This is a genomic window from Acetobacterium sp. (assembly GCF_030652775.1).
Lineage (GTDB): Bacteria > Bacillota > Clostridia > Eubacteriales > Eubacteriaceae > Acetobacterium.
Genome location: NZ_JAUSPS010000052.1, coordinates 57,672 through 115,342 on the forward strand (window position 1 = coordinate 57,672; position 57,671 = coordinate 115,342).

General features: G+C 44.5%; 51 protein-coding genes (2 of these 51 cut by a window edge). 38 read left to right on the forward strand and 13 right to left on the reverse strand.

Annotation, left to right across the window (positions count from 1 at the left end; genetic code table 11):
• On the reverse strand, window positions 1–1,143 hold the 5' portion of the coding sequence (locus Q7J41_RS09100; RefSeq protein WP_304887336.1) for an HD domain-containing phosphohydrolase. It extends 753 nt beyond the left edge of the window; 1,143 of the gene's 1,896 nt are visible here — the first part of the coding sequence; the start codon lies at window positions 1,141–1,143; its stop codon lies off the left edge, out of view.
• 161 nt (window positions 1,144–1,304) lie between these two features.
• Complete coding sequence (locus Q7J41_RS09105) at window positions 1,305–1,700, reverse strand: hypothetical protein (protein WP_304887338.1); 396 nt, start codon at window positions 1,698–1,700, stop codon at window positions 1,305–1,307.
• Window positions 1,701–1,918: 218 nt separating this feature from the next.
• On the opposite strand from Q7J41_RS09105, the gene Q7J41_RS09110 reads away from it, so the two are divergent.
• The 5 genes from Q7J41_RS09110 (at window position 1,919) to Q7J41_RS09130 (ending at window position 5,939) form a co-directional block, all read left to right on the forward strand.
• A complete protein-coding gene (locus Q7J41_RS09110; protein WP_304887340.1) occupies window positions 1,919–2,356 on the forward strand; it encodes a Fur family transcriptional regulator in 438 nt (145 codons plus the stop codon).
• Window positions 2,353–3,306 carry a metal ABC transporter substrate-binding protein gene (locus Q7J41_RS09115; RefSeq protein ID WP_304887341.1) on the forward strand — a complete coding sequence of 318 codons (954 nt, stop codon included), beginning with the start codon at window positions 2,353–2,355 and terminating at the stop codon, window positions 3,304–3,306. The genes Q7J41_RS09110 and Q7J41_RS09115 overlap by 4 nt, the downstream gene beginning before the upstream one ends.
• Window positions 3,303–4,010 carry a metal ABC transporter ATP-binding protein gene (locus Q7J41_RS09120; RefSeq protein WP_304887343.1) on the forward strand — a complete coding sequence of 236 codons (708 nt, stop codon included), beginning with the start codon at window positions 3,303–3,305 and terminating at the stop codon, window positions 4,008–4,010. Before Q7J41_RS09115 ends, Q7J41_RS09120 begins: the two co-directional genes overlap by 4 nt.
• On the forward strand, window positions 4,003–4,824 hold the full coding sequence (locus Q7J41_RS09125) for a metal ABC transporter permease (RefSeq protein ID WP_304887345.1): 822 nt from the start codon (window positions 4,003–4,005) through the stop codon (window positions 4,822–4,824). Before Q7J41_RS09120 ends, Q7J41_RS09125 begins: the two co-directional genes overlap by 8 nt.
• Before the next feature lie 68 nt (window positions 4,825–4,892).
• Entirely contained in the window at window positions 4,893–5,939 is a 1,047-nt protein-coding gene (locus Q7J41_RS09130; protein WP_304887347.1) for a DMT family transporter, read from the forward strand.
• A 109-nt stretch (window positions 5,940–6,048) separates the two neighbouring features.
• Here Q7J41_RS09130 and Q7J41_RS09135 read toward each other — a convergent pair whose 3' ends face one another.
• Window positions 6,049–6,270 (reverse strand): hypothetical protein, encoded by a 222-nt coding sequence (locus Q7J41_RS09135; protein ID WP_304887349.1) that lies wholly within the window; start codon window positions 6,268–6,270, stop codon window positions 6,049–6,051.
• Window positions 6,271–6,649: 379 nt separating this feature from the next.
• Here Q7J41_RS09135 and Q7J41_RS09140 point away from each other — a divergent pair, with 379 nt between their 5' ends.
• From Q7J41_RS09140 to Q7J41_RS09150, 3 genes are all read left to right on the forward strand, one after another.
• Window positions 6,650–7,447 carry a methyltetrahydrofolate cobalamin methyltransferase gene (locus tag Q7J41_RS09140; RefSeq protein WP_304887351.1) on the forward strand — a complete coding sequence of 266 codons (798 nt, stop codon included), beginning with the start codon at window positions 6,650–6,652 and terminating at the stop codon, window positions 7,445–7,447.
• A gap of 109 nt (window positions 7,448–7,556) precedes the next feature.
• Entirely contained in the window at window positions 7,557–8,186 is a 630-nt protein-coding gene (locus tag Q7J41_RS09145; RefSeq protein ID WP_304887353.1) for a corrinoid protein, read from the forward strand.
• Window positions 8,187–8,254: 68 nt separating this feature from the next.
• On the forward strand, window positions 8,255–9,232 hold the full coding sequence (locus Q7J41_RS09150; RefSeq protein ID WP_304887355.1) for a uroporphyrinogen decarboxylase family protein: 978 nt from the start codon (window positions 8,255–8,257) through the stop codon (window positions 9,230–9,232).
• 60 nt (window positions 9,233–9,292) lie between these two features.
• Here Q7J41_RS09150 and pdxT read toward each other — a convergent pair whose 3' ends face one another.
• Window positions 9,293–9,889, reverse strand: coding sequence for a pyridoxal 5'-phosphate synthase glutaminase subunit PdxT (gene pdxT / locus Q7J41_RS09155; RefSeq protein WP_304887357.1), 597 nt, complete (start codon window positions 9,887–9,889; stop codon window positions 9,293–9,295).
• Between the two features lie 11 nt (window positions 9,890–9,900).
• A complete protein-coding gene (gene pdxS, locus Q7J41_RS09160) occupies window positions 9,901–10,773 on the reverse strand; it encodes a pyridoxal 5'-phosphate synthase lyase subunit PdxS (protein WP_304887359.1) in 873 nt (290 codons plus the stop codon).
• A 237-nt stretch (window positions 10,774–11,010) separates the two neighbouring features.
• Between pdxS and Q7J41_RS09165 the strand changes: the two genes are divergently transcribed.
• The 17 genes from Q7J41_RS09165 (at window position 11,011) to Q7J41_RS09245 (ending at window position 30,426) form a co-directional block, all read left to right on the forward strand.
• Window positions 11,011–13,875 carry a cation-transporting P-type ATPase gene (locus tag Q7J41_RS09165; RefSeq protein ID WP_304887361.1) on the forward strand — a complete coding sequence of 955 codons (2,865 nt, stop codon included), beginning with the start codon at window positions 11,011–11,013 and terminating at the stop codon, window positions 13,873–13,875.
• A complete protein-coding gene (locus Q7J41_RS09170; RefSeq protein ID WP_304887363.1) occupies window positions 13,876–14,526 on the forward strand; it encodes a TrkA family potassium uptake protein in 651 nt (216 codons plus the stop codon).
• Window positions 14,527–14,543: 17 nt separating this feature from the next.
• On the forward strand, window positions 14,544–15,212 hold the full coding sequence (locus tag Q7J41_RS09175; protein WP_304887365.1) for a TrkA family potassium uptake protein: 669 nt from the start codon (window positions 14,544–14,546) through the stop codon (window positions 15,210–15,212).
• A gap of 187 nt (window positions 15,213–15,399) precedes the next feature.
• Window positions 15,400–16,521, forward strand: a complete 1,122-nt coding sequence (locus Q7J41_RS09180) for an HD-GYP domain-containing protein (protein ID WP_304887367.1) — start codon at window positions 15,400–15,402, stop codon at window positions 16,519–16,521.
• Window positions 16,522–16,557: 36 nt separating this feature from the next.
• The gene (locus tag Q7J41_RS09185) at window positions 16,558–20,223 is read left to right on the forward strand and encodes a response regulator (RefSeq protein ID WP_304887369.1); all 3,666 of its coding nucleotides are present in this window, start codon (window positions 16,558–16,560) and stop codon (window positions 20,221–20,223) included.
• Window positions 20,224–20,475: 252 nt separating this feature from the next.
• Window positions 20,476–20,907, forward strand: a complete 432-nt coding sequence (locus tag Q7J41_RS09190) for a hypothetical protein (protein ID WP_304887371.1) — start codon at window positions 20,476–20,478, stop codon at window positions 20,905–20,907.
• A gap of 39 nt (window positions 20,908–20,946) precedes the next feature.
• Window positions 20,947–21,486, forward strand: coding sequence for an RNA polymerase sigma factor (locus Q7J41_RS09195; protein WP_304887373.1), 540 nt, complete (start codon window positions 20,947–20,949; stop codon window positions 21,484–21,486).
• Complete coding sequence (locus tag Q7J41_RS09200) at window positions 21,483–21,755, forward strand: hypothetical protein (protein ID WP_304887375.1); 273 nt, start codon at window positions 21,483–21,485, stop codon at window positions 21,753–21,755. The genes Q7J41_RS09195 and Q7J41_RS09200 overlap by 4 nt, the downstream gene beginning before the upstream one ends.
• A 3-nt stretch (window positions 21,756–21,758) precedes the next feature.
• Window positions 21,759–22,328, forward strand: coding sequence for a YIP1 family protein (locus Q7J41_RS09205; protein ID WP_304887377.1), 570 nt, complete (start codon window positions 21,759–21,761; stop codon window positions 22,326–22,328).
• A gap of 595 nt (window positions 22,329–22,923) precedes the next feature.
• Entirely contained in the window at window positions 22,924–23,718 is a 795-nt protein-coding gene (gene speD / locus Q7J41_RS09210) for an adenosylmethionine decarboxylase (protein WP_304887379.1), read from the forward strand.
• Between the two features lie 55 nt (window positions 23,719–23,773).
• Window positions 23,774–25,204 (forward strand): aminotransferase class I/II-fold pyridoxal phosphate-dependent enzyme, encoded by a 1,431-nt coding sequence (locus Q7J41_RS09215; protein WP_304887555.1) that lies wholly within the window; start codon window positions 23,774–23,776, stop codon window positions 25,202–25,204.
• Between the two features lie 4 nt (window positions 25,205–25,208).
• Window positions 25,209–26,060 (forward strand): polyamine aminopropyltransferase, encoded by an 852-nt coding sequence (gene speE, locus Q7J41_RS09220; RefSeq protein WP_304887381.1) that lies wholly within the window; start codon window positions 25,209–25,211, stop codon window positions 26,058–26,060.
• The gene (speB, locus tag Q7J41_RS09225) at window positions 26,050–26,898 is read left to right on the forward strand and encodes an agmatinase (protein ID WP_304887383.1); all 849 of its coding nucleotides are present in this window, start codon (window positions 26,050–26,052) and stop codon (window positions 26,896–26,898) included. Before speE ends, speB begins: the two co-directional genes overlap by 11 nt.
• A 78-nt stretch (window positions 26,899–26,976) precedes the next feature.
• Window positions 26,977–28,176, forward strand: coding sequence for a saccharopine dehydrogenase family protein (locus tag Q7J41_RS09230; RefSeq protein ID WP_304887385.1), 1,200 nt, complete (start codon window positions 26,977–26,979; stop codon window positions 28,174–28,176).
• 11 nt (window positions 28,177–28,187) lie between these two features.
• A complete protein-coding gene (gene nspC, locus Q7J41_RS09235; RefSeq protein WP_304887557.1) occupies window positions 28,188–29,324 on the forward strand; it encodes a carboxynorspermidine decarboxylase in 1,137 nt (378 codons plus the stop codon).
• 112 nt (window positions 29,325–29,436) lie between these two features.
• Window positions 29,437–30,009 (forward strand): class I SAM-dependent methyltransferase, encoded by a 573-nt coding sequence (locus Q7J41_RS09240; RefSeq protein ID WP_304887387.1) that lies wholly within the window; start codon window positions 29,437–29,439, stop codon window positions 30,007–30,009.
• Between the two features lie 27 nt (window positions 30,010–30,036).
• Window positions 30,037–30,426: a PaaI family thioesterase gene (locus Q7J41_RS09245; protein ID WP_304887389.1), complete on the forward strand. Its 390-nt coding sequence runs from the start codon at window positions 30,037–30,039 to the stop codon at window positions 30,424–30,426.
• Between the two features lie 63 nt (window positions 30,427–30,489).
• On the opposite strand, the gene Q7J41_RS09250 is transcribed toward Q7J41_RS09245, so the two are convergent.
• The 4 genes from Q7J41_RS09250 to Q7J41_RS09265 all read right to left on the reverse strand — a co-directional run bounded on the left by Q7J41_RS09250 (window position 30,490) and on the right by Q7J41_RS09265 (window position 33,930).
• Window positions 30,490–30,993 (reverse strand): hypothetical protein, encoded by a 504-nt coding sequence (locus Q7J41_RS09250; RefSeq protein ID WP_304887391.1) that lies wholly within the window; start codon window positions 30,991–30,993, stop codon window positions 30,490–30,492.
• Window positions 30,978–32,504, reverse strand: a complete 1,527-nt coding sequence (locus Q7J41_RS09255) for a TrkH family potassium uptake protein (protein WP_304887393.1) — start codon at window positions 32,502–32,504, stop codon at window positions 30,978–30,980. The genes Q7J41_RS09250 and Q7J41_RS09255 overlap by 16 nt, the downstream gene beginning before the upstream one ends.
• A 125-nt stretch (window positions 32,505–32,629) precedes the next feature.
• Window positions 32,630–33,196, reverse strand: coding sequence for a TrkA family potassium uptake protein (locus Q7J41_RS09260; protein WP_304887558.1), 567 nt, complete (start codon window positions 33,194–33,196; stop codon window positions 32,630–32,632).
• An 80-nt stretch (window positions 33,197–33,276) separates the two neighbouring features.
• On the reverse strand, window positions 33,277–33,930 hold the full coding sequence (locus Q7J41_RS09265) for a TrkA family potassium uptake protein (protein ID WP_304887395.1): 654 nt from the start codon (window positions 33,928–33,930) through the stop codon (window positions 33,277–33,279).
• A 214-nt stretch (window positions 33,931–34,144) separates the two neighbouring features.
• Between Q7J41_RS09265 and Q7J41_RS09270 the strand changes: the two genes are divergently transcribed.
• A complete protein-coding gene (locus Q7J41_RS09270) occupies window positions 34,145–34,855 on the forward strand; it encodes a flavodoxin family protein (RefSeq protein ID WP_304887397.1) in 711 nt (236 codons plus the stop codon).
• 2 nt (window positions 34,856–34,857) lie between these two features.
• Here the strand turns inward: Q7J41_RS09270 and Q7J41_RS09275 are convergent, their stop codons facing one another.
• Window positions 34,858–36,222 (reverse strand): DUF6179 domain-containing protein, encoded by a 1,365-nt coding sequence (locus tag Q7J41_RS09275; RefSeq protein WP_304887398.1) that lies wholly within the window; start codon window positions 36,220–36,222, stop codon window positions 34,858–34,860.
• A complete protein-coding gene (locus tag Q7J41_RS09280) occupies window positions 36,215–36,712 on the reverse strand; it encodes a DUF6323 family protein (protein WP_304887399.1) in 498 nt (165 codons plus the stop codon). The genes Q7J41_RS09275 and Q7J41_RS09280 overlap by 8 nt, the downstream gene beginning before the upstream one ends.
• Window positions 36,713–37,072: 360 nt before the next feature.
• Here Q7J41_RS09280 and Q7J41_RS09285 point away from each other — a divergent pair, with 360 nt between their 5' ends.
• Together Q7J41_RS09285 and Q7J41_RS09290 are read left to right on the forward strand one after the other, a co-directional pair.
• Window positions 37,073–37,267, forward strand: a complete 195-nt coding sequence (locus Q7J41_RS09285) for a hypothetical protein (protein WP_370651001.1) — start codon at window positions 37,073–37,075, stop codon at window positions 37,265–37,267.
• A 344-nt stretch (window positions 37,268–37,611) separates the two neighbouring features.
• Window positions 37,612–39,495 (forward strand): diguanylate cyclase, encoded by a 1,884-nt coding sequence (locus Q7J41_RS09290; RefSeq protein WP_304887400.1) that lies wholly within the window; start codon window positions 37,612–37,614, stop codon window positions 39,493–39,495.
• Between the two features lie 39 nt (window positions 39,496–39,534).
• Here the strand turns inward: Q7J41_RS09290 and Q7J41_RS09295 are convergent, their stop codons facing one another.
• Window positions 39,535–41,031, reverse strand: a complete 1,497-nt coding sequence (locus tag Q7J41_RS09295) for an HD domain-containing phosphohydrolase (protein WP_304887402.1) — start codon at window positions 41,029–41,031, stop codon at window positions 39,535–39,537.
• Window positions 41,003–42,178, reverse strand: coding sequence for an iron-containing alcohol dehydrogenase (locus Q7J41_RS09300; protein ID WP_304887403.1), 1,176 nt, complete (start codon window positions 42,176–42,178; stop codon window positions 41,003–41,005). Before Q7J41_RS09300 ends, Q7J41_RS09295 begins: the two co-directional genes overlap by 29 nt.
• Window positions 42,179–42,404: 226 nt before the next feature.
• Between Q7J41_RS09300 and Q7J41_RS09305 the strand changes: the two genes are divergently transcribed.
• The 10 genes from Q7J41_RS09305 to Q7J41_RS09350 form a co-directional block, all read left to right on the forward strand.
• On the forward strand, window positions 42,405–44,162 hold the full coding sequence (locus Q7J41_RS09305; RefSeq protein WP_370651002.1) for a GGDEF domain-containing protein: 1,758 nt from the start codon (window positions 42,405–42,407) through the stop codon (window positions 44,160–44,162).
• A 296-nt stretch (window positions 44,163–44,458) separates the two neighbouring features.
• Window positions 44,459–45,436, forward strand: coding sequence for a DUF523 and DUF1722 domain-containing protein (locus Q7J41_RS09310; RefSeq protein ID WP_304887405.1), 978 nt, complete (start codon window positions 44,459–44,461; stop codon window positions 45,434–45,436).
• Between the two features lie 91 nt (window positions 45,437–45,527).
• Window positions 45,528–45,827, forward strand: a complete 300-nt coding sequence (locus Q7J41_RS09315; protein ID WP_304887407.1) for a cupin domain-containing protein — start codon at window positions 45,528–45,530, stop codon at window positions 45,825–45,827.
• 72 nt (window positions 45,828–45,899) lie between these two features.
• The gene (locus Q7J41_RS09320; RefSeq protein WP_370651005.1) at window positions 45,900–46,586 is read left to right on the forward strand and encodes a CDGSH iron-sulfur domain-containing protein; all 687 of its coding nucleotides are present in this window, start codon (window positions 45,900–45,902) and stop codon (window positions 46,584–46,586) included.
• 171 nt (window positions 46,587–46,757) lie between these two features.
• Window positions 46,758–49,181, forward strand: coding sequence for an HD domain-containing phosphohydrolase (locus Q7J41_RS09325; protein WP_304887410.1), 2,424 nt, complete (start codon window positions 46,758–46,760; stop codon window positions 49,179–49,181).
• Between the two features lie 340 nt (window positions 49,182–49,521).
• Window positions 49,522–50,781, forward strand: a complete 1,260-nt coding sequence (gene uvsE / locus Q7J41_RS09330; RefSeq protein ID WP_304887412.1) for a UV DNA damage repair endonuclease UvsE — start codon at window positions 49,522–49,524, stop codon at window positions 50,779–50,781.
• Window positions 50,782–50,822: 41 nt separating this feature from the next.
• Window positions 50,823–51,851 carry a sensor domain-containing diguanylate cyclase gene (locus Q7J41_RS09335; protein ID WP_304887414.1) on the forward strand — a complete coding sequence of 343 codons (1,029 nt, stop codon included), beginning with the start codon at window positions 50,823–50,825 and terminating at the stop codon, window positions 51,849–51,851.
• 37 nt (window positions 51,852–51,888) lie between these two features.
• Window positions 51,889–53,856: an HD domain-containing protein gene (locus tag Q7J41_RS09340; RefSeq protein ID WP_304887416.1), complete on the forward strand. Its 1,968-nt coding sequence runs from the start codon at window positions 51,889–51,891 to the stop codon at window positions 53,854–53,856.
• Between the two features lie 16 nt (window positions 53,857–53,872).
• Entirely contained in the window at window positions 53,873–54,706 is an 834-nt protein-coding gene (locus Q7J41_RS09345) for a protein-glutamate O-methyltransferase CheR (protein ID WP_304887418.1), read from the forward strand.
• Between the two features lie 118 nt (window positions 54,707–54,824).
• Window positions 54,825–57,671 carry the 5' portion of a response regulator gene (locus tag Q7J41_RS09350; RefSeq protein ID WP_304887420.1) on the forward strand. The gene runs 156 nt beyond the window's last position, so only the first 2,847 of its 3,003 coding nucleotides appear in the window; its start codon is at window positions 54,825–54,827; the stop codon falls past the right edge of the window.

Consider the following 57,671-nt stretch of genomic DNA (forward strand, 5'->3'; position numbering starts at 1 on the left):
CTGATCCGTATGCGAAAACATAATCACAAACTCATCCCCGCCAACCCGGGAGGCAATTTCATCATGCCGGCATTCGTTTTTCAAAATATCAGCAAACTCCTTTAAGATCTTGTCTCCCATTTGGTGGCCATAGGCATCATTAATCAGCTTGAGTCCGTTAACATCAGCCATAATTAGGGCAATCGGAAGATTTTGCGGGGTATCCAAACGGAGCAGCTCTTCTTCGTAAAAACGGCGGTTATAAAGTCCGGTTAATTGATCATGATAGCTTAAGTACAGAACCGCTTCTTCGGCCTGCTTTCTTTTGTCAATGTTACGGCTGACCCCAACCAGCTCAATATCGCCACTGACATGGTAGCGGTATTTTGTGGAAACCTCAACCCAGATAAGACTTCCGTTTTGACAAGGTTGCTGAATTTCGATGAGGTAGGTATTAGGAGCCTTGGGGTTGGCAATAAAGTTTTTGACATTTTTTTGCAAGTCCGCCCGAACCCGTTGAAGGGACTCAGAGGTCATTGAATCGGCCAGATTTTCGGTCATGGCTTCTTCGGGAGAAAGGCCTCTTAACTGAAAAATCGATGGACTCATGTAGGTAAACTTATTCTGGGTAAGGTTAAAAAGCCAAATCACATCCGAGGCGAATTCAGTCAGAAAACGGTATTTTTCTTCGCTTTTAATCAGGGCCGACTCAGCATTTTTTCGATTTGTGATGTCGTTAATGATACTGATGACGTGGGGGGTATTGTTCATTATAATAAGTTTTGCGGAAACTGAACAAATTCGGATGTCTTTATTCTTATTTCTGAAATTTAATTCAAATTCATCAACCGACTGATTAACGGCGAGCTCCTTCAGTAGCCTTTCCCGGTCGGCGGGGTTTTCATAAAGATTAAGTTCCAGTAGACTCTTATTCTGAACTTCTTCCTGGCTGAATCCGGTAAAATTTAAAAAACCGAGGTTGAAATTCACAATTTTGCCATCCGGAAGGGTTGTGATCAGGCTGGCATCGGGACTGAGATTAAAGATCTGTTCAAATTGTTCTTTGGCCGAGCGGATATCAGAACTCACCCGTTCATTAATCATCATAATAAAGGTAAAGGTCACAATAATATTGATAATAAAGGCTCCGGTAAATGAAAGCACCTGAAAAAGTGCAGGAGCCAGAGCGTTGGTGATAGGAGGGGAAAATAAGGCATAAAAAGCTCTCAGTACAGCAAAAATGCCGGCCGAAACGAATATGAAAAAAAGAATTGGGATTTGCCGCAGGACAAGAGCATTTCTTTTTTTACGAAGTGTATTGGCGACTAAAGGGCAATTAATCCAGAGGAAAGATAAACAAAAAAAATACGAAGCGAAATGGAGTCAAAAATCAACTGAAAATAGACCAGCATCAAAAGACAAAATCCAAAAATAAGCGGCGGAAACCATCTGTTTTCCGGCAGCTCTAAAAAGCGAACCAGTCCCATATATTGAAAAATCAGTGCCAGCAGTAGCAACGCATTCCCGAGCACAATAGTGATTAGGTCATTGGCATTGCTGCCCTGGAGCATGACAAAAAGAAACCCCAGGGCATAAAAGGAGCAGCTGACTCCAAAGTGATCAACTCCGGGATATTTAGATGACAGAAGGAGTATAAAAACAGCTTGAAAAATACTGGAAATAACTAAAATCAAGGCAATAGTAGCAAGATCAATGTTCATAAAGGCCTCTCATGGGGTAATGCTAAATAACATGCATAAAACAGGCGCCAATATTTTGATAAAGGACAAGTTATAATTATTATATCCCGATTTGTGAAAAAGAAACACGAATCAGAAAAAAGACCAATATGAAAATGATTTTCAAATTACTTTGACAGATCACTGACTTTGATGTAATATGAAAATGATTTTCAAATTCATTTTAAGCGGGGAGTAATATGGGAAAACCGTCTTACTATAAAACAAAGCAACAGGATACGATCCTGAAATATTTAATTTCTAAAAAAAATCAGCACATTACCGTCAATATGATTGCCGAATTTCTGGAACAGCAGGGCACGCCGGTGGGGGTGACCACCATTTATCGACATCTTGACAAGTTGGTGGAACAGGGTGAGCTTCAGAAATACATCATCGATGGCGTAACCAGTGCCTGCTTTCAGTACATTGGCGAGGAAGAGCATTGCCATGAGCATTTTCATCTAAAATGCGAGGATTGCGGAGCTTTGATTCATCTGGAATGCGGCTATATGAAAGATCTGTACACCCATGTATTGAACCACCACGCTTTTGACATTAATACCTTTAAAACAGTTTTTTATGGATTATGTAAAAGCTGTGCAGATAAAAAAAATCATACGGAGGCATTACGATGAAAAGAATGATTGTTGTTATTGTTTCACTGCTGATTCTGGCACTGGGCGTAACCGGCTGTGCTCAGAATACTGCCGCAAAAAACTCCGATAAATCAGGAAAGATCAGCATTGTCACCACCATTTTTCCGGTCTATGATTTTGCCAGAGCCATTGGCGGCGATCAGGCCGAGTTGACGATGTTGGTAAAACCGGCCGCCGAAGTTCATTCCTACGATCCCTCCCCGGCTGATATTATCAAAATTCAGGACGCTGATGTGTTTATTTATATCGGCGGGGAAAATGATGCCTGGGTCAGCACCATCCTGGATTCTATGGATACCAGAAACAAGAAAATTATCCGTCTAATGGATGCGGTAAAACCAGTAGCAGAGGAAACTGTGGAAGGAATGGAAGCTGAACCGGCCGAGGCAGAGATTGAGTATGACGAACATATCTGGACATCGCCTAAAAATGCCATCTTGATGATCAATGAAATTGCTGCCGCATTGGCCGAAATTGACGCCCAAAATGCTGATGCTTATACCAAAAACGCAGCCGACTATACAGCTCAGATCCAGGCCGTGGATGATGAAATAACCAAGATTGTAGCAGCATCACCCAATAAGCTCCTTGTCTTCGGGGATCGCTTTCCGTTTCGCTATTTTGTTGATGAATTTGGTCTGGAATATAAAGCTGCCTTTCCGGGATGCAGTACCGACACTGAGGCCAGTGCCGGAACCCTGGCGTATCTGATGAACACCATCAAGGAAAAAAACATCAAATATGTCTATTATATCGAGCTGAGTAATCAAAATATTGCCAGGGCTATCAGTGAACAAACCGGAGCTCAGCTGCTGCAACTTCATTCCGCCCACAATGTGACAAAGGACGATTTTGATGCCGGTGCAACCTATGTTTCAATTATGCAACAAAATGTCGAAAACCTGCGAAAGGGGCTGGCCAACCAATGAAATTAATTTCCTGTGTAGGGGTCACCATCGGATATGATGGGCAACGGGCAGTAAACAACGTCAGCTTTGATCTGGAGCAGGGCGACTATCTTTGTGTTGTGGGCGAAAACGGTTCGGGAAAAAGCACCCTGGTTAAGGGTCTTTTGGGACTTATCAAACCCCAGGAAGGAAGCATTACCTTTGACGGCATCGCTCCCAATGAAATTGGCTATCTGCCTCAGCAGACGGTGATTCAGCGCGATTTTCCGGCCAGTGTAACCGAGGTGGTGATCTCCGGCTGTCTCAATCGCCGCGGGCTGTTGCCCTTTTACTCCCGGTTGGAAAAGGCTCGGGCCGCTGATAAGATGAAGCAGCTCAATATTACCGATATCAAAAAAAAATCATATCGGGATTTATCGGGAGGCCAACAGCAACGGGTGCTTCTGGCCAGAGCCCTTTGTGCCACCGAAAAACTGCTGCTGCTGGATGAACCGGTTTCAGGTCTGGATCCGGTGATGACGGCCGATTTGTATCAACTGGTAGCAAAACTCAATCAAACCCAGGGGATCACGGTAATGATGGTTTCACATGATCTGGAAAGCGCCATCAAATATGGCAACAAAATTCTCCATATGAAAACCGCAACGGCCTTTTTTGGTTCAACCGAAGATTATCTGAAAACGGAGATGTGTCAGCGGATGATGGGAGTCCAAAAACATGATTGAACTGCTAACTGAACTAATGTCCTATGCCTTTGTGGTCAGAGCCCTCATTGTCGGGGTTCTGGTGTCATTGTGCGCCGCTCTTTTAGGTGTCAGCCTGGTATTGAAGCGCTATTCGATGATCGGCGACGGTTTGTCCCATGTGGGGTTTGGGGCTCTGGCACTGGCTATGGCGTTAAACCTGTCGCCGCTGGAAGTGGCTATTCCGGTGGTGGCTGTTGCCGCTTTTGTGTTGTTGCGCATCAGCGAAAACAGCCGAATCAAAGGGGATGCGGCCATTGCCCTGATTTCCAGCAGTTCGCTGGCTATTGGCGTGATTATCATTTCCTACACATCCGGGATGAATGCTGACACCAGCAATTATATGTTTGGGAGCATTCTGGCCATGAGTGAAAGCGATGTCTTTCTCAGTGTCGGGGTTTCGGTTGTAGTCATTCTGCTGTATGTGCTGTTTTACAACAAAATTTTTGCCGTCACTTTCGATGAAAGTTTTACCCGGGCAACCGGTACCAATGCCAGCCGCTACAATACCCTGATTGCCCTTTTAACGGCGATGACCATCGTGGTGGGGATGCGGATGATGGGAGCGCTGTTGATTTCCAGTCTGATTATTTTTCCCGCCCTGACGTCGATGCGATTGTTTAAAACCTTTAAACAGGTGGTTATCAGTTCGGCCATTTTATCGGTGATTTGTTTTGTGGCGGGAATTGTCGTATCCTTTATTTTCTCTTTTCCCACTGGAGCCAGTGTGGTGGTCATCAATCTGCTGACGTTTACCCTTTTTTCAACGATCAGCCTGTTCAAGAAAAAAATATAGAACCGCTTAATCATATGGTAAAATAAGGTCAACAACAGCAAAATTCGAAACAGGAGGTTCAGTAATTCATGAAGAAAAATACTGCGGTGGTGTATGCCATCTTGGCTGCGCTACTTTTTGGAATTAATGCACCCTTCTCAAAGCTTTTGCTTGATCAAATTGATCCCTTGTTTCTGGCGGCACTATTATATCTGGGCGCAGGAATGGGCATGACAGTGCTGACGATTTTGAGTAAAAAGCATCGAAAAGACGTCAAAGAAGCCAGACTCACCAAAAAAGAAATGCCTTATGTGGTTTTAATGATTTTACTGGATATCGCTGCACCGATTTTTCTATTAATGGGGATCAGCTTGACCAACTCCAGCACGGCCGCACTTTTAGGTAATTTTGAAATTGCTGCGACCTCTGTGATTGCCATGATTTTTTTTAAAGAAGCCATTGGCAAACGGATGTGGATAGCCATTGGCTTTATTTCTCTCGCCAGTATCTTACTAACCATTAGCGACACCTTGACAATAAATCTATCAATCGGTGCGGTTTTTGTGATGAGTTCCTGTGTTTGCTGGGGATTTGAGAATAACTGTACCCAGAATCTATCAATCAAAGATCCGGTGCAGGTGGTTATTCTTAAAGGTTTTGGATCAGGACTGGGTGCTTTGCTAATTGCCTTTATCTGGGGAGACCTGTCTGGCTCGCTGCTTTATATTATTCTGGCCATGACCTTAGGCTTTGTTGCCTATGGCCTGAGTATTTTTTTCTATGTCAAAGCCCAGCGGGGACTGGGTGCCGCTCGAACCAGCGCCTATTATGCAGCAGCGCCTTTTATGGGAGTTCTCATATCCTGGCTGGTATTGCAGGAACCCATCACCTTTTCATTTTTGATTGCGCTAGTAATTATGATTCTGGGAACCTGGCTGGCGCTATCTGAAAATCATGAACACGCCCATATTCATGATGAAGAGACCCACGAACATAGTCATAACCATGATGATGCACACCATCTCCATGAGGATCATCCTTCAGTTAAAGGAGAACATTGTCATGAACATACCCATAAAAATACGGCCCACAGCCATTGTCATCTGCCAGATGTTCATCATCGGCATATGCATTGAGACTTTGGGCGATTGTTGCGGTTTATAAAAACGAACTTAGTTCGCACTGATAATAATAGTGTGACTAAGTTCTTTTTTTGTAAACAGCCATCAATATAAAAGAATGGGATTATACAACCTGAAAATAAGGTTTGATTTCAAAAGGGATTAACTTTAAAATACGCTTGCTTTCTTCGATAATATCATCAATTCTATTTTCCTCAATATGCATCAGGACAAAATGAATGCTGGTCAGGTAATCCAGACATTCTTCTAAGAAATAGTCAAACCCACCATTTGCGTAGGCTAATTTCACCGATAATGAGAAAGCCATGGCAGACCGGGCAATCATTGATATTTCATTAGAACACCGTTTCAGTTTGAAGCCATATCGGCGATCATGAATTTTATATAGATGATCATCTCGATATCAAGGCAAAACAGACGATCTGAAGCAAAAAAAATTTTACCGGTAAAATTCCTGTTGACAATTCGTAAAAATAGGACTATACTGCAATTACTTTACCGGTAAAATGCTTAATCGGTTCAGGATACCTAGTCCTGGTAAGAATGCTGGCTTTTTATGAATCCAGTTGGCAAACGATAGCAGCGTTGCCAGTTAATCAATGTAAACGATAATTACATCGCATGCTTGAGAATCGGTAAAACAAAAAGGGGCATTTAAATGAAAAATTGTTTCAAATATAGACAAAATCGAAAAGGAGAAAAGAATGATTATTATTGGCGAAAAGATTAACGGTGCCATTCCCTCAACAGGGAAGGCCATTGCCGAAAAAGATGCAGAATTTATCCGGAACCTGGCGATCAAACAGGCCGAGGCCGGGGCGAATTTCATTGACGTCTGTGCCTCAGTGGACGATGACATCGAACTGGAAACGATGAAATGGTTGATTGATATTGTTCAGGATGCCACGGATGTTCCCATTGCAGTGGACAGTCCCAATGTTTATACCTGTATTGAATCGATGAAATATTGCAAAAAGCCGGGATTATTCAACTCCGTATCACTGGAAGGCGGTAAGGTTGATATAGCTTTCAAAGTATTGGCCGATACCAAATGGGAATGTGTTGCTTTATTAAATAGTGACAAAGGAATCCCCAAAACCGCCAAAGACCGTCTGGACGTTTTCACCGATCTGATGGCAAAATGTAAAGAATACAAGATCGACCCCTCCCGTATGCACATTGATCCCTTGATTGAAATGCTTTGTACCTCCGAAGATGGCGTTGCCATGGTATCGGAGGTAATCCGGGAAATCAAAAAGCAATATCCGAGTATCCATGTGACTGGTGCAGTCAGTAATATCTCATTTAACCTGCCAGCCCGCCGGATTGCCAATCAGGCCTTTGCTGTTTTAGCGATGAGTGCCGGCATGGACAGCTTCATTCTCGATCCGCTAAATAAGGACATGATGGGGATGTTGTTTGCCACTGAAGCGATGATGGGCGAAGACGAATACTGTATGGAATATATTGGCGCTTTCCGGGAAGGTATTTTTGTTAAATAAAAAGATTATGACAGACAAAAAAGTTAAAATAAAACCTGGTACTCACACAGGTTCCGGGTGGATAAAATAAAGCTAAGTATTTTAAATATAAATCAAAGGAGAAATTAAAATGTCAAAAATTGAAGATGTAAAAGTATTGGTAGAAACTGGGAAATCAAAAAAAGTAGCAGCAGCCGTTCAGGAAGCCCTGGATGCTGGCGACAAAGCCCAGGATATTCTGGATGCGATGATCGCTTCCATGGGAGTGGTTGGTGATAAATTCTCTGCCGGAGAAATCTTTGTGCCGGAAATGCTGATTGCGGCCAAAGCGATGTCAAAAGGGGTAGAAGTTTTAAAACCAGTGATGGCAGGGGATGGCTCCAGCTCACTGGGCACCTGTATCATGGGAACCGTCGCAGGAGACCTTCATGATATCGGTAAAAACCTGGTGGTTATGATGCTGGAAAGCGCCGGATTTGATATGGTTGACCTGGGCGTTGACGTATCGGCAGACAAATTTGTGGATGCTGTAAAAGAAAATAATAATGTTGTCTTAGTCGCTTGTTCCGGTCTATTGACAACGACGATGCCGGCTTTAAAAGAAGCGGTTCAAACCATTAAAGCGGCCTACCCAGGTATGAAAGTTATTGTCGGCGGTGCTCCGGTTACTCAGGAATACGCCAATGAAATCGGCGCCGATGGTTATGCCCCAGACGCCGGAAGTTCAGCATCAAAAGCTAAAGAAATTATTTGCGCTTAATTCTAATAAAACTTAGAAATCCACGGCAGTTTAGCAATTGCCGAAATAAAACATACGAAGGAGAAACAATGTTAACAATCAGAGAAAATTTACTGGAAACAATGAAGGGTGGCAATCCGGATCGTTTTGTCAAACAATATGAATTTATTGATCTGATCATGGAAGTACCACTGGGTGTGGAATTCAACTATGGCCAGACTTGGAAAGATCACTGGGGCATTACCTGGCAATGGCCGGAAGGACAACTGGGGATGTTCCCGGTTCATCATGATGGACTGGCAGTGATTCAAGATATTACCGAATGGAAAAAAACCGTTACGAAACCAGTCATCGAAACATCCGATGAAGCCTGGGCACCAGCGCTGGCCCACGCCAATGCCGTTGACCGCAAGGAAAAGTTTGCCACCGTTTTCTATGCCCCTGGTATCTTCGAAATGACCCATCATTTAATGGGAATGGAAAATGCCCTGATGGCTCTTTACGAAGAACCGGAAGCGATGCAGGAACTGATTGACTACCTGACCGAATATGAGTTGGAGTTTGCGGCTGTCATGGTTGATAAACTTCATCCCGAAGCGATCTTACATCATGATGACTGGGGTAGTCAGATTTCATCCTTTGTCTCACCTGATATGTTTGAAGAATTTTTCCTGCCAGCGTATAAAAAAATATACAAATTCTATAAAGACAATGGCGTGGAACTGATTATTCACCATAGTGACTCGTACGCCGCCAATCTGGTACCTTACATGATCGAAGCCGGAATTGATATCTGGCAAGGGGTTATGAACACTAATAATATTCCCGAACTGGTTGAAAAGTACGGCGAAAAGATCACCTTCATGGGCGGTCTCCATAGCGGTACCGTGGATTATCCCAGTTGGGAAAAGGATGTGGTTAAAAAACAGGTGGAAGAAACCTGCAAAGCCAATGGCCACAAATATTTCATTCCTTGTCAGACATCCGGTCTGCCAATTGAGAATTTTGAAGGTGTTATTGATTACATCGATGAGTGTATTGATGAAATGAGTAAGGAACTGTTTTAATAATCAGCAACGAGTTAAATTTAATTAAGTTTAGTTTAAAAACAAAAACCTGTATCGCAATCAAGCGACACAGGTTTTTGTTTTTTGCGGGACTAAATTTAAAAAGTACTGATGAACAGTGAGATCATCAGTCAGCTCTGGATGAAACGAGGTAACCACCATGTTTGCCTGTCTGGCAGCAACAATGTGATGATCAACCCGGGCCAGAATTTCAACGTTGGCGCCAACCCTTTCGATATCGGGTGCCCGAATAAAAACCATCGGGATTTTTCCGCAAGCGCCAAATTCAGCCGCGGTCTGAAAGCTACCAAGCTGGCGGCCATAGGCGTTTCTTCGGGCCACCATATTCATCGTACCAAAATGAATGGTATCATCTTCGGAAATCTTGCCCGCCAGCAGAATCAGTCCGGCGCAGGTGCCCAGCACTGGAAGACCTGCTTCAATGAGGTCTTTCAGGGGTTCAAAGAGCGCCAGCTCCCGCAACAGCTTGCCCATGACGGTGCTTTCCCCTCCGGGGAGAACCAGGCCGTCCAGAGAATGGTCGGTCAGATCCGATGGCTTTCTGATTTCGATGCAATGACTATCCAATTTTCGGAGCACTTTGATATGTTCCGCAAAGGCTCCCTGAATGGCCAGCACCCCAATTGTTTTCTTCATCAAGTCCCCTTTTAAATGCCGCGTTGGGCCATCAACAGTTCAATTTCCTGCTCATTGATGCCCACCATGGCTTCACCCAAGTCTTCTGAGAGTTCGGCCAGCAGTTTGGCATCATTGTAATTGGTCACGGCTTTGACAATGGCTTGGGCCCGTTTGGCCGGATTGCCGGATTTAAAAATGCCGGAGCCGACAAAAACCCCTTCAGCTCCCAACTGCATCATCAAGGCGGCATCGGCCGGGGTAGCGATTCCGCCGGCAGCAAAGTTCACCACCGGTAGTTTCCCAGTTTCATTCACCAACTGCACCAGCTCATAAGGTACCTGCAGATCCTTGGCCACCTGAAAAAGTTCGTCTTCTCTGGTGTTTTGAATCGTGCGGATCTGCTGGTTGATCAGGCGCATGTGGCGAACGGCCTGAACCACGTCACCGGTACCCGGTTCACCCTTGGTGCGAATCATCGAGGCACCTTCGCTGATCCGTCGCAGAGCTTCGCCCAGATCTTTGGCGCCACAGACGAAGGGGACCGAAAAACCGGTTTTGTCGATGTGATAGGTATCGTCAGCTGGGGAGAGAACTTCACTCTCATCAATATAATCAATTTCGATGGCTTCCAGGATCTGGGCTTCGGCAAAGTGACCGATCCGCACCTTGGCCATTACTGGAATCGAAACAGCGGCCTGAATACTCTTGATCATTTTGGGGTCACTCATCCGCGAAACCCCACCAGCCGATCGGATATCAGCCGGAATCCGTTCCAGTGCCATCACTGCGCAAGCGCCGGCTTCCTGGGCAATGCGGGCTTGCGCAGCCGTGGTAACATCCATAATTACCCCGCCTTTTAACATTTGGGCCAGGTTTTTGTTTAATTCATAGCGATTGTTCATTTAAGTATCTCCTCGGTTTAAATTTAAATTTCTTTAACGTTGTTGGCCTTATTGTAATACAGTTCTGATATTGCTGAAAGTATCAAAAAATATAAATATGATAGGATCAGAATGATAATATTGAAAATTGATTGGAAGGACAGAATAGTGGGTATACTGAAAAAGAAAGAAGTTTTACTGTGAGCAAATTGCGAGAAAAATTAATTGCGAAAAAATAAGAAATGAAGAGGGTGATTGATGATGCAGCAGACAGATGTTGAAGCGCTGGGAATGGTGCTAGAAAAACCCATCGAAAACTTATCCGTTGCTGATGTTTACAGCGAGCTAAAAACAAGTGAAAAAGGTCTGGCGTCTGAGGAAGCGGCCGTGCGGTTAGCGCATTTTGGTGAGAACAGTATTCAAAAAAAGAAGGGTAAACCGCTGATCTGGAAATTTCTGGCCAATTTTACCCATCTGATGGCCATTCTCTTATGGATTGGTGGCGTGGTTGCCCTGATTGCCCAGCTGCCCCAGCTGGCCATTGCCATTTGGCTGGTCAATGTCATTAATGGATTATTCAGTTTCTGGCAGGAGTTCCAGGCCGAAAAAGCGATTGAAGCCCTGGGACAACTGCTGCCTACCTATGCCCGGGTCGTCCGGGATGGCAAAGAGATCAAAATTTTGGCTGAAGAGCTGGTTCCCGGAGATCTGATTATTTTAGCCGAGGGCGACCGGATTTCGGCCGACAGCCGTTTGGTTGAGGACAATGATTTCCGAGCCGATCAGTCCATCCTAACCGGGGAATCCCATCCGGCTCACAAAACAAAAGATGTTGGTCAGCGTACTGACCTGGGACGTTCGGAACAGCCCAACCTCATTTTCGCCGGAACCAATGCGGCTTCGGGAGCCTGTAAGGCGGTGGCATTTGCCACCGGCATGAATACTGAGTTCGGGAAAATTGCCGATCTGACTCAGAATATGGTGGAAGCACCAAGTCCGCTACAGATAGAAATGGGACGGATTACCCGGCTGGTTTCAGCGATGGCGATCAGCATGGGGGTACTCTTTTTTATTCTAGCGGTATTGCTTGCCGGGGTCAATATTACCGAAAGTTTTATTTTTGCCATGGGGATGATTGTGGCCTTTATTCCTGAGGGTTTATTACCGACAGTGACCTTATCCCTGGCCATGGGGGTTAAGCGGATGGCTAAACGAAACGCCTTAATCAAACGTTTGTCGGCAGTTGAAACGCTGGGCTGCACCACGGTTATTTGCACCGATAAAACCGGAACCCTGACCCAGAATGAAATGACCGTCAGCGACTGCTGGATGGTCGATCAGCAGATCAAGGTAACCGGGGTTGGCTATGCCCCAGAAGGGGAAATGACATCGGATGAGACAGCTATTTTGCTGGCAGAAAACAGCGATATGAAAAAATTGTTGCTGGCCGCCAGCCTATGCAATAATTCCCGGCTATTGCCACCCTCCTCGGAACTAAACCACTGGAATATTCTCGGGGATCCCACTGAGGCCGCCCTGGTGGTGGCTGCCCGGAAGGGGAAAATTGATCTGGACGAGGAACTTTCTCACAGCCCCCGCCTGCGGGAGCTGCCCTTTGAGTCGCATCGTAAGCGGATGAGTACCATTCATCAGGTGTCCAACCAAATATCAGATCTGGAAAAGCTGGCCTATATCAAGGGGGCGCCCAAAGAGGTTTTGGATTTATGCACCCACTATCTCAAAGACGGTGAAGACGTGGCAATGGATGAGGATACCCGCAAGAAGGTGATGGCGGCCAATGATGACTATGCCCGCAAAGGACTCCGGGTATTGGCGGTAGCGATGCGGATTCTCACCAAAGACATGGGTTTGCCTGAGCGTCTCAGTGACTATACGCCAGATCATATTGAAAACAACCTGACCTTTTTGGGGCTCACGGTTATGGCTGACCCACCCCGGGAAGAAGTGGCCGTAGCGGTTAAAAAATGCCATCAGGCCGGAATAAAAATTATTATGATCACTGGGGACTATGGTTTAACGGCCGAAAGTATTGCCCGGCGGATCGGCATTATCCATGGTCCGCAGCCCCGGATTGTCACCGGCGTTGAGCTGGACGCAATCAATGACGAGAGTCTTAAGAAAGCGCTGTCCGAGGAAATTATTTTTGCCAGGGTGGCGCCGGAACAAAAACTGCGGGTGGTTACCGCCCTTCAGGAAATGGGCAATGTGGTAGCGGTCACTGGTGATGGCGTCAATGATTCACCGGCCCTTAAAAAGGCTGACATCGGTATCGCCATGGGGATTTCCGGTACCGATGTGGCCAAGGAAGCCGCTGATATGATTCTTACCGACGACAATTTCGCCTCGATTGTCAATGCGGTGGAAGAAGGTCGGGGCGTATACAACAATATCCGTAAGTTTGCCACCTATATTTTAAACAGCAATGTCCCCGAGGCGGTGCCGTTTATTGTGTTCTTGTTCGCCAAAGGCCAGATCCCGTTGCCGTTGACGGTAATGCAGATTCTGGCGGTGGATCTGGGTACCGATATGATCCCGGCGATTGCCTTGGGGGTTGAACTGCCGGAAGAAGGGGTGATGCAGCGTCCGCCGAGGTCGCAGCAAGAACATTTACTCAATCGGCCGTTACTCATTCGCGCATTTCTGTTCTACGGGATCATGGAATCGGCCATTGCGATGTCAGCCTTTTTCTTCCTTTACTGGCAGAACGGCTGGCCGGGGATACCGATGGCAGACTCGGGCGTGATTTATCGGATGGCTACGACTATGACATTGGGGGCGATTGTCGTTACCCAAATCGGGATTGTTTTCAATTGTCGAACCGAACGAGCCTCGGTGTTTAAGGTGGGGCTGTTCAGCAACCATATGATCTTAATCGGGATCATCTGCGAGCTAACGGTCTTCAGTATTCTGATCTACACCCCGTTTTTGCACGAGATCTTTAATACCGCCCCAATCGGCTTGATTGAATGGGCCTATCTCTTTATGTGGGTGCCAGTGGTGATTTTTATTGATGAACTGCGGAAGGCCTTCCTGCGAAATTGGGATAAACGACGCTTGGATAAAAAACATAATAAAACAGAGATTGAGAAAGGGGATAGCTAAATGAAAACTATCATAGTAGGATGTGGGCGAATCGGATCGGGTTTAGCCCTTAAACTGAATCAAAGCGACCACGACATCACCGTCATTGATCAGGACCCACTGACCTTTAAGCATTTGGGAGCCAGCTTTAAAGGGAAAACCATCGCCGGGGTGGGGTTTGACCGGGATGTCCTGATTTCTGCCGGAATTGAGCGGGCAGATTCTCTGGCTGCGGTTACCTCCAACGATGAGGCCAATGCTCTGACCGCTCGGATTGCCAGTCAGATTTTCGGGGTTCCCCGGGTGGTGTCAGCCCTTCATGAACCCCGTAAAGCCGAAATTTATCGGCGGCTGGGACTCCAGGTCTTTGATCCGATGTCCTGGGGCGTAAATCGGGTGGCCGATCTGCTGAGTTTTGCACCGGTTAATGTGGCCATGAGTATCGGCAATGGCGATGTGGATATTATGGAAATTGAGATACCGGCCTTGTTGGTAGGACGACGGGTGGGGGAACTGACGATTCCTGGCGAAGTCAGTGTGGTATCGATCAGCCGCGGGAACCGCTCGATTATACCGGCGCTTAATACCGTGTTTGAAAACCGCGATCTGGTCCATCTGGCAGTGGCTACGGCATCCGGCGAACGTCTTAAATCGCTGTTGGGATTAGGATAGAAAGGGGAGATCAGATCATGAAAGTAATAATCGTAGGCGGCGGTAAGGTGGGATGCTATCTGACTTCGCTGCTGCAAAGTGGCGGCCATCAGGTCAAGCTCATTGAAATCCGAACGCATCAATTGGAACGGCTGGCATGTGATCTGCCCAAAGAGGTGCTGGTATGGGGGAGTGGTACCGATCCCAGTGTTCTGGAAGCAGCCGGGATCCGTTCGGCCGATGTCCTGGCAGTGGTGACCGGAGCCGATGAAATTAATCTGGTGGCTGCCACCATTGCCCGCCTGGAATATCAGGTACCGCGGATTCTGGCGCGGATTAAAAATCCCAAGAACGCCTGGTTGTTTACCCCGGAAATGGGGGTGGATGTAGCATTGAACCAAGCCGAATTGATGGCGACGCTGGTTGCTGAAGAAATGTCAGTGGGGGATATGATGACCCTGCTTAAGCTGAATCAGGGCCAGTTTTCACTGGTGGAAGAAAAGGTGCATCCGGAATCGCTGGCAGTGGGTAAGATGGTCAGAGAGCTGGAGCTGCCGACGGAATGTGTTTTAGTGGCAATTATCAGAAACGGCCAGCTGAGTATTCCCCATGGTGATACCCGGTTATTACCGGCCGATGAGGTACTGGCGATAATTCATGCCGCTGATCTCCAGGATCTGGCCAAGATATTGGGGCCAGTCCGCTGAGTTAGTCAATCGCTTCTGGACAGGCCTGTCAGGTTTAATTTGGAGAATTTTTTACGGTTGTCCGTTTTCGTTCATCCTGGCAGATTGATCAGAAAATGATGTTTTATTCCCGTAATTAGGGGTAAAAACATATGAAAACTCGTTATTTAATTTTAAACTTAATTTTAATACTTACGGAGAGGGAAACATGAAAAAGTATGAAATCTCAATTGTCGACGATGAACCCATCAATTTGATGATCTTAAAAAAATTACTGAGTCCCTCTTTTCTTATTCGTGCCTATAAATCCGGAGCGGAACTGCTGCAGGCGGTCGAAAAGGGAATCAAGCCGGATCTGATTCTAATGGATATTATGATGCCAGGAATGGATGGCTATGAAACCTTGTCGGAATTACGGAAAGACCCGGACAACCTGGGGATACCAGTTATTTATATTTCGGCACTGGATAGTCTTATTGATGAAGAAAAGGGGTTTCGGCTGGGGGCGGTTGATTATATTACTAAACCTTTTCGGCCGGGGATTGTGTTGGCCAGAGTTAATGCCCAGCTGGAACTCAAACAAGCCAGAGATCGGCTTAAAAACCAGAACGCATGGCTGGAAGCTGAGGTCAAACGACGGATGGTGGAGAATCAGCTGATTCAGGATACAACCTTGAATGTTTTTGCCGAATTGGTTGAAACCCGGGATAATGATACCGCTAATCATGTGTTGCGAACCCAGAACTATGTGCGGATTATCGCAAAGCGACTGCAAAAAAAAGAGAAGTTTAAAAACCGGTTGGGTGATGATACCATTGAACGGATTGTAAAAGCGGCGCCGCTTCATGATATTGGGAAAATCGGGATTCCCGATGCCATCTTATTAAAACCGGGAAAGCTTGACTTTGCAGAATATGAGGTGATGAAAACGCACTGTAAAATCGGCGGAAATGCCATTCGTCTGGCCATTAATAAAACCTTATCCGTCAATAAAACGGATAATGAAAAGGGCGAAATCACAGCGCTGTACTTTTTAGAAGAGGCCGAGAAAATCATGAATTATCATCATGAGCGATGGGATGGGAAAGGGTATCCAGAAGAACTGTACGGCGATGAAATCCCCATATCGGCCAGGATCATGGCGTTGGCCGATGTTTTTGATGCGCTCACCACGGTGCGACCTTACAAAAAAGCCTGGGGTATGGATGCGGTGGTGGATTATATTTTAGAACAGAAAGGCTTGCAGTTTGATCCGGATGTGGTTGAAGCCTTTGAAACAGAACTTGAGGCCTTCAGACGGGTTATGAATTATGATCAGACTGCGGACTAATAATAAAAACAAGAAAGAGAAGAGGTGGGGAGTCAAATGACTGATCAGGACAATTCCGGGTTGGTAAAGCAGAATAAGTTATTGGCGGCTTATTTTGAAATGGTGCCGGATCTGCTATTTTTAACGGACGCGCAGGGAATAATTCTGGAATACCTGGCCAAAAAAACATCGGATCTTTACATTCCGCCGGAAGTTTTTATATATAAAAAAATCAACAGCGTATTGCCCCCGGATATCAACAACGCTTTTACAGAGGCCATGGCAATGGCCAGAACGACGGGTCAAATGCAAACCTTTGAGTATGATTTACCTTATGCCGATGGAAATCATCATTTTGAATGCCGGATGAGTTGGCTGGTCGAAAGCGAAAATTTCGTTGAGGTAATCCGGGACATTTCTGAACGCTATCAGATGGAACAGGATCTCAAAAATGCCCGAAGAATGTTGGAAGAACGTTTTGAAGAACGTGAAATTGAGCAAAAATATATTGTCGATCAACTGTATCTTCATACTGAACTGATTCGCGAAATCAGCCAGCTGGAGTCTGGGATCAATGGCGATATTCACTGGTTTTCTAAGGAAATAACAAAGCTCCTGGGGAATCGGCTGGGAATCGATCGGGTCTCAATCTGGCAATATAATGATGAGCAGACGATGATGGAATGTCTGGATCTTTATGTAAAAAAAGAGAAAACTCACACCCAAAAAATAACCATGAACAGAGTCGATCAGCCGCTGACCTTTGAGTACCTGATAAAAAACAGATATATGATCATTGACGAAAAGTCGGTTGAACCACAGGAAATAGACTATTGGCAGGCATATATGAAACCGTTGGGTGGAACGACTCTGTTGGTTTGCAGTGTCTTATGCAATGGCAAGGCGATTGGTTCGATTGGTTTTATGTATGTTAATAAAAACCATGAATGGGGAAGCGACGAAATCACTTTTGGTTGTCATATCGCAGATCAAATTGGAACGGCTTTTTTAAATCGGGAACGAATGGTGATAACCCAGGCATTACGACAAAATGAAGCGTTCTTAAACCGGGCTCAGGAGGTTTCTAAAACGGGACACTGGCATTTTAATATTAAAGAAAATAGCCTGACCTGGTCTAATGAAACCTATCATATTTTTGGTGAAGAAATAGGAACACCGCAAACATTCGAGAGTTATATGAAATTTGTCTACCCGGATGATCGCGAAAAAATTATTGCGAATTGGATGGAAAAATCGGCGGAAGGTCGGTCGTTTACGGTTCTTCATCGTATTTTTGCAGGCAATGAGATACGCTGGGTGGAGGAACGATCAGAATTCGAAAAAGATCATGAGGGTAATCCGATCGCCAGTTGGGGAACCGTTTCGGATGTAACTGAAAAGATTTACTACCTGGAAGAACTGGAGAGCTATCAAAAGCATCTTGAGGAAATGGTTTTTTCCAGAACCACCGAATTGGAGATGGCAAAACTTGAAGCAGAAGCTGCCAGTCAGGCCAAAAGCTCCTTTTTATCAAATATGAGTCATGAAATCCGGACTCCCATGAATGCCATTATCGGTCTTGCCCATCTGATCAAGCGGGATCCCCTGACCATGCGTCAGGAGGAACAGATTGACAAGCTGACGGAGGCGGCTAATCATTTGATGCAGATCATTAATGATGTGCTGGATCTGTCAAAAATTGAAGCTGGGAAAATGTTGATGGATGCTCATGATTTTGAGCCGACCCGGGAAATCGACAGGGTATGCAATATTTTGGGAGATGAAGTGGCCAAAAAGAATCTCAACTTACTTGTTGATGTGGATCATATCCCTGTGGTCTTGCGGGGAGATGCGGTTCGTTTTGGCCAAATATTACTTAATTTAATGAGTAATGCGGTGAAGTTTACCGAAACAGGGAGCATCAAGATCGTTGCCCGGATCATAAAGCAGGATCAAAAACAGATCCGGCTGCGATTTGAAGTATGGGATACGGGGATTGGCATGTCAAAAAAACAGATGAAAAACCTGTTTCAGGATTTTGTTCAGGCTGACGAATCAATGACCCGTCTTTATGGCGGAACCGGTTTGGGGCTGGCCATCAGCTCTCGTCTGGCTAAATTTATGGGTGGCGAAATTGGCGTTGAAAGCGAGCCGGGGGAGGGAAGTCGGTTTTGGTTTGAGTTACCCTTTGAAATATCAAAAGCGCTTCCCAAAAATAGAATCAGCATTAAGTCTTCCGAGGAAGTACGGGTTTTAGTGATTGATGATATGCAAGAAGCCCGGGAACTGATGATCTGTATGCTTACTGACTTGGGAATTCAGTGTCAGGCGGTCAGTTCAGGAAATGAAGGATTGAAAGCTGTGTTGCAAGCCGATCAGCTAATGAATCCCTACCAAGTGGTATTTATGGATCTCAAAATGCCGGATATGGATGGCATTGACACAGCGCTGATGCTTCAATCGCTGGAACTGAAAACCAGGCCAACGGTTTTTCTGATTACCGGATATGGCAATCAGATAACCTATGAAGAAACGCAGCGAGCAGGGATCAGCCGGATTCTGGTCAAACCGATGACACCATCAACCCTCAATGATGTATTAATGGAACTGCTGGAAAATGATAGGGAATCAAAAATACCTTCTTCTCTGAAAGCACTGGAGGATCGGTTAAAGCAGTATGAACAGATAAGAATACTGATTGTTGAGGACAATCAGATTAATCAGGAAATCGTCGGGCAACTTCTAGAGCCTTTTAATTTTAAGATAGAGCTGGCTGAAAATGGTCAGAAAGCCTTCAACAAAATCGCTCAGACCAAATTCGACTTGATCTTAATGGATGTCCAAATGCCGGTAATGGATGGGTTGGCGGCGACAACCATCATCAGAGGCTTGCCGGATTGGGAAACGATCCCCATTTTAGCGATGACCGCCAATGCCTTCGAAGAAGATCGGCGTAAATGCATTGAAGCCGGGATGAATGATCATCTGGTGAAGCCAGTGGAACCCGAGCTTTTATACAAATGCCTAATCAAGTGGCTGCCGATTAAAAAAAATGACCCAGAAAACAAAGTGGCTCCTAAAAGTGATGCCCTAAAAGACCCGGTAAGTTATTCAACTGTGGTGCTGGAAGAACAGCGCTGGTTAAAAGCCCTGTGGCAGGTGGATGGCTTGAATGTGGAAACCGGACTGAGAATGCTGGGTGGCGATAGCTCTGTTTATTTGAGATTGATCCGCCAGTTTGGCCAAAAGTGTGAAACAGAGGCGATTCATATTTTAGAGCAGGCCGCAGCAGAAAACTACCAGAGCATTATGCAAACGGTCCATTCAATTAAGGGTGTAGCGGGAAATCTGGGGGCCATAAAAATACAGGAGCTGGCGGCTGAACTGGAACAGGCGGTCCGAATCAAATCGGGAAAAGAGCAATTTGAAAAAATGGCAAATAATTTTGTTGCAGAAATAAGACATTTTGCGGAGGCTTTACCGAAAGAAAGGATTTCTCCTGAGAATCCACAAAAAGACGAAGGGGACAGGGGTCAAGTTGAGACGATCTTGAACCTGCTGGCTGTTTTGCTTGAAAATAATGACACGGATGCCTACGATTTATTTGAGGAACACAAAAACCTGCTCATATTGATGCTGGGAGATGTGGGATTTGAGCTGGAAAGACAGATCCATGAATTTGATTACCGGGACGCACTGCAAACGCTGAGACTGATGATGTAAAACAAGGCGATCATAAGCAATCAAGTACCAATTGAGGTTTAAAATTAATGTGATACCCTCGCAGAAAAAAACGATTTACTGCGAGGGATTTTTTATTTTTTTGCGACTAACCTAATAGATCATGGAGATGGCAATAAAAGGATTCTTTTGTTAGAATAAAAAAGAAGGGTAAAGAAACCTCAGAACCAGTTAATGGGAACAATGAAACTTTTGAAATCGTCAAAATGATTAATAATATAAGAGGAGAACGTGATGGAGAATATGAAAAGAAATGAAGCCCCAAAAGCGAGTCAGTTAGTAATGGTGTTAATAACAGGAATCGCCATATTATTTTTGCTGACCGGCTGCGGCGAATCAACCCCCATTGAAGGGCTGGTTATTTCCAACGAACCTTATGAAAGTTCTGCAGAAATCGGGAATGCCGAGCAGCCAACTGAACTAAGCGTCAGCGATACGGTATATGGTAGTGTTAGTTTTATTGAATCGCCAAAGGGCATGAAATACCAGGCCAAATGGCTGCTGGATGGCAAGGAAATTAAAATCGACGAAAAAACCATGGAAACGGATAAAAGGGGAGAACTCGTATTTCCGCTGGAAGCGCAAAAACTGGCAGCTGGTACGCTGAAGCTGCAGATCCTCTATAAAGATGAGGTATTGGCCGAAAAAGAAGTGCTGGTTAAATAAGTTTGATTAAAAAATCGGGTGGGATATTGAGGTAGCAAAGTGAGCAAAGAAAATTGCGAAAAAAAATTCAAAAGAATATATGCCCAATACGTTGATGAAATCTATCAATATGTATTTTTGCGAACCGGTGTAAATGTCGGAATTGCCGAAGATCTTACCCAGGAAATATTTTTGGATGTATTTAAAGGCTTGAGTCGATTCAAGGGTTTATGTTCAGAACGAACCTGGGTGTATAAAATTACTAAAAACAAGGTCAATGATTTTTATCGAAAACAGTATCGGCACCTGGAACCGATCCCCCTTGAGGATGACTTAACTGCGGAAATAAGTGATCCGAAACAGGATATGGATGCTTTGGTTGAAAAAACATTTTCCAGCGCGAGCATTATCGATTGCCTGAATCAACTCCCTGAACATTATAAGCTGGTTCTATTGCTAAAATACATCGATGACAGAAGTGTCAAGGAGATTGCAACAATTACCAATAAATCACCAAAGGCCGTTGAAAACATATTGTTACGGGCAAGAGCCGGATTTATTAAAGCCTACCAAACCCTGAAAGCAGAGGAGATACGATGAAAAACAATCGTGATGATTTTATCAAAAAAGCCTTCAAATCCCTTGATGAAGGATCAAAACCAAGTCAAAAACAAAAACAGATGATGCTGGATAGGCTATTGATCCAGGTACAAACCGAGGAAACCTCTGGATTGGGCCGATACCGAAATCTGGTAACAATCTATCCCTGGCGATTCGGGTTTGGGGTATCAGCCATTCAGGCGGTATTGTTTACACTGATGTTTGGCGCAGACTATACGAATTTTGTTTTACAATTACTGGGGAGGTAAAAGATGGAGATTTTTTTAGAAATGCTTAATCGACCAGTAGAAGCTTTCGAACGCGGAAATAAAAAGCTGGCCTGGAGCTTGGTGGGTATTACCATTTTAATAATGACTGTATTTGATGTGATGATGAACTATCTGGTAAACGGCAACGATTACCCGGTGGAAATCAATTTGCTTAAGCTCTTATTGCTGGCGGGTCTGGGGGTGGTGACCTATCTGGGCATTTGCGGAATGCTCTGGGGAGTCTGCAAGCTACTGGGCAGTCAAACCAGGATTGGTGTTTATGTCAAAACATGGGGATTGACGTATATTCCAACGATAATCTGTGGAGTTACAGTGGTGCTGGTGGAAGCATATTTCACACTTTTCTGGAATAATTCCATTTGGGGATTTGTGCTTAACATTTTGTTTGTGGGAATTTTAATCTGGAAAACCATCCTTTATGTGGTGTTTTTAAAAGAGGTGGCCGGGCTGGGCGGCAAGAAATTGATGATAGCATTTGTACTTTGCGGTATTGGGATTCTAATCCTGGCTTTTTTGAATATGAGTTTGGGATTGAAAACCCCGATTCTTTAAGATGTTGCCTGCCACAATAAAGCTTTCTGGTAAAGTTCTTAAAGGTTGTGGTGATTATGTTAGAAACCGGTTAAATTTGCAAAAAATTCTTGATTTTGACAATCTTTTATAGTACAATTCGAGACGAATGATAGAAATAGATTTATGTCTATTTGGCGTGTTCATAAACAGGATTTATGAAGACAGCAAAGAATTCTTTTGACCATTTCTTTATCGGATTTAACCTGGTGATAAAGAAATTGAATGCCATACGGACAGCTAGGTCAAATGCCGATTGGCAACTTTCGTTGCCTTATTGATTGAGTATTAGCTCAAATTTTATAAGTTGGTTACTTAAAACCGTGTGCGTTTTTGCACATCACTCTTGTGAAACAATCAATAAGAGTAGTAAAAGTAAGTTCTTGCTATATAGACTCTAATTTCTACGTTTGAAATCATGCATAGACGGTGCGATCATACGCTCGTGTAAATACAAACCAGTAGAAATAAACTCAAGTGGATGAACAGCAGATGCTGAAGGATCACTTGAGTTTTTTGTTTTATTAAATTAAGATAGCCAAATTACAATGCGAAAAAATGGAAACGGGGTGGATAAATGGATAATAAATTAAAGTTGAATGGTTTTAACAATCTGACCAAGTCTTTAAGCTTTAATATTTATGATGTATGCTATGCAAAGAGCGAACGGGAACAACGGGACTATATCGCCTATATTGATGAGCAGTATAACTCAGATCGCTTGACCAATATTTTATATCACGTCACGGAGATGATTGGCGCTCGGGTTCTGAACGTATCGAAGCAGGATTATGATCCACAGGGAGCCAGTGTTACCTTTTTAATTGCCGAAGAAACCTTTTTACGGGAATATCGGGAAGAAAATGTTGAGAAGACGGATTTGCAGGGTGATACGGTGGTAGCCCATCTGGACAAAAGTCATGTCACCGTTCATACCTATCCGGAATATCATCCGGACACTTCCATTGCCACCTTTCGAGTGGATATTGATGTGGCCACCTGTGGCGAAATTACCCCGCTCAGTACCCTGGATTTCCTGATCGGCAGCTTTGATTCGGACATTATTACCATGGATTATCGGGTTCGGGGGTTTACCCGCGACGTCAGTGGCAAGAAACTGTTTATGGATCATAAAATCACCTCGATTCAGGATTACATTGATGACAAGACCTTAAAGGAATATGATGCCATTGATATTAATGTTTATCAGTCCAATCTCTTTCACACCAAGATGATGTTAAAGGAAATCTGTCTTCAGGATTATTTGTTCAATACCGATGCTTATGAGCTACCGCCACGAACGCGGCTGCAGATTACCGAAAACCTCCGTCGCGAAATGATCGAAATTTTCAGCGGCAGTAATGTATATTAATTACGTGTATTAATTGGGAAGGAATAAAAACGTGCCAAAATTAAATCAAGAACGGATGCCGATATTGGCGGCACTCAACGAATTCAAAAGAAATCGGCTGGTTCCCTTTGATGTGCCCGGCCATAAACGGGGCAAGGGGAATCCGGAATTAACAGAATTTTTAGGGGAACGCTGTATGACCTTGGATGTCAATTCGATGAAGCCGCTGGATAATCTCTGCCATCCGGTTTCGGTAATTAAAGAGGCCGAGGAACTGGCGGCGGATGCCTTTGGTGCCAAACAGGCTTTTTTTATGGTCAATGGTACGACTTCGGCGGTTCAGACCATGGTATTGTCAGCCTGTAAAAAAGGGGAGAAGATTATTCTGCCCCGCAATGTCCACCGCAGCGTCATCAATGCGATGATTCTGGGCGGTGCCATCCCGGTTTATGTAAATCCCGAAACGAATCATGAAATCGGTATTTCATTGGGGATGACCCTCTCCGCAGTAGCCAAAGCGATCCAGGAAAATCCGGAGGCCAAAGCGATCCTGGTCAACAACCCGACCTATTATGGGGTTTGCTCCAACCTGAAAGCGATCGTCGAAATGGCGCACGCAGCAGGGATGCTGGTACTGGCCGATGAGGCCCATGGCACCCATTTCTATTTTGGCGAAAACATGCCGATCAGCGGGATGGCAGCCGGTGCCGACATGGCCTCGGTCAGTATGCATAAATCCGGCGGATCGCTGACGCAAAGCTCTTTTTTATTGGTGGGGGCGGGGATGAACCCCGGTTATGTCCGTCAGATCATCAATCTGACTCAGACCACCAGCGGGTCCTATCTGCTGCTTTCCAGTCTCGATATTTCCCGCAAAAATCTGGCCGTCAATGGCAAGAAAATCTTTGCCAAGGTAACCGCCATGGCCCAATACGCCCGGGATGAAATCAATCAGATCGGCGACTATTACGCTTATTCCAAAGAACTGATCAATGGTGATACGATTTACGATTTCGATGCCACCAAGCTGTCGATTAATACCCTGAACGTTGGACTGGCGGGGATTGAAGTTTACAATATTCTCCGGGACGAATACGATATTCAGGTGGAGTTCGGCGACGTGGGCAATATTTTGGCCTACATTTCAGTGGGTGACAGCCAACGCAATCTGGAACGGCTGGTCTCGGCGCTGGCCGAAATTCGCCGGATCTATAAAAAAGACAAGGCCGGGATGCTGCAATATGAATATATCAATCCCGCGGTGACAGTGGCCCCGCAGGAAGCTTTTTATGCGGACAAGGAAGCCCTGCCGCTGGAAAAAAGCGGCGGCCGGATCTGTAGCGAGTTTGTAATGGCTTATCCGCCGGGGATTCCGATTTTGGCTCCCGGGGAAATGATTACAGAAGAAATTCTAGACTCCATTGAATACCTGAAAGAAAAGGGCTGTTTTTTAACCGGCCCCGAAGACATGGAAATAGAATATCTCAATGTGCTGAAGGAGGATTGATTAAATGGAATTATGGTTTTCCGAAAAACATACCCCCAGTGTCAAATTTTCCATTCAGGTGGATCGCCAGCTTTACTGCGGACAAAGTGAATTTCAGCGGATCGATATTTTTGATTCCAAAGAATTTGGCCGTTTTTTAACCCTGGATGGTTACATGATGCTGACCGAAAAAGACGAATTTATCTATCATGAGATGATGGTGCACATACCCATGGCTGTTCATCCGGCGGCCAAAAAAGTGTTGATTATCGGTGGCGGTGATGGCGGCGCTATCCGCGAGCTGGTGCGTTATCCGCTGGTTGAACACATTGATCTGGTCGAAATTGACGAGCTAGTGGTGGAAGTCTGCAAAAAGCATCTGCCTCAAACGGCCTGCTGCTTTAGTGATGAGCGGGTGACCATCCATTATCAGGATGGCCTGAAATTTATTCGCCGCTGTGAAAATGAATATGACCTGATCATTGTCGATTCCACCGATCCCTTTGGACCCGGCGAAGGCCTATTTACCAAAGAGTTCTATGGTAATTGCTATAAGGCGCTGAAAGAAGACGGGATCATGGTCAATCAGCATGAAAGTGCTTTTTATCTGGATGATGCGGTGGCGATGCAGCGGGCTCATAAGCGCATTGTCGAGTCCTTCCCGATCAGCCGGGTCTATCAGGCTCATATCCCCACCTATCCCTCGGGGCATTGGTTGTTCGGCTTTGCTTCAAAAAAGTACCATCCGACTGAGGACTTAAAGGCCGTGAAGTGGAATGCGCAGGGTTTTAAAACCCGCTACTATAATACCCAATTACATGTTGGCGCCTTTGCGCTGCCAAACTATGTGGAGGAACTGTTAAAAGATGTTGAATAAAAATATTGAGACCTTTTTAGGTTGTGACAACGAATATGGGGAAGCGGACATTATCGTTTTTGGCGCGCCCTTTGACTCCACCACCTCCTTTCGTCCCGGCACCCGCTTTGCTAGCCGCACCATGCGGGGGGAATCCTACGGACTGGAAACCTACAGCCCCTACCAGGACAAAGATCTGGAAGATCTGGCCGTTTTTGACGGCGGCGATCTGGAACTTTGTTTTGGTGATACCGAAAAGGTGCTGGCAGCGATTGAAAGCTATACCACCAGGGTATTAAGAGATGGTAAGCGGCCGGTCATGATCGGCGGTGAGCATCTGGTGACCCTGGGAGCGGTTCGGGCGGTGGCCCGGAAATATCCGGATCTGCATGTGGTTCATTTTGATGCCCATGCCGATTTGCGCAATGACTATCTGGGGGTTACCCTGTCCCATGCCACGGTGCTGCACCGGGTTTGGGATATCATTGGTGACGGCCGGATCTATCAATTCGGGATTCGCTCTGGCGAACGCAGTGAGTTCCAATGGGGCAAAGATCACGTCACCACCCAGAAATTTAATTTTAAGGGCCTGGCCGAAGTGATCGAAAAACTACAGGGTAAACCGGTCTATTTCACCCTGGATCTGGATGTATTAGACCCCTCCGTTTTCCCCGGTACCGGTACCCCGGAACCCGGCGGCGTCAGCTTTATGGAGCTGCTTGAAGCGATCCAAAAAGTCGGAGAACTGAATATTGTGGGTTGTGACATCGACGAGCTTTCGCCAATCTATGACCAGAGCGGCGCTTCCACCGCCGTAGCCTGCAAGGTGCTGCGGGAACTCTTATTGGCGATGGCCTAAACGAATTGTAGGGGCGATCCGTGATCGCCCGAACCTTGTTATGATGTGTTAAATGATAGAAAACAGGAGGAACAAATTATGGGAAAAGCATTAATTATCGGTTGCGGCGGTGTTGCCAGTGTGGCGATTCAAAAATGCTGTCAAAACAGCGACGTGTTTACCGAAATCTGTATTGCCAGCCGAACCAAAAGCAAGTGCGATGCGCTAAAAGATAAATTGGATGGCGGGGCGACAATAATCACCACCGCTCAGGTCAATGCCGATCACGTCGATGAGCTGATTGCGCTGATTGAAGATGTCGATCCGGACGTGGTCTTGAATCTGGCTTTGCCTTATCAGGATCTGACCATTATGGACGCCTGTCTGGCCACCAAAACCCATTACGTCGATACCGCTAATTACGAGCCGGAAGATACCGCTAAATTTGAATATAAATGGCAGTGGGAATACCGGGAACGGTTTGAAAAAGCCGGAATTACAGCGCTGCTGGGCAGCGGCTTTGACCCCGGGGTGACCGGCGTTTTCTCGGCCTATGCGATGAAACATCAGTTTGACGAGATCAATTATATCGATATTCTTGATGCCAACGCCGGCGATCACGGCTATCCCTTTGCCACCAACTTCAATCCGGAAATCAATATTCGCGAAGTCACCGCCAATGGCAGCTATTGGGAAGAAGGTAAATGGGTTGAAACCAAACCGATGGAAATTAAGCGGGTTTACAATTTCCCCGAAATTGGCCCTAAAGATATGTATCTGCTCCACCATGAAGAACTGGAATCGCTGGGTCAAAATATCAAGGGGATTAAACGGATTCGCTTCTTTATGACCTTTGGCGAAAGCTATCTGACCCACCTGAAATGTCTGGAAAACGTTGGCATGACCTCGATTGAACCGATCGAATATGATGGTAAAATGATTGTGCCACTACAGTTTCTGGCTGCCGTATTACCAGATCCTTCAACCCTCGGTCCTCGAACCAAAGGAAAAACCAATATCGGCTGTATCTTTCAGGGCAAAAAAGATGGCCGGGACAAAACCTACTATCTCTACAACGTCTGCGATCATGAAGAATGCTACAAAGAAGTTGGTTCCCAGGCGATCTCCTATACCACCGGGGTACCGGCGATGATCGGTGCGATGTTGGTAATGACCGGCCAGTGGCAAAAACCCGGGGTTTACAATATCGAAGAGTTCGATCCCGATCCCTTTATGGAAGCCCTGAATAAATGGGGACTGCCCTGGCAGGAAAGTTTTGAGCCGGAGCTGGTTGATTAAGCATGGCGGAAATGGAATTAACGGACGCCTTCAAGAAACTGCCGACGCCCTGTTATCTGGTCGATGAAAGCCTGCTGATTAAAAACTTAAAAATTCTGGACCGGGTCCAGCAAGCCACCGGGTGTCGGATTCTGCTGGCCCAAAAGGCTTTTTCGATGTTTTCGCTTTACCCCCTGATCGGTCGCTATCTGGCCGGCACCACAGCCAGCGGGCTCTTTGAAGCGCGGCTGGGTCATGAGGAAATGGGCGGGGAAACCCATGTGTTTGCCACCGCCTATCGTGACGATGAGTTTGACGAAATCGTCGAAATTTGCGACCATATTGTTTTTAACTCCTTCAATCAGTGGCAGAAATTTAAGGAGAAAGCCCTTAGCGCCGGACGGGAATGCGGGATCCGGATCAATCCGGAATGCTCCACCCAGGATCACGCCATCTATGATCCCTGTTCACCAGGTTCAAGGATGGGGGTCACCCGCAGCCAGTTTGTTCCCGAGCTGCTGGACGGTATCAGCGGGCTGCATTTTCATACCCTCTGCGAGCAGAATGCCGATGCTTTGGAGGAAACTCTGAAAGCAGTGGAAGAAAATTTTGGCGAATTTCTTAATCAGTTGAAATGGCTTAACTTTGGCGGGGGACATCACATCACCCGGGATGATTACGATATCGAAAAACTGATTGCCGCCATCAAGCGGATTCAGGAAAGCTACGGACTAAAGGTCTATCTTGAACCCGGGGAAGCAGTGGCGCTCAACACCGGGTTTCTGGTAGCCACAGTGCTGGATTTAATCGATAACGGCGTTCAGAATGCCATCCTCGATACATCTGCCGCCTGTCATATGCCGGATGTGCTGGAAATGCCCTACCGGCCCAACATTATCGGGGCAGCATTACCGGATGAAAAACCCTTTACCTATCGGCTAGGTGGGCCGACCTGTCTGGCTGGGGATATTATCGGCGACTATGCCTTTGAGCAACCACTAAAAATTGGCGACCGCCTGGTGTTCTGCGATATGGCCATTTATTCGATGGTTAAAACCAACACTTTTAATGGCATGAATCTCCCTGCCATTGCCATCTTTAACCAGGAAAAAACGATTCAGATGGTAAAACAATTTGGATATGAAGATTTTAAAAACCGGTTATCTTAATAGATTCCGGTTTTTTTTATGAAAAAATCCGGTTAATTGCGGTTGCCTTTATGATATAATAGTTTAAATTAGAATTATTCAATAGCATTAAGATAGAGAACAGGAGAAACATATGGCACATAAATTTAACCCCAATAATAAAAAGAAACTGGATAATGAGTGGCGCCGGGAAAACCTGCCGCCGGTTGAGACGTTGGAAAAACTGGGTTTGAAACCGGGCGACGTTTTTGCTGATATCGGCTGCGGGATCGGCTATTTTACCATTCCGGCGGCACAGATGATTGGGAATAACTGCGCCTATGCCCTGGACACCTTGTCGGAAATGCTGGCAGAGGTTGAACTGCGCAGCACCGCAGCAGGGGTGAAGAATATTGAAATAGTAAAAACCGCAGAGTTGGATCTGTTGATTCCCGATGAGTCTGTCAGTTTTGGCTTGATGGTCAATGTGATTCATGAGATTGTCGATAAAAATCAGTTTCTGGAAGAAATCAGCCGGATTATCAAGCCCGGGGGGAAGTTGGCCGTTATTGATTGGGAAAAAGGGGAAACAGAAATGGGACCACCTATCGATCATCGGTTTGGAAAAGAAGAGCTAACAGCGATGTTAAAGGAAATCGATTTTGAATGTCAGGAAACGATGAAATTTACTGAAAATTTCTATGGGCTTGTTTTCTCAAAAAAATAAATTAACATCACTGGAAAGGTAGCTGAAATGAATAAAGAAATGATTAAAACAGTCGAAAATGATCAGTTTGCCAAATTACTTGGATTGGAGTTGATAAAGGTCGATATTGGCTATGCCGAAGTTAGAATGGAGATTAAAGCAGAACATTTCAATGGGTTAGGTATTGTCCAGGGCGGAGCCATTTTTACCCTGGCTGATTTTGCCTTTGCGGCAGCATCAAATGCCGGCGGAAAGGTTACCGTTGGCATCAATGCCAATATCACCTATTTCAAACCGGCCAAGGGGAGATATCTGCTGGCCAAAGCCACCGAAACCTCGTCAAGCCGAAGTCTCTGCAATTATAACGTGGATATTTTTGATGAAGACAATGCGGTGCTGGTTGCCAGATTCAATGCCGCCGGCTTTATCAAAAATTAAAATGTCCCGATCGAAGTTCAAGAAGAATAGAAATTAAATAGAATCATAAAAAAAAGTGATGGCTTAGCCATCACTTTTTTTTATAATCTTTAGATAGATAAATCCGAGCACTGAAGCCAGAAATACCAGCACGAAGCCAATGATGATTTTCGGAGACGAAACCGATTCTTCGGTGACATAACCGGCCTCTATAACCGTGATGGAGTTGCTGTGAATGTCGACATCGCCACCATGTTGGGCACAGGCCTGGTTAAACACGCCGGTGACCTGTAGCTGGTCACCAATATGTTTGTAGTCCCCAAAAAACTTAATCCTCTGGGCATCGTCAAGTGGCATCCAGATGCCCATGGCATTGGTACCGTCATTGATATTGACCCAGGCATGATCGCCGCGTTCCATCGCTTCACCAATGGCTTCACCGGTAACGGTGACGGTTTGACCGTCCATTGCTTCGGCATTTTCCACCAGCTGATTTAGTTCGACCACATCAGCGGCTGATACCCCGCCACTTAAACAGAAAAGCAGGCTCACCGTAAGAATAAGGGTTTTTATTATTTTGTCCAACATTTTTTTATGCCTCCGATGATGAAGCCGATGAGGGCGAAAACAGAAAGGAATTCCAGTCGGCCCAGATACATGGCAATAATATAGTAGACTTTCATAACTGCCGGCATGCCAGTGGCGGTGATACCGATAGATAATCCCACATTTCCGGTAATCGAGGCAGATTCAAAGGCGGCACTGGCCAGCGGGTAACCGCAAAAGGTTCCGATCAGTGTTCCGATGGCAAAGGTGATCAGATAACAGATGATGATCAGTCCAGAAGCCTTCACCAGACCATCCGCCAGAATCTGATCTTTAATGTGGTGGAAGCGAAAGACCTTGACTTTACGTTCTGAAGCCAACAAGCGTTTCACATCAGCAAGGATGCTTTTAAAGATGATGCCAACTCGCAGTCCTTTAAAGCCGCCGGCGGTGGAACAGGCCGAGCCGCCAATTAGCATCACAATGACGAGAATCAGAATCCCGAAGTCACCCCACTCCAACGCAAATTGTCGGGCATAAACCGAACCGAACCCGGTGGTGGTATGGGCGGATAAAACATTGTAAACAACCCGCCGAAATATCGCAATGGCATCATTATAAACGCCGGTCCGGGCCAACCACAAGACGGCCAGAACGCTGGCCAGAAACGAGGTGATAAAAAAGCTCTGGGTTTCGATGTTTTTGATCAATTCTTTTTTATTACCGGAAAGAATTGCATAATGCAGGCCAAAATTCAGTGAACCCAGAATAAAAAAGATGATCGTCAGGCTCTCATAAGAAAAGCTATGGTAATACATCATGTTCTGGGTATAGGGGGCAAAACCACCGGTGCTCCAGGATGATGCAAAAATAAACAGTCCATTAAAAAATGCCGACAGGGGGGTTAGTCCGATGGTCATGCCGTCAATCCACAAGGCCGCGGTTCCGATGAGCAGATAAACCATGCTGATTTTCCAGATGATCCGAGCCGTCCCCTTGACATTGGGAACCAGGTCGATATCTTTGGCTTCACCGACATAAAAGATGTAGGCACCGCCGGTTTCTTTTAATAAAAAGGTCAGCGCCAGAACAACCATGCCCTGACCGCCAATAAAGGTGAGCATGTGACGCCACATGTTTAAACTGAGCGAGATATGATCCAGATCCTGGGTCAATACCATTCCTGTGGTGGTAAAACCGCTCATGACATCAAAACAGGCATCCAAAAGCGAATTGACATGGCCGCTGAGCAAATAGGGAATGGCACACAAAAACATCAAAATGATCCAGGAAAGTGACGCTACCACAAAACCGTGTTTCCACTGGACAAAGCTCTTGTTGAGGCGGGTCTGCTTTCCGATTATAATGAGGAGCAGGCCGAGAATAACAGAAATAGCCATGGTAATGACAAAGTCCCAAAAGGGATTCCATTCCTGAAGTGCCACCGCTGTCAAAATCGGCAGAACCATCAGCAGGGCGATGCCGAGAACAACAAAACCGGTATAGTAACTGATAATAAAGATACTGTAAAAACGTCCTTTAAAAGTATTCATGGCGATACTAAATCACCACAAGGGTTAGAATAAAAAACATCAGCACATATGCTGATACCGACAGCAGTTCTGTCATCAATCCCATTAGTTCATTTTTTCGTGATTCCATTTTATTGTCCTCCCCGTTATAGGTATTTTTTTAATTTTGCTAAAGCCGCCTTATTGGTAATGACCAGCACCTTGTCATTTTCTAAAAACTGAGTATCACCTCTGGGGTAAATGACTTGTTCATCCCTAAGAATTGAAGTGATGACGCATTCGGCGGGCAAATCCATGTTTTGGATAAATTGATTGGACCACCTGTCACCAGCATGAATGATGATTTCCACAAGAATCATGGAGCCACGTTCAAAGGTATGGATCAGTTTAAAATTATCCTTGTCAAATTCGTATTCAATAAGATTGGCAATCACCTCGGTGCTGCAAACCGTCTTATCCACCCCCAAGGCTTTGAACATGGAAATGTTCTTGGGATTATTGATCCGGGCGATTGTTTTGTTGATATTAAAACTGACCTTGGCAATTTCGCAGATCACCAGATTTTCTTCATCGGTTCCAGTGACGGCGGCAATAATTTCAGCCTCCTGGATGCCGGCGTCTTTTAAAACTTCCAGATCAGTACCGTCACCGCAAATTATTTCAGTGTCGATATCCTCGGCGATTTTCTGGCAAATCGCACTGTTTCTTTCAATTAAGACGACGTGTTAGCCTCTTTTTTTAAGGGTCTTGACCAGATAATAGCCAACCTTTCCGCCGCCGATAATGATTGATTTCATAGTGTTATCTCCTTAGCCAGTGATGTAATGAGTTTATCCTTGTCTTTTTTTAGAATGGTGCAGATGATTTTTGCACCATAAGGAACCAGCTCATCTTTTTTGGGAAAAACAAAGCGATCGGCCACCATTAAGCCGGACAGAATGCAGTGGTATTTTTCTTCGATGCTTTTTACCGTATAAGGCTTGTGTTTTTTAACGGTCAGTTCAATAATTTCAGTGTCTTCTTGGATGACCGCAAGCACTTCCACATTTTTTTCTGAGATCTTCCGTTTAAGGATCTCCACCCCCAGCTGGGTGGGGCAAATGGTATCAATACCGAGCATGTCATAAATATGTTTTCGGCTGGGATCCCCGACACGGGCAATGATTCGTGGCACATTGTAGATCTTTTTGGCGATCAGGGACACCGTAATATTAATATTGTCATCAGCGGTTACCGCTAAAACAAAATTGGCGCGTTTGATTCCAGCTTCAAGCAAACGATCGCTATCATATTCAATGCCTTTAAATTTGGAGCCATTAAAACCGCTCCCCAGAACATTCAATTTTTCGCTGTCATGGTCGATGACGGAAATGTCGTATCCAGTGATGGATAACTCTTTGGCTAAGGTACTGCCTAGCTTGCCACAGCCAACAATAATGATGTGCATAATTTTCTCCTAAATATGAAGCTGAGATGATGGATAAATTAAGTATTGTTGTTATTATTTATCCTACTAAAAAATTATCACAGTTCCTATAAAGTTTGTATAAAGATATTAATACCTTATATAAATTTAATGTTAATGGATAAGCGTTGAAAAATTAACAGTCTTTCGTTATAATGAGGTAAACAGGCGTTAATTTGAGAGAGAGATGGGAAAAATGAAGATAACCGTAATCAATGGAACCATGCGCCATGGCAGCACCTGGCATTGTAAGAACTTGCTAGTGGAAAAGATTGCGCAATGGGAAGAAACTCAGGTCAGAGAGTTTTATCTGCCTAAAGACATGGCGGATTTTTGTAGCGGCTGTTTTTCCTGCTTTTTAAAAGGCGAAGACAGCTGCCCGCAGTCCGACCAGATCCAGCCGATTGTTGCCGCTTTGGAAGAGGCCGACCTGGTGATTCTAACCTCTCCGGTTTACGGGTTGGATGTTAGCGGACAGCTAAAAGCCTTGTTGGATCATCTGTGTTTTATGTGGCTCAGTCACCGACCCAATCCGAAGATGTTTAATAAGGTGGGGATCAGTTTTGCTACTACGGCTGGAGCGGGGCTTGCCCATACCACCAAAACGATGCAGAACAGTCTGAAATTTTGGGGTGTCAAAAAACGATTTGCCAGCAAACAGCGAGTGGCGGCCATGAAATGGAGTGACATACCTGAAAAGAAGCGCAGTCAAATTGAAAAAGAGATGGCACAACTGGCAAAAAAAGCCACCGCATCGGTGGCTAATATCGAGCACAGCACGGCACCCTTATTCAGAAAAATGATGTTTAAGATGATGAAGCAGGCGATGATAAAGAATGACTGGAATCCCACCGATCGTAATCACTGGGAAGCCCATGGTTGGCTAAACGGGACGAAGCCCTTTTAAGATCAGACGACCTCGATGGCGGTGGTCATGCTGAGAATTTGGGCTAACCGATCGCGGGGCAGCGCACGCATATAAGCATCCAAATTTTGCTGCAGGCGGATTTCGGAAGCTGAATAATCAATGGCGTCAATGGCCGGATGGAGGGGATGACGTTTGGTCAGTACGGCCAGTTCAATGTCCTCCAGCAGATCAAAGATCATTGCCGCTTCGGGGGACTCCAGTTCGCCGGCAATGAGCAGGTCTTCCATATCGGCCAGGGTTTTAATATGCTCTTTAATGATAGCCAGCTTATCGTCGAAAAAGCGGCAGGACAAAAACTCCACCACCAGTTCGCGATAAGCCTGGTCATCCATTTTAATCCCCATATTGTAGTGGACAAGGGGCTTGATATTGGGATTATAGCGGGGCACAAAAACCTTGTTGAGAGCGTGGCTGGCCAGTCCCTTGTGAACCGTGGTGGTGATCTGCGGGAGACTGGCGATTAGGTATTTTTTCAATGATGGATTGGTTAGTTCCAGATCGGTGATCAACTCCCAGGCCGCAATTTCTAATTGCCTTTGGAGCTCGGCCGGATGGCGACTTTTTAATTTTTTATCCAGCCCATTGAGATCAGCCGGGCTGAAATCCAGCGGCGACAGGGGAACATTTAATAATTGGCAACCCAGTGCATTTTGAAAAACCTGGGCACCGATATTATCGAGCAGATTTTTGTAGGATTCATCATAACCGCTCATCACTTCATGAATGATATCCGCATCAAAATAGGAACAAAACAAGTTTTCATAATACAGGCTTTCTAGATACTTGATGACGAACTCAACTCCAGCCAGATCCGTTACCGGATGGATCAGTTGATAGTCGATGTCGCTAGGGATCTCATGGACATGAAAATTGATTTCATAGCTTTCAAAAAAGGGCTTAAAACCTTGGTCAATGGTGATGTTATAGGCTTGATTGGCGGTTTTGAGTTTGCTTTTGCGAACCCGGTTAAAAAAATAATTGGCCACGTTTATTTTCCGCTTCAGCACCTGATAACCATATTCATAGAGCTTTTCAATCGGTTCATTTTCAATATGAAAGAGGGCGGCGTCCACATCGGGCAGCGATTTAAGGTAGATGCCGATGGTATAGAGGTTGGAGGCCATGATTCCCTGGGCGATTTCAACCCGAACCGAGCTGCTTTTGCCCTTGGTAAACCGTTCGGTACAGTCAGCCAGAAGTTTAAGACACTCCAGCTGAATGCGCTCGGATTCTTTGGGGCTCAGTGCGCCCTTGACATAGGCCTCCTGGAGCAGCGACTGAAAATAAAATTCGCCACTCAGTTTATTGACATCAATCTTGGTCTGTTTTTTGAGATTATTATTCATCGTCATCCTCTTCTTCCATCAATTTTTCGCTATCATACAGATCATTATAATCGGGATCCAGTCCCAGCCGCACGTTTTTAGCCATCCGTTCCAGTTCCCGAAATTTAAGTTGATCCAGAGAGCCCTGACAGACCCCATCAAAATATTTTTTCATATAGCCGATGAGATCATCATCGCTCATCAAATCCAGGGTTTCATTTTTAAAATAATAAAATATCTCAACCAGCTCATTCAAGAATTCGGCATAGCGGTATTGGGAGATATAGGGGGTGTCGGCAAAGGTCAGGATTACTTTTTCAATGATTCCGCCGCCAAACTCGATGCGACCAAAATTTTTCAGCGAATAGGATCGGGTTTCGACCAGTTCCAGCGCCTGTTCTTCGGACAACACCAGTGCATAGTCTTCAGTAATTTTATTGCATAACAGCACTTCCGAAACGGCCTGTTTTTCGATCAGAAAATGGTCAAACAACATAAGATCAAATGACATATTGGGTACCTCTCTAAAATAAAAACTGTTGATTTAAAAATACATATTGACAAAACAAGCAATATGTGGTATCATTTGTTTGTAAAATAATAAAATGGGTTATTTGCGTGTGTATCATTTATGATAGCACGGATATCTAAATAAATCAATCATTTTAATGTAAGGCCGACCTTGTTTAAGAAACAGTGTCGGCCTTTTTTTGGTGCGCCCGGCATGGGCGCAATCTAACGGGTGAAAGTCCCGAGCACGGGTAGGTAGTGCCAAGTGCATAGCTTAAGGCAAGGGTGTCCCCGGCGACGGGGAATCTGAAGGAAGCCGGCGGCAAACTTCCGGTCTGACGAACAGAAAACATATGCAGACGTGTGCGAATCACCAAAGATAACTGAAACCGAAATCACCAATACAAGCAAGCAGACGGATGGACTGCTGGAGGAAATTTTAAACCGTGACAATCTGAATCTGGCCTATAAGCAGGTGAAGAAAAACAAGGGTGCAGGTGGAATTGATGGGATGCAGGTAGATGAACTTCTGCCCTACCTGAATAATAATATATGAACAAACAGGATTTCACGGATCTTGAATTTTATTAAATCTATTGACGATCAATGCCTAAAAATGGCATACTAGAACTAATTGAAAATTGCAAATATAATAAAAAAACGAATGCATCGTATTAAAAATTGTTTTTTAAACAGATCACAGGGTGGAACTGATATAATACAGCAGCAAGCGTAAAATGATGCCAGGTAAAAGATCAGCGGCAGATTGGTTAGCATGAAAAGAGACTAATTGCAGTGATGGCAATAAGACTGGGCAATGCCAGCCTTTGCAGAGAATTTAAGATAACAGGAAGAGATCACTACGGTTAAACGTTAACCGATGATTGAAGAAGGAAAACTATGAAAATAACAGCACTGAATATTGCAATTATCCTGATTATTCTTTTTTTGTTTGGTCTAGGTCTGTACTTAAGTATCAAAAAAGGCCGAAAAAGAAAAAAAGAACGGGAAATTCGTCGCTTTAATGAGCTGGTTCAGACCTTCATCGAGTCTGAGGAGATACCCGTTTCGTTAAAAAATGATGAATTCAACTATATCTTTGTCAATTTGGCGATGGAAGATTTCTATGGAATCAGTTCAGAAGAAATCATCGGACAGGATGATTTCGAAATTCTGGAAGAAAAGATGGCCATAAAAGAGCGAAAAACAGATAAAAAAGTACTAGCGACAAAAACCTTTGTGACCGATGAGATGCTGTGGCGAGGTAAAATTTTCAAAACCACCAAATTTCCCGTTGACCTGCTCAATGGAAAATTTGGTGTCGGTGCCTATATCCGCTCGGCGTCGGAAAAAAACCGTGAGAAATATTTGAAAACATTGATGTCAATCAGTGACGGTGTGATGATTGTCGATCCCATGGGAAAGATCGAAATGCTCAACAGCACGGCCGAGGAAATGACCGGCTGGACGGCCAGGGAAGCCATGGGAAAACACTATTCCCAGGTCTTTGTATTGGAACATGAAAAGGACAGTGAAGTTGTTCCAGATCCCATTGAGGAAGCCTTTCAAGATACCAATATGAAGGAATTTGACAGCCATGCGGTACTGGTTTCCAGAGACGGCCGAAAACTCCATCTGGAAGACAGCATTGCCCCCATCAGTGATGACGAAGGGCATATCGACGGAGTCATTGTCATTTTCAGAGACGTTACTGAAAAGAAAGAAAAACGAGCCGCCATTGAGTATAATAGCTTCCATGACGCCCTGACTGGTTTATACAACCGCCGCTTTTTTGAAGAAGAACTGGTTCGTCTGGATACCGAAAGAAATCTGCCCCTTTCAGTCATTATTGGCGATGTCGACGGATTGAAATTGACAAACGATATTTTTGGCCACGAAGCCGGCGATGAGTTAATTAAAAAGGTTTCGGAAATATTTAAAAAAGTCTGCCGGGCTGACGATATTATCGCCCGCTGGGGTGGGGATGAATTTGCCATCCTGTTGCCGCAAACTGAAAAGAAAGATGCTCAAAAACTTACTGAGCGAATCAAAGATAATTTCAGTAAAGAAAAAATAAAATCGATTCAGGGGAACGTCTCCCTGGGCGTGGCAACAAAGTATGAACCGGAAGAAAATATCGAAGTCATCATTGCCAGTGCCGAAGATAATATGTATATGAAAAAAACCCTGAATCGGGGTAAAAAGAAGGAAGATGCCTTTAATGTTATTCTGGATAAGCTATATGGCGAATTGCCAGCAGAAGCTGAACATGCCAGAAGAACCAGTGAGATATGCAAAAAAATTGCCCGCAAGATGAAGTTGCCTGAAGCAGAAATCAATAAGGTCTCAAAAGCGGCCTACCTCCATGATATTGGAAAAGTTGCCCTGGATAAAGAGGTGGCCAGTAAAAATGAATATGTGGTGGATGACACCTACAAAGAAATGAAATTGCATCCGGTCGTCGGCTATCGGATTTTGAATGCGTTTGATCATACAATGGATCTGGCCAATGTGGTGCTGGGACATCATGAACGTTGGGACGGAACCGGCTATCCCCAGGGACTCAAGGGTAAAGAAACACCCAAACTCGCCCGGATTATTGCTGTCGGCGAGCGATTTGATGATATGACAACGGATAAAGATTATCGCAAGGCCATCAGTATCGATGAGGCCCTGGATGAAATGAAACGAAATGTCGGTACCCATTATGATCCGGAAGTGGTGGAGGCCTTGGAAAAAGTGATTATTGATGAGAACACCTATACCACCAAGATAACCCGATAAGTACGAAAAGGATGAAAAAAAGGCCTCAGTAATGGATCATTATTGGGGCCTTAAGTGTTGTTCAATCACCTTGCAGAAGATCTTTACCATGCCGGGGTCAAACTGGGATTCGGCACAGGAAATAATCTCGTTTATCGCTATTTCAGGGGCGAGCGCCGCACGGTAGGGACGGTCATTGGTCATCGCATCATAGGAATCAACGATCGCTAAAACCCGACATTCAATCGGGATATCTTCGCCAGCTAGCCCTAGCGGATAGCCGCTGCCATCCCATTTTTCCTGATGTTTTAGAATGAGGTGGGAAATTTCGCTAAGTTCCGAGGATTCATTGGCAATCCGTTCGCCGATGGCACAATGGGTTTTCATCACCTTCCACTCATCAGGGGTCAAAGAACCGGGTTTTTTGAGGATGCTGTCGGGGATTCCAACCTTGCCGATATCATGGAATTTAGTCAATAACTGAATCCGATCCATCACATTCTGGGGTAAACGCAGCGCCTGGGCGATCAGGGTGGCCAAGGTGCCCATCCGATTGGTATGGCCTTCGGTGACATAATCTTTGGCTTCCAGGGCTTTCATCAGGGTTTTAACCAGATTGTTTCGGGTGCTGGATTCTTTGAGCAGCTTATTCTGATACATATTATTGTCGGCTTCCTGGAACAGGAAATCGGTACTGACTAAACCGACAGCGTGATAAGAATAGCCGTAGGACAGGGAGATTTTAAAGGTTGCATCCGGCAATTCGTTCAGACATTTTAAATGTTCATTCATCTTTTCAAGTGCCGCTTCGATGTTCTCCGGCAGCTGATTTTTGACAATCACAGCAAATTCATCACCGCCAACCCGGGAAACAATCCCCATCGATTGAAAGCAGCTGCTGATGACCTGGCTGGCCGATACAATCACCTGATCCCCCATTAAATGCCCCAGGGTGTCATTGACAAATTTAAGGCCATCAATATCCAGTAGCAGGATGGTTAAATTTTTAATGTTCCAATTGTTAATTTTGGCCAATTCGGCTTCAAAAAAACGGCGGTTGTTAATATGGGTCAGGGTATCTTTGTCGACCAGATCGCGCAGTTTCTTTTCCATGATCACGCGTTCGGTCATATCTCGGATCATGATCAGAACCTCATCGAAGCTGGAAATTTGCACCCGGACTTCAAAGTAATGAAGGGATTCTTGAAACGGCATCGAAAAATAATAGTCGGATAAAACCCGGGTGTGCATCACCAGTTCGATGACCTGCTTCAAATCAGACATCAGAATCTGGTTTCGCATGATCTCCAGAAGGACAAAGGCAGTGGTTTTCAGTGAAGGATTCAGTGGCGTGATCTGACCTTTGCCGTTACTGATCAGCAGAATATCGGGAATGGTGGCGATTAAAGCCCTGGTGCGGCTGTTAATCCGTTCCAGATCCAGCAGTTTCGTTTGCAGTTCGGAGTAGTAATTTTTCTTAAAGGAGTTTTCGCCCAGACCGATAATCGATTCCCGGGTAATTTCTTTCTTATTTTTGGGATTGCAATACTCGTCCATAAATAATCCTCACCTCTTCTTTTGTCAAAACCCTGGGGTTGGTTACCATACAGGGATCATTCAGGGCATTTTCCACCAAATAATCGACCGTGCTTTCTTCAAGATTATTCACCATTATACGGGGGGGGATATTTAGATTTTCCCGCATCGAAACGATCCGGTTAATAATCATTTCCAGCAGCAAATGATCACTGACGTTATCAACCGCCAGGTCTAATTGTCTGGCAATGTTGCGATAGCGGTCGGGAACTGTTTCAAAATTAATGCGGATGATATGCTCAAGCAGGATGCTGTTACATTCGCCATGAGGTAAATCCAGCAGACCACCCATAGAGTGTGACATGGCGTGGACGGCGCCGAGGCTGGCATTGGAAAAAGCCAAACCGGCCTGGAGGGAACCAAGCATTAGCTGAAACATCGTTTCAATGGTTCGCTGAGGGCTTGTTGATTTTTCAATTACCTGACTAATCAGGCGGATCGATTCCAGGGCGTGAACGTCAGTAAGGGCTGAATGGGTATTTGATACATAAGCTTCGATGGCATGGGTGAGGGCGTCCATAGCGGTACAGGCGGTTAAATAGGGATCCATGGTCATCAGTGGAACAGGGTCGATAAGGGCCAGATCCGGCACCACCTTTTTACTGATTATTGCCCGTTTAATATTAGTAGCGGTATCCTTGATAATGGCAAATTGGGAAACATCGGCAGACGATCCGGCAGTGGTGGGAATACAAATCAGCGGTGGTCCCGGCATCTTTACTTCGTCAACACCTTCGTAGTCCAGAATATTGCCGCCATTTGAAGCCACGATGCTGATGCATTTCGCACAGTCAATGGAACTGCCACCGCCGATGGCGATGATCAAGTCACAACCCAGCGATAAAAAAAGATCAGCCCCGAGCATCGCTTCAATATCCTTGGGATTGGGGGTTGTTTCATCAAAAAAGAAGAGCTTTTCAACATGGGGGCGAATCAGATTGATGGTTTCATGGAACCATTCAAAGTCATGAATAGCTTTATCCGTTACAATCATCGGTTTTTTGGCATTAAAATGAGAGATGTAACGACCAATTAATAAGCGGGCATCGACACCAATGATTATTTCCGGAATCACAAATTTCCTTAGTTCCAATAGGGTTTCAGTCATAACAATAACCTCGCATTCTTATTGAAAATCTGTTACTTTAGTATAACAGCTGAAATTCTATCTGTAAACATAGCGTTGCCCTAAAATGCAGATAGTCTAATAAAGGGATTATCTATACTAATTACCCGTGTCCGCTGATAATTAACGTAAATTTAACACGTTGATAATATTAATAACAGTCTCCCATGGATATAATTTGTGACATCAACAAGGGGGAGGAATGTGTTTGGATATCAATCAGAATAATGAAGAAGAGCGGTTGAGAGGGGAGCTCTTGGAAATACTTTATCAGAAAAAAATCAAGACCGTTTTTCAGCCCATTGTTTCATTGCTGGACGGAAGCGTCCATGGTTATGAAGCGCTTAGTCGGGGACCGGAGGATTCGCAGCTCCATACACCGGATATGCTGTTTAAATGTGCGCAAAAATTCAACAAACTCTGGGAGTTGGAATTTCTCTGTCGTTCAAAGGCTTTTGAAGCGGCTTTTAAAATAGAAAGTGAATTCAAACTTTTTTTAAATGTAAATCCCAATATCATGCAGGACGCTCAATTCAGAAAAGGCTTTACCCGGGAGTATCTGGAGAAGTTTGCCATTGATCCCAAACGAATTATCTTTGAAATTACTGAGAGTGAGGCCATTAATCATCTGGCGGACTTTATTAAAACCATTGACAATTACAAGGAACAGGATTATCGCATTGCCATTGATGATGCCGGAGCCGGTTATTCGGGGCTCAATTTAATCTCCGATATTCATCCCAATTATATTAAGCTGGATATGAAACTGATCCGGGATATTGATAAAGACATGACGAAACAATCCCTGGTAAGATGTCTGAACGAGTTTTCGGAATATACTGAAACCTCATTGATTGCCGAAGGGATCGAGACCAAGGAAGAATTACTGACACTGATTGAAATTGGGGTTCAGTACGGACAGGGGTTTTTCATTCAAAAACCAAATGGAATTCTAAATTCAATCTCGAAGGATGTGGTTGAAATTGTCATGGAAGAGAATGCCAATAAACGGAAACTGCTGGATAATCGGGTGCTGGACGATCGCATTGAGTCCATTTGCAAACTGGAGAAAACCATTGCCCCGGATATTCTCGTTTCACAAGTTCACGAAATGTTTAAAGAAAATGAAACACTGTCGGGATTTTGTGTGGTTGAAGACCAGATTCCAATTGGGGTGATTACCCGAAATGCCCTGTATAAACGAATTAGCGGACAATACGGATATATTCTTTATGCCAATAAACCGGTTTCCACGATCATGGCTACGGATTTTATGCATGTGGATTGCCTGGCGACCATTGATGTTGTCGGCAAGAATGCCATGCAACGGGATTTTGACAAGATCTATGACTTTATTGTCGTGACCCAGAAAAATCAGTTTCAGGGAACTGTGACGGTTAAAGACCTGATGGAAAAACTGATTGAAATTGAGTTTGTTTATGCCAAGCATTTGAATCCGCTGTCCGAACTTCCTGGTAATCTGATGATTGAACAGCAGCTGGAAAAGGCTCTCAAATCCAAAGATAAAAGAACCATTCTCTATTTCGATCTGGATAATTTTAAAGCCTACAATGATCTTTATGGCTTTGAAAATGGGGATCGGGTGTTAAAGGAGTTTGCTGAGATCTTAAAAACCCGGATCCCAACCGAGCATTTTATTGGTCATATTGGCGGGGATGATTTTATTGCCATTGTTCCCAGAAAGAAAACCGAACAATTGTGTATCAATATCATTAATGCCTTTAATGATGCCGTGGTAAAATACTATAACAAAGAAGATATCGACAAAGGCTATATCACCTCCAAGGACCGGAAGGATGTCGAGGAGAATTTTCCCTTTCTCTCGGTTTCCATTGCTGGAGTGGCCAGCGATCATAATAAAACCATCTTTGAGTTGGCGGAAACAGCGGCAAAAATAAAAAAGAAATGCAAGAAAAAACAGGGCAGCAATTACCTGTTGAGTTGATCTGGTAAGATAAAAAAGATGCCCATGGTGCGTCTTTGAGGTTGTCGATAAACTACCGTACCGACCAATTGTTAATCTGTTGTTCGCTGCGGAATCGGACAGGCTCTGCCGTGTCCGCTCCGATGCGGACAACATGATGTAACAATTGTCGGTACTGGGTTATCTTTTTTAACAGTCTGAAAGATGCGTGTGGCGCGTCTTTTTTTGTTTGCAGCGGCTGCCGGAGCCGGGATGATTGAAGCTTTCCGCAAATGGGTAAGAAAGAGTTAAGATCAATCTAAACGAGGAGAGCGAAAATGAATAATGAATTAAGACCCCAGGTTGTGGTCAGTAAATGTATGGGTTTTGATACCTGCCGCTATAATGGACAGACCCTGCCTGATAAGTTTGTCGAAAAACTGAAAGATTATGTGGATTATCATCCCGTTTGTGCCGAGGTCGAAATTGGCTTGGGGGTACCCCGAAATCCGATTCGCCTGGTGCTGGAAAACGAGCAGATTGTTTTGTATCAGCCGGCATCGGAGACTGAATATACACAGCAAATGATTGCTTTCAGCCACGATTTTTTTGACAGTCTGAAAGCGGTAGATGGATTTATCTTAAAAGGGCGTTCGCCATCTTGCGGAACCAAGGATGTCAAAGTCTATCTTGGTAAGTCCAAAGCCACCGGTTCGATCAAAGGGCAGGGTATTTTTGCTGAACAGGTTTTTAAACGCTATCCCTACCTGGCCATTGAAGAAGAAGGCCGACTAACCAATTTTCGAATACGGGAGCATTTTCTGGCAAAACTCTACACGATGTGTAGCTATCGCCAGATGGAAAAAACTGGGAACATGGCAGCGCTGGTTAAATTTCAGGCCGAAAATAAATATCTATTGATGGCTTACAATCAGAAAGAGCAAAAAGTGTTGGGGCGGATTGTTGCCAATCACGAAAAGTTGCCAGTGGCCTCGGTTATTAGCAGCTATAAAGAACATCTGGGCATTGCTTTTTTCAGAATTCCCCGGTATAGTAATTATATTAATGTGATGATGCATATTTTCGGTTATTTTTCGGAATATCTTTCTAGTCCCGAAAAGACCTTTATTCTGGACAGCTTTGAAAAATATAAAAGCGGAAAAATTTCCCTGAGTGTTCCCATTAATATTCTTAAATCCTATGTTATTAAATATAACGATAGCTACCTACTGGAACAGAGTATCTGGGCGCCCTTCCCGGAAGAACTGATGGACATCAGCGATTCCGGAAAAACGGAAGATCTGATCAGAAAATAATGGCGATTTATTTGGGCAGAAACGAGTGAAATTTTTTAGCAGAACTGTTTTCCGGCGCAATTCTATGATATGATTTATAGATGAGGTAAAAATGAATATTTATGAAATACCTGGGTTCCCCATTGATGAAGAATTGATTTCGGTTCTGGAGCAGAATGAAAGGGTTCGGATCGAACGGATTGTCAGCACCGGTCAAAAGTCCGACTGGTACGATCAGGCGGAAACCGAATTTGTGATCCTATTAGAGGGAAGGGCTCGACTGGTATTTGAAGATGACAATACGATCACCCTGGAAAAAGGCGATACGCTGATAATCCCGCCTCACCAGAAGCATCGGGTCGCCGATACCTCAGTAGATCCGCCCTGTATTTGGCTGTGCGTGTTTTATTGAGATTGGCGTAATTACAAAAAAAGCATAAACAGCTAAAATTGATTCAATGCGATCGGATAAGTACGGAGATTGATAATGGAAAATAGAATAACTGGAAAAATTAAAATTTTAAAAGACGGACCCTACGTGGTCACCGGGAACATTAAACTGTCAGAGAAAATAATCACTTCTCAGGGAAAGGGCTATGTTTATCGGGACGGACGAGAGCTTCCCCAAGCCAAAACCTATACCCTATGTCGATGCGGAAAGTCAAAAAATCCGCCTTTTTGTGATGGCGAGCATTCAAAGTGCGAGTTTCATGGCGAGGAGACGGCCTCGAAAGCTGATTTTGAGGAGCGCGCCGAGGTTCTCATCGGAGCGGATCTGGATATGTGGGATGATCACCGTTGTGCCTTTGCCAGATTCTGTCACCGCAACGATGGAACTGCGTGGCAGCTGATCAAACAGTCGGATGATCCCAGACTCAAAGAAGAAGCCATTAATGCGGCCAGTGAATGTCCGGCCGGACGTTTAGTCGCAATGGAAAAAGACGGAACTGCCATCGAACCCGAATATGAGCCGGAGATTGTTATTCTTCAGGATCCTGAACGGGGGGTGAGTTGCGGCATCTTTGTCAAAGGCGGCATTGCCCTGCAAGCGGTGGATGGCAGCCTCTATGAAAGACGAAATCGGCTGGTCTTATGCCGCTGTGGCGAATCCATAAATAAGCCCTTTTGTGATGCCACCCATGTGCATATCAAATATCTGGATGAACGATAATCCGGCTGAGCAAATATTTGGGTATCGGTAAAAATTCATACCAGACAAATGTTTGTTTAACCTTTGTCTGGTATGATGTAGTTTCAGCTAAGAATAACTAAATCTGTGTTAGAACAGGTTGATTTGTGAACGGGCATAATTTACCGGTGACTCTCTGGAACGAGGAAGTGTATGAATCTTCAAAACGTGTTGTTGAATTTAATCGTATATGCATTGCCAATCCTTGCGAGTATTTACATTTTTGTTGGGATCAAGCTTATAAAACAAAAAGTGGGCGGGGAGTTTAACTACTTTTCGGCACTGATGTTTGCTGCGGCAATTTATGCATTTGGTTATTTTCTTTCGCTTAATTCGCAAAATATCGAAATGATGATCTTTGCCCGAAATTTTGCGAATCTGGGAGTAATCGTTATTCCAACATTTGGGATATTATTTATTTCGCAATTTGTAAAAAAGAAAATATCACGGCAGATTAAATATTTTTTAGTTGCCGTCTCCAGTATTCTGTGGATCCTTTATATTACCAATCCGATTCACCATTTGGCTTTTAACTGGGTAAAATTGACAACAGCTAATGGCTTTTTCGTGGCCAGTACCTCAAAAAACATCGGGTATTACCTGATTCTGGCCTATTATGCAATTTTTGTCTTATTTTCGACGATTGAATTAATAAAAGTGCTTAAAAAATCAAAGTCCCCGAGTCTGAAAAAGAGTTATCGGTTTCTCCTCTTGTCGCTCCAGGTATCTTGGGTTGCGGTGCTGATGATTCTAATCGGCTTTGATAAATATCTCGACCCCACCCCAGTGGTGATTTTGTTTATCTTAGCGATGATTGGGATGAATGAAGTTAAAAATGATCTGTTCGAGCTGGAAATCAATCGCTGGAAACAAACTTTCTGGAATATCGGCGAGGTGGCATTTTTAATTAATGCCGATCATGAAATTATTTGTATCAATCCCGTTGCAACCCTTTTTTTTGATGGAAAAAAAGAAAGCATTGCAGAAATCTTAAAAATTCTTGATAAAGGCGATCATAAACGAAAACCGGTAAAAATAAAGGTTGGGGAAGATATTCGCTGGCTCTATGTCAATAAAAATAATTTTGATATCAGGCGCAAGCTGGTCAGTTATATGTTGGTGGATTTTACCGATCGCCACCAGGCCGAAATAGCCCTAAAAGAAAGCGAGGAAAGACACCGGTTGTTGATTACCCAAATGGCTCAGGGGCTGGCGGTGCATGAGGTACTCTTTGATCAATCTGGAAATCCGATCGATTTTCGCTATCTGGATGCCAATGACAGTTATGAAAAACTAATTGGTTTGAAACGGGCCGATATCATCGGCAAAACAGCCCGGGAAGTCTTCCCAGTAATTGATAATAATTGGATCGAAAAATACGGACAGGTGGCGATGACTAGCCAGCCAATCCACTTTGAGTATTATGATGAGCATGTGGACAAGTATTTTGAAGTGGTTGCCTATTCGCCCCGATTTAAACAATTTGCGACGATCATTTCGGAAGTATCTGAACGAAAAAAAGCAGAACAGGAAATTCGCTATCTAAGTTACCATGATTATCTCACGGGTCTGCACAATCGACGGTTTTATGAAGAAGAACTGGGCCGGCTGGATACCCCCGTTAATTTACCGATTGCTCTGATCATGGCCGATGTGAATGGCTTAAAACTGATTAACGATTCCTTTGGTCACGCTATGGGCGATGAGCTGCTAAAAAAAGCAGCCCAGCTGATAACAGAGTCCGTTCCCGAAAATAGTATTGTCGCCAGGCTGGGCGGCGATGAATTTATCGTGATTCTGCCCCAGACCGATATTTTTCAGGCCGTTGATGTGATCAATGAGCTGAAAGCAAAGACCTCGAATGACAAAATCGGGGCAGTCGATATTTCGATATCCTTTGGCTACGAAATTAAGGAAATGGAAGACCAGGATATTCATGACATCTATAAACGGGCGGAAGATGATATGTATCGCCATAAGCTCTACGAAAGTGCCAGCATCAAGAACAAAACCATTGAACTGATTATGAATACGCTCTATGAAAAGAGCAGCCGGGAAATGCTCCATTCCCGACGCGTGAGCGAGATTTGCAAATCGATTGCCGTCGAGATGGGGTTGAGCAAGGATGTCATCAATCAAATTGGAGCGGCCGGTCTGATGCATGATATTGGGAAAATGGGAATTGACGAAAAAATACTCAATAAAGAAGGACTTCTGGACTTTGAGGAATGGCAGGAAATCCAGCGACATCCTGAAATTGGTTATCGGATTTTGAGTTCATCCAATGAATTTTCAGAAATGGCCAAATATGTCTACGAACATCATGAACGATGGGACGGGAAAGGTTATCCCAAAAAACTGAAACGGGAAGAAATATCGATGCAGGCAAGAATTATCGGGGTGGCAGATGCTTATGATGCGATGACCTGTGATCGAACCTACCGCAAAGGACTGAGTCAGACAGCAGCCATCCGCGAGCTGAAAAAGAACGCCGGAACCCAGTTTGACCCCGAAGTAACACGGGTGTTTGTGGAAAAAGTTCTGGTTGAAGAGTTTTGCGTTGGCCATCAAAAATAAGAACGGGGCGTTTGGCGAAAAGCTGCGCCCTAAACGATTAAGAATCAATCCCGTCGGGAAATCATCCGACAAGCTGAAGAGTCTGATATCAGGCTCTTTTTTGTGTAAAAATTAACTGTGATATCATTGATTTTAAGCCCAATTCGCTGTATATTCGGATTCATTTCTGATATAATAAACAAAACCATTAGGAATATCTTAGCGAACCGATGTATGCACGCAACATCAGGGGGATCGGTGAGAGATTTGTGATAATGGTTATTTTTAAGGCTTTGATGTGATCGAGATCGCAAGTGAAAAAGTGATCAAATTGTGTGATTGGATAGGAAAGAAGGTTATTATGAGGATAGGATATGCATGTTTAACGGTGGGTGTGCCAAATACTGAGCTGAAAACGTGCTTACTTAAAAATGCGTCCGATGAAAAATTGACTGAATTGATCAAGCATAATTTGAATGCGCTTGAAAATATGATTGACTATAATATCGATAATAAGGTTGAGTTGTTTAGAATCAGCTCATCCATCATCCCCTTTGGTTCGAATCCGGTTAACCGGATCATCTGGTGGGAAGTGTTTGAAAAGCAGTTTAAGAAGATCGGCAAGAAAATTGCCAAAAGCGGGATGCGGGTTTCGATGCATCCGGGACAGTACACGGTTTTAAACTCGGCGGACGAAACTATCGTGACGAACGCCATTGCCGATCTGGATTATCACGCCCGCATTATGGACAGCCTGGGGCTGAGTCCGGAAAATAAGATTATCATCCACGTAGGTGGGGTTTATAATGATAAAAAACAGGCAGTCAAACGGTTTCTGAAAAATTACGAACGGCTGGATCAAACAGTCAAGAAACGACTCGTCATTGAAAATGATGATAAATCCTATACCATCAGTGATGTTCTGATCATTGGGAAGGCTCTCGACATCCCGGTGGTTTTTGATAACCTTCATCATCAGGTGAATCCCTGTGATGAAAATCAGCCGGATTGTTATTGGATTGATGTCTGTAAAACCACCTGGAGAAGCCTGGATGGCATTCAGAAGATCCATTACTCCCAACAGAATCCGGAAAAAAAATCGGGATCTCATTCCCGGACCATCGGGATTACCGAATTTATGGACTTCTATCAGGGCTTGAAGGATAGAGATCTGGATATTATGCTGGAAGTCAAAGACAAGAATCTATCAGCGATTAAATGCATAAATTGCACTACCAAGAAAAAAGAAATGAATCAACTGGAGCATGAGTGGAGCAAGTATAAATATGCCGTACTGGAAAGGTCGCCACTTGATTATCTGGAGATTCGAAAACTGCTTAACAATAAAGACAGTTACCCGAGTGTTGAGTTTTATAATTTGATTGAAACGTCGTTTCAGAAAGAAACGACGATTGGTAACTCGATTAATGTGGCTCAGCATATTTGGGGGTATTTTAGAACGCTTGCTCTACCCAGCGAAAAGAAGTATTTTTTAAAACTGCTGGATCAGTATGAAAAAGGCGAGGCTTCGATCAAAAAGGTGAAGAAAAATTTGTGGAAAATGACCGTTAAGTACGAACTGACCTACCTGTTGGACTCATACTATTATGTTATTATTTGAATAAAATGAAGTCGATGGTTTATTGAAGGTGATTTTTAATAATGAATCAGAAAGTGCAAGGTAAGATCATGTTAAATGCTGAAATCAGAGAATTGATTAATTATCTGAAGAACATTGTTGCTGAAGAAAAGCCGGATCAGAATGTGGTGGAAAAATACGGTAAGGATCCGGACTTTATTGAACTCGATGAGATGGTGCGGGGAATTCGAAGTGCCTGCAGAAAGCATTTTGAAATGATTTTTGATTTGTATCCCGATCCCACCATTATTACTACCATGGAAGATGGAAGGCTATTGTACTATAACCGGGCGTTTTTTAAGATGATTCAGACAAGGGGAAAGACCATCATTGATGAAGCCTTTAACATTCACGATTTATATTTTGAATTGGACAAAAGAGAGCAGTTAATCGCTGAACTTAAACGAACCGGGGTCAGTGAGAATATGGAAATCACGGTCAATGATGCGAATAATGAACTGTTTGTCGGTCTGGTTTCGGCCCAGGCCATTAACATTGACGGAACACCGCATATCTTAAGCGTGATCCGGGATATTACCGAGATCAAACGATTGGAAGAAGAAATTGCCCAGCTGTCAATCAAGGACAAACTGACCCAGGTGTTTAATCGTCTCAAAATCGATGAATTTCTGCAATCTGAGCTGGAACGATCAGAGCGCACCGAAGCTCCTTTTGCAATAATTCTGGTGGATGTCGATTCACTCCGAAATATTAATGAGGTCTACGGAAATTCGGTGGGCGATGACTTGCTGGTGGCATTAGCAGCGATGCTTAAAGACAATGTCCGGGTGACGGATATTGTCGGCCGCTGGAGCGGCGAGGAATTTCTGATTGTTCTGCCGGATACTGATGAAAAGGGTGCCGTTACGTTGGCTGAAAAATTCAGGACGATCGTTGAAAATACTGATTTTAAGATCGTTGGGAAATTAACCGCCAGTTTTGGGGTATCAGCCTATCGCAAGGATTTGCTACCGGCAACCCTGATTTCCAGAGCCCATGGGGCCCGAAACCGGGCTAAAGAGAAGGGCCGAAACCGGGTGGAATGTCAGTAATGAAAGATCCCAAGGAAAATGATGAACGAGGTGAGCAGTGGAAACGAGACAATTAAAGATTTTAGTGATTGATGACAACCGGGATAATGTGATTGTCTTAAAAGCCCTGATCCGTGATGCTTTTCCGGAAGCCGTTGTTTTGATGGCTTTTGATGGTAAAAACGGGTTGGAAATGGCAGCAGCGGAAGATCCGGATATTATTTTCATGGATATTATCATGCCCGGAATGGACGGTTTTGAGGTGTGTCGAAAATTAAAAGCCCGAACCGATCTGACTGATATTCCGGTGGTTTTTGTGACGGCCGCTCGGGGGGATCGGGAACATCGGATCCTGGCTCTGGAATGCGGCGGCGAAGGCTTTCTTTCCAAACCCATCGATGAACAGGAACTGATTTCTCAAATCAGGGCGATGGCGAAGATCAGAGGAGCTAATATTCACAAACGGAATGAAAAAAAACGACTTGACATCCGGGTCAGAAAACAGACCGAGTCGTTAAAGGCTGCCCATGCCCGAACCCTCAAGCTGCTGAAAGCTCTGGAAAAAGAAAATGAAGCCCGAAAAAGAAGCGAAAAAGCCCTGGTTGAAGCGCAGAAGCTGGCTCATTTGGGGAGTTATGAGTTTGATTTTAAAAATGATGAACTCAATTGTTCCGAAGAGGTTCTAAATATTTTCGGGGTTACTTCGGTCGAAGAGGTGAATGCGATGGAACGGTTTATCCAATTTGTTCATCCCGATGAAATCTCTTGCGTTCTGGAAAAAGTCAACAAGGTGATGGTGGAAAAATCCACGGCTGATTTTATTTTCCGGATTCTTAGGCAGGATGGTGAAGAACGAATTATCAATATGCGGATGATCCCCCAATTTGATGAGAACCAAAACCATAGTGGCAATTTTGGGACGATTCAGGACATCACCCGGATCAGAAAAACCGAAGAAGAAATCCGCTATCTGAGTTACCATGATTATCTGACCGGTCTGTTTAACCGGCGCTTTTATGAAGAAGTCCTAATTAAACTGGATACCGAAGAAAACTACCCGTTAACCTTGGTTATGGCCGATGTCAATGGTTTGAAAATGATCAATGATTCCTTTGGACATGCCGTCGGAGATGAACTGCTGCAGATGGCTTCAACGGTCATAAAAAACGGTTGCCGGGAAAAAGATGTGATTGCCAGACTGGGCGGCGATGAATTCGTTATTATTCTTGCGAAAACCGATGCTGAAACAGCGGCGCTGATTATCAAAAGACTGGAAATGTTAGCGTCCCGAGAAAAAATTAGAGGACTAAAACTCTCGATTGCTTTTGGCAGCCGAACAAAAACCCGAAAAGAAGAGAACATCCAGAAAGTACTTAAAAATGCTGAGGATGACATGTATCGTCATAAGCTCTACGAAAGCGCCAGCATGCGCAGCAAAACCATTGAGCTGATTATGAACACCCTTTATGAAAAGAGCAATCGGGAAATGATGCATTCAAACCGGGTTGGTCTAATCTGCGAAAAAATTGGCATGCGGATGATGCTGGATCAGGATGAAATCAACCAGATCCGAACAGCGGGACTGATCCACGATATTGGTAAAATGGGGATTGACGAAAAGATCCTGAATAAACCAGGATCCCTCAGTGATGATGAATGGAAGGAAATTCAAAGACATCCTGAAATCGGATATCGGATTCTCAGTTCAGTAAATGAATTTTCAGAAATGGCCAATTGCATTCTGGAACATCATGAGCGCTGGGATGGACAAGGTTACCCCAAAGGTTTGAAGGGCGACGAGATTTCGCTGCAGGGAAGAATTGTAGCAGTGGCAGATTCCTTCGACGCCATGACCAGTGACCGAACCTATCGCAAAGGTTTGGGTCAGGCCGAGGCGATTGCCGAAATCAAGCGCTGTGCCGGAACCCATTTTGATCCGCTGGTGGCCAAAATGCTTGTCGATGTGATGCATTCGGAAATGATTTCATTAGAGAGTAACGGCAGATTATCACAATCAGCTGGATAGAACAGGGGGGATACTAATGGCAACGCAGACAGATTACTCCATTTTCGAGATGATTCGGATTATGAAAGAGACCTACAAAAAAGACCTGACCGTCTATGATGATGCTTTTCTGGTAAAAGCGCTGGAGCGGCGGATGACGGGCATCAATGTCGGTAAGTTGGACTACCCTTTGTATTTACAGGAAAATCGTCATGAAGCAGACTGTTTAATGGCATCGTTTCAGATTACCTATAGCCAGTTTTTCAGAAATCCGCTGACCTTTGCAGTGTTGGAGCAGTGCGTTTTACCGCATCTGCTTAGCCAGAAACCGGAAAATGGTGAAATCAGAGTGTGGTCGGCTGGCTGTTCCACTGGTCAGGAAGCCTATTCCATCGGGATCCTGTTGGATGAGATGATAAAATCTTCGTCAAAACCGATGCGATTTCGAATTTTTGCCACCGATCTCGCCCAAGACGCCCTTGGGGCAGCCAAAACCGGTATTTATGACGAGAATAGCGTTGCCAACATCCGGATGAAATACCTGAAAAGCCATTTTATAAAACAGGGAGAGGCTTACACGGTTGCCCCGGGATTAAAACAAAAGATTGATTTTTCGGAGTATGATTTATTGGATTCCCATTCCAGTAATCCGCCAGATAGTATTTTTGGTGATTTTGATATCATTTTTTGCTGCAACCTGCTTTTTTACTACTGCATCGATGTGAGAAGGGCGATTGTCAAGAAACTAAAACGTTCGCTAGCCGAGGGTGGCTATTTAGTTACCGGTGAGACGGAATCCACTTTTGTGGGAAAAGACGAGGATTTAAAGATGTTGTCTTCCGGGGCTCCTATTTTTCAGATCAATCGGTAGCGGTGAGAGAAGCTCGTTAATTTATTGCGTCGTTGAGCGCATCCATCAAAAACCAAACAACCATTGTGCTGTGTTATCGAAATTGTTGCACTTCATATAAATGGGTCAGGGAGAAAATATGAACATCAAGAATTTAAAGGTAAAAACACAGCTCGGTATCGGTTTTGCGATTATTTTGTTTTTTGTTATCCTCTTGGGGATTTTGGGTTATGTCCAAACCAATGCCATTGTTAGTCAGTCGGAAACCATGTATAGTCACCCCTTTCAGGTTACCAGAGCAATTGACCGTCTGAAGTCTGATATTCTCAGCATGCGGGTCGGGGTAAGAGATCTGATTTTGGCAAATACTCAGGAAGATCGTGAAAACGCCATTGAATTGATGGAACAATACGATGCTGATATCCAGATCCAATTTGATGTCCTGCGGGAGCTTTATTTAGGACCGGAACAGGACGTTGAGGAGGCATATAATGCTTATATCAACTGGGAAACGATGCGATCAGATATTGTCGCCAGCACTCTTGCCGGCGATCTGGAAGCTGCCAAGAAAAGTCTGTTACCAGGCGAAAAGGTGGGGATTTATCGCGAAAAACTCAATGAAAAAATGGTTATTGTGGATACTTATGCCAGTAATAAGGCCAATGAATTATATCAGGGTTCGACAGACTTAAACAAACAGATAAAAATGCAATTGTCCATAATTGTCCTGATTATTATTATTTTATCAGCGCTGGTCAGCTTTATTTTACTCCGCAATATTCAGGAACCCTTGAGTGAACTCACCCGGGTAACTGATGAATTTCAGCATGGTCATCATAACGTCAGGAGTAACTATCATTACCGCAATGAGTTTGGAATCTTGTCGGAATCCTTTAACAGATTGGCCGATGATATTCAGAAAAACATGGAGCTTAATGAACAAACTGCCAACTTTATCAAGATTATGCTGGGCGAAGAAGATGCCCGGAAATTCTTCCGGAAAACCCTGAATACCCTGTCCCGATACACCGATTCTCAGGTTGCCGCCGTTTATTTGCGCAATTCCAATAACAATCAATTTGAACATTTTGAATCGATCGGTCTGGATAAAAAAGGTCGAGCGGCATTTGACGGGGATAGCCTGGAAGGTGAATTTGGAGCTTCGGTAGCGAGTGGGCGATATACCCATATCAAAGATATTCCCGAGGATTCACGGTTTGCTTTTTATACGGTCAGCGGGAAGTTTATGCCCCGGGAAATTGTTACGATTCCAATTGTTTTTGGCGGCGAAGTGCTGGCGGTCGTATCCCTGGCCGCCATCGGCAAGTATAATCAAAAAGCCATCGATTTTATTGAAAAAACCATGAGTACCATGAGTACCCGAATTGAAGGGATTCTGGCCTATCGCACAATTAAAGAATTTTCGGAAAAATTGGAGCATCAGAATCGCGAATTGGACGCCCAAAAGAACGAAATGGAAGAACAGTCAGTGGAACTGATCCATCAGAATATCGAACTGGAAATGCAGAAAAAAGAATTGAATGAAGCCAACCAGCTTAAAACAAACTTTTTGTCCAACATGAGTCACGAATTGCGGACGCCCCTTAATTCAGTCATTGCTCTTTCGGGGATTTTGAACCGCCGCTTAAAGAATGAGATTCCCGAAGAAGAATACAGCTATCTGGAAGTTATCGAACGGAATGGCAAAAATCTGCTGGCGTTGATTAACGATATTCTGGACATTTCCCGGATCGAGGCCGGCCGCGAAGAGCTTGAGATTACCACCTTTAATATCAACCATTTGATCAATGAGGTGGTGGAAATGTTGGCCCCTCAAGCCAATGAGAAAAATGTCAGCTGTATCAACGGAGCCAAAGACACCGCCGTCTATATCAACAGCGACAGCGATAAGTGCCGTCATATTCTCGAGAACCTGGCCGGGAATGCGGTTAAATTTACCGAAGCAGGACAGGTTGAGCTGTCCGTGGGACAGAACGGCGAAAATATTGAAATTCGGGTCAAAGATACCGGGATCGGGATTGATGAAAATTATCTGCCCTTTATTTTTGATGAATTCAGACAGGCTGATGGCAGCACCTCCCGGAAGTTTGGCGGAACTGGACTGGGATTAGCGATTGCTAAAAAATACGCCAACCTTCTGGGCGGAACAGTCAGCGTAAAAAGCATTGTGGGTCAGGGTTCTGAATTTATCCTGGCGCTGCCGATCAATTACTCACCCGAGAATAAGGTAACGGAACCAGCATTAGAACCAGCGCAGGAAGACTTTAATCAAGCAATAAAAGCTAAGGTGAAAGCAGCAGTGCCGAATTTGACTGGCAAACCATCGGTCGATCCCGGGGTCAAAACCCTGCTGATGGTGGAAGACAGCGAACCGGCCGTGATTCAGATCCGCGATCTCTTGGAAGAAAGCGGTTATACGATTAAAGTGGCTCGGGATGCCAAAGAAGCCTTTAAAATTATGGAAGAGGTTATTCCTGATGCCATGGTTCTGGATTTAATGATGCCGGGAATTGACGGGTTTGAACTACTCCATGCCCTCCGGGAAGCCGAACCAACTGCCCATGTGCCAGTGTTGATCCTCACCGCCAAGCATATTACTAGAGATGAACTGAAAGATCTGGCCAAGAACAATATTCACCAACTGATTCAAAAAGGTGATGTCAATCGAGATGAGTTGAAAAAAGCGATTGCTTCGATGCTTTATCCAGAGACCCAGGAAAAAAAGATCAAGCATTTTGAACCCCGAACCGATCAGCACAAGCCCCTGGTACTGGCAGTGGAAGATAACCCCGACAATATGATCACCGTAAAAGCTTTGCTCAATGATCATTTCCGGGTATTGGAAGCGGCAGACGGTCAAGCGAGTATTGAATTGGCAAAACAATTTGTACCCGATCTGATTCTGATGGATATTGCCCTTCCAGGAATTGATGGCATTCAGGCCTTTAAAACGATTCGGACTTTA

Coding starts and splice junctions, on each gene's coding strand:
- Q7J41_RS09105 (WP_304887338.1), bottom strand. CDS start 1,700: ATGAACATTGATCTTGCTACTATTGCCTTGATTTTAGTTATTTCCAGT.
- Q7J41_RS09110 (WP_304887340.1), top strand. CDS start 1,919: ATGGGAAAACCGTCTTACTATAAAACAAAGCAACAGGATACGATCCTG.
- Q7J41_RS09115 (WP_304887341.1), top strand. CDS start 2,353: ATGAAAAGAATGATTGTTGTTATTGTTTCACTGCTGATTCTGGCACTG.
- Q7J41_RS09120 (WP_304887343.1), top strand. CDS start 3,303: ATGAAATTAATTTCCTGTGTAGGGGTCACCATCGGATATGATGGGCAA.
- Q7J41_RS09125 (WP_304887345.1), top strand. CDS start 4,003: ATGATTGAACTGCTAACTGAACTAATGTCCTATGCCTTTGTGGTCAGA.
- Q7J41_RS09130 (WP_304887347.1), top strand. CDS start 4,893: ATGAAGAAAAATACTGCGGTGGTGTATGCCATCTTGGCTGCGCTACTT.
- Q7J41_RS09135 (WP_304887349.1), bottom strand. CDS start 6,270: ATGATTGCCCGGTCTGCCATGGCTTTCTCATTATCGGTGAAATTAGCC.
- Q7J41_RS09140 (WP_304887351.1), top strand. CDS start 6,650: ATGATTATTATTGGCGAAAAGATTAACGGTGCCATTCCCTCAACAGGG.
- Q7J41_RS09145 (WP_304887353.1), top strand. CDS start 7,557: ATGTCAAAAATTGAAGATGTAAAAGTATTGGTAGAAACTGGGAAATCA.
- Q7J41_RS09150 (WP_304887355.1), top strand. CDS start 8,255: ATGTTAACAATCAGAGAAAATTTACTGGAAACAATGAAGGGTGGCAAT.
- pdxT (WP_304887357.1), bottom strand. CDS start 9,889: ATGAAGAAAACAATTGGGGTGCTGGCCATTCAGGGAGCCTTTGCGGAA.
- pdxS (WP_304887359.1), bottom strand. CDS start 10,773: ATGAACAATCGCTATGAATTAAACAAAAACCTGGCCCAAATGTTAAAA.
- Q7J41_RS09165 (WP_304887361.1), top strand. CDS start 11,011: ATGATGCAGCAGACAGATGTTGAAGCGCTGGGAATGGTGCTAGAAAAA.
- Q7J41_RS09170 (WP_304887363.1), top strand. CDS start 13,876: ATGAAAACTATCATAGTAGGATGTGGGCGAATCGGATCGGGTTTAGCC.
- Q7J41_RS09175 (WP_304887365.1), top strand. CDS start 14,544: ATGAAAGTAATAATCGTAGGCGGCGGTAAGGTGGGATGCTATCTGACT.
- Q7J41_RS09180 (WP_304887367.1), top strand. CDS start 15,400: ATGAAAAAGTATGAAATCTCAATTGTCGACGATGAACCCATCAATTTG.
- Q7J41_RS09185 (WP_304887369.1), top strand. CDS start 16,558: ATGACTGATCAGGACAATTCCGGGTTGGTAAAGCAGAATAAGTTATTG.
- Q7J41_RS09190 (WP_304887371.1), top strand. CDS start 20,476: ATGGAGAATATGAAAAGAAATGAAGCCCCAAAAGCGAGTCAGTTAGTA.
- Q7J41_RS09200 (WP_304887375.1), top strand. CDS start 21,483: ATGAAAAACAATCGTGATGATTTTATCAAAAAAGCCTTCAAATCCCTT.
- Q7J41_RS09205 (WP_304887377.1), top strand. CDS start 21,759: ATGGAGATTTTTTTAGAAATGCTTAATCGACCAGTAGAAGCTTTCGAA.
- speD (WP_304887379.1), top strand. CDS start 22,924: ATGGATAATAAATTAAAGTTGAATGGTTTTAACAATCTGACCAAGTCT.
- Q7J41_RS09215 (WP_304887555.1), top strand. CDS start 23,774: ATGCCGATATTGGCGGCACTCAACGAATTCAAAAGAAATCGGCTGGTT.
- speE (WP_304887381.1), top strand. CDS start 25,209: ATGGAATTATGGTTTTCCGAAAAACATACCCCCAGTGTCAAATTTTCC.
- speB (WP_304887383.1), top strand. CDS start 26,050: ATGTTGAATAAAAATATTGAGACCTTTTTAGGTTGTGACAACGAATAT.
- Q7J41_RS09230 (WP_304887385.1), top strand. CDS start 26,977: ATGGGAAAAGCATTAATTATCGGTTGCGGCGGTGTTGCCAGTGTGGCG.
- nspC (WP_304887557.1), top strand. CDS start 28,188: ATGGAATTAACGGACGCCTTCAAGAAACTGCCGACGCCCTGTTATCTG.
- Q7J41_RS09240 (WP_304887387.1), top strand. CDS start 29,437: ATGGCACATAAATTTAACCCCAATAATAAAAAGAAACTGGATAATGAG.
- Q7J41_RS09245 (WP_304887389.1), top strand. CDS start 30,037: ATGAATAAAGAAATGATTAAAACAGTCGAAAATGATCAGTTTGCCAAA.
- Q7J41_RS09250 (WP_304887391.1), bottom strand. CDS start 30,993: ATGTTGGACAAAATAATAAAAACCCTTATTCTTACGGTGAGCCTGCTT.
- Q7J41_RS09255 (WP_304887393.1), bottom strand. CDS start 32,504: ATGAATACTTTTAAAGGACGTTTTTACAGTATCTTTATTATCAGTTAC.
- Q7J41_RS09265 (WP_304887395.1), bottom strand. CDS start 33,930: ATGCACATCATTATTGTTGGCTGTGGCAAGCTAGGCAGTACCTTAGCC.
- Q7J41_RS09270 (WP_304887397.1), top strand. CDS start 34,145: ATGAAGATAACCGTAATCAATGGAACCATGCGCCATGGCAGCACCTGG.
- Q7J41_RS09275 (WP_304887398.1), bottom strand. CDS start 36,222: ATGAATAATAATCTCAAAAAACAGACCAAGATTGATGTCAATAAACTG.
- Q7J41_RS09280 (WP_304887399.1), bottom strand. CDS start 36,712: ATGTCATTTGATCTTATGTTGTTTGACCATTTTCTGATCGAAAAACAG.
- Q7J41_RS09290 (WP_304887400.1), top strand. CDS start 37,612: ATGAAAATAACAGCACTGAATATTGCAATTATCCTGATTATTCTTTTT.
- Q7J41_RS09295 (WP_304887402.1), bottom strand. CDS start 41,031: ATGGACGAGTATTGCAATCCCAAAAATAAGAAAGAAATTACCCGGGAA.
- Q7J41_RS09300 (WP_304887403.1), bottom strand. CDS start 42,178: ATGACTGAAACCCTATTGGAACTAAGGAAATTTGTGATTCCGGAAATA.
- Q7J41_RS09310 (WP_304887405.1), top strand. CDS start 44,459: ATGAATAATGAATTAAGACCCCAGGTTGTGGTCAGTAAATGTATGGGT.
- Q7J41_RS09315 (WP_304887407.1), top strand. CDS start 45,528: ATGAATATTTATGAAATACCTGGGTTCCCCATTGATGAAGAATTGATT.
- Q7J41_RS09325 (WP_304887410.1), top strand. CDS start 46,758: ATGAATCTTCAAAACGTGTTGTTGAATTTAATCGTATATGCATTGCCA.
- uvsE (WP_304887412.1), top strand. CDS start 49,522: ATGAGGATAGGATATGCATGTTTAACGGTGGGTGTGCCAAATACTGAG.
- Q7J41_RS09335 (WP_304887414.1), top strand. CDS start 50,823: ATGAATCAGAAAGTGCAAGGTAAGATCATGTTAAATGCTGAAATCAGA.
- Q7J41_RS09345 (WP_304887418.1), top strand. CDS start 53,873: ATGGCAACGCAGACAGATTACTCCATTTTCGAGATGATTCGGATTATG.